This window comes from Mycolicibacter acidiphilus (genome assembly GCF_018455725.1).
GTDB classification, from domain to species: Bacteria; Actinomycetota; Actinomycetes; order Mycobacteriales; family Mycobacteriaceae; genus Mycobacterium; species Mycobacterium acidiphilum.
Window position 1 is genome coordinate 1 of sequence record NZ_JAHCLR010000042.1, and the last position, 57,603, is coordinate 57,603.

Annotated in this window: 54 protein-coding genes and 1 tRNA gene; 37 read left to right on the forward strand and 18 right to left on the reverse strand. The window is 69.4% G+C overall.

Translation table 11 applies throughout. The features are described from left to right. From KIH27_RS17295 to KIH27_RS17310, 4 genes are all read right to left on the reverse strand, one after another. The coding region (locus KIH27_RS17295) for a PGRS repeat-containing protein (RefSeq protein ID WP_372451410.1) at positions 1-587 on the reverse strand (587 nt) is incomplete at its 3' end. A gap of 131 nt (positions 588-718) precedes the next feature. After that, positions 719-1,174, reverse strand: coding sequence for a nitroreductase family deazaflavin-dependent oxidoreductase (locus KIH27_RS17300; RefSeq protein WP_214094204.1), 456 nt, complete (start codon positions 1,172-1,174; stop codon positions 719-721). A 3-nt stretch (positions 1,175-1,177) separates the two neighbouring features. Next, a complete protein-coding gene (locus tag KIH27_RS17305; RefSeq protein WP_214094205.1) occupies positions 1,178-1,615 on the reverse strand; it encodes an HIT family protein in 438 nt (145 codons plus the stop codon). Positions 1,616-1,624: 9 nt separating this feature from the next. After that, positions 1,625-2,788, reverse strand: coding sequence for a MalY/PatB family protein (locus KIH27_RS17310; RefSeq protein WP_214094206.1), 1,164 nt, complete (start codon positions 2,786-2,788; stop codon positions 1,625-1,627). A 19-nt stretch (positions 2,789-2,807) separates the two neighbouring features. Between KIH27_RS17310 and KIH27_RS17315 the strand changes: the two genes are divergently transcribed. From KIH27_RS17315 to KIH27_RS17325, 3 genes are all read left to right on the forward strand, one after another. Beyond that, positions 2,808-4,196 carry an amidase gene (locus tag KIH27_RS17315; RefSeq protein ID WP_214094207.1) on the forward strand — a complete coding sequence of 463 codons (1,389 nt, stop codon included), beginning with the start codon at positions 2,808-2,810 and terminating at the stop codon, positions 4,194-4,196. 19 nt (positions 4,197-4,215) lie between these two features. Next, positions 4,216-5,343: an adenylate/guanylate cyclase domain-containing protein gene (locus tag KIH27_RS17320; RefSeq protein ID WP_214094208.1), complete on the forward strand. Its 1,128-nt coding sequence runs from the start codon at positions 4,216-4,218 to the stop codon at positions 5,341-5,343. A gap of 111 nt (positions 5,344-5,454) precedes the next feature. Beyond that, a complete protein-coding gene (locus KIH27_RS17325; RefSeq protein ID WP_214094209.1) occupies positions 5,455-6,429 on the forward strand; it encodes an Acg family FMN-binding oxidoreductase in 975 nt (324 codons plus the stop codon). Between the two features lie 6 nt (positions 6,430-6,435). On the opposite strand, the gene KIH27_RS22675 is transcribed toward KIH27_RS17325, so the two are convergent. Next, positions 6,436-8,325 carry an ABC transporter ATP-binding protein gene (locus KIH27_RS22675; protein ID WP_307856921.1) on the reverse strand — a complete coding sequence of 630 codons (1,890 nt, stop codon included), beginning with the start codon at positions 8,323-8,325 and terminating at the stop codon, positions 6,436-6,438. Further along, complete coding sequence (locus KIH27_RS22680; protein ID WP_250150302.1) at positions 8,322-10,073, reverse strand: ABC transporter ATP-binding protein; 1,752 nt, start codon at positions 10,071-10,073, stop codon at positions 8,322-8,324. The genes KIH27_RS22675 and KIH27_RS22680 overlap by 4 nt, the downstream gene beginning before the upstream one ends. Positions 10,074-10,266: 193 nt before the next feature. Here KIH27_RS22680 and KIH27_RS17335 point away from each other — a divergent pair, with 193 nt between their 5' ends. Next, positions 10,267-10,776 carry a DUF3558 domain-containing protein gene (locus tag KIH27_RS17335; RefSeq protein ID WP_214094255.1) on the forward strand — a complete coding sequence of 170 codons (510 nt, stop codon included), beginning with the start codon at positions 10,267-10,269 and terminating at the stop codon, positions 10,774-10,776. Then, complete coding sequence (locus KIH27_RS17340; RefSeq protein WP_214094210.1) at positions 10,773-11,318, forward strand: DUF3558 domain-containing protein; 546 nt, start codon at positions 10,773-10,775, stop codon at positions 11,316-11,318. Before KIH27_RS17335 ends, KIH27_RS17340 begins: the two co-directional genes overlap by 4 nt. 56 nt (positions 11,319-11,374) lie before the next feature. Here KIH27_RS17340 and KIH27_RS17345 read toward each other — a convergent pair whose 3' ends face one another. Continuing rightward, a complete protein-coding gene (locus KIH27_RS17345) occupies positions 11,375-11,878 on the reverse strand; it encodes a SixA phosphatase family protein (RefSeq protein WP_214094211.1) in 504 nt (167 codons plus the stop codon). Between the two features lie 101 nt (positions 11,879-11,979). Here KIH27_RS17345 and KIH27_RS17350 point away from each other — a divergent pair, with 101 nt between their 5' ends. Then, positions 11,980-13,200 carry a metallophosphoesterase family protein gene (locus tag KIH27_RS17350; RefSeq protein ID WP_307856923.1) on the forward strand — a complete coding sequence of 407 codons (1,221 nt, stop codon included), beginning with the start codon at positions 11,980-11,982 and terminating at the stop codon, positions 13,198-13,200. Continuing rightward, positions 13,200-16,358 carry an AAA family ATPase gene (locus KIH27_RS17355; RefSeq protein ID WP_214094213.1) on the forward strand — a complete coding sequence of 1,053 codons (3,159 nt, stop codon included), beginning with the start codon at positions 13,200-13,202 and terminating at the stop codon, positions 16,356-16,358. Before KIH27_RS17350 ends, KIH27_RS17355 begins: the two co-directional genes overlap by 1 nt. A 56-nt stretch (positions 16,359-16,414) precedes the next feature. Here KIH27_RS17355 and KIH27_RS17360 read toward each other — a convergent pair whose 3' ends face one another. From KIH27_RS17360 to KIH27_RS17380, 5 genes are all read right to left on the reverse strand, one after another. After that, a complete protein-coding gene (locus tag KIH27_RS17360; RefSeq protein WP_214094214.1) occupies positions 16,415-16,672 on the reverse strand; it encodes a hypothetical protein in 258 nt (85 codons plus the stop codon). 284 nt (positions 16,673-16,956) lie between these two features. After that, complete coding sequence (locus tag KIH27_RS17365) at positions 16,957-18,633, reverse strand: ABC transporter family substrate-binding protein (RefSeq protein WP_250150306.1); 1,677 nt, start codon at positions 18,631-18,633, stop codon at positions 16,957-16,959. Positions 18,634-18,679: 46 nt separating this feature from the next. Next, positions 18,680-20,506, reverse strand: a complete 1,827-nt coding sequence (locus KIH27_RS17370; protein WP_214094216.1) for a dipeptide ABC transporter ATP-binding protein — start codon at positions 20,504-20,506, stop codon at positions 18,680-18,682. Beyond that, positions 20,503-21,387 (reverse strand): ABC transporter permease, encoded by an 885-nt coding sequence (locus tag KIH27_RS17375; protein ID WP_214094217.1) that lies wholly within the window; start codon positions 21,385-21,387, stop codon positions 20,503-20,505. The genes KIH27_RS17370 and KIH27_RS17375 overlap by 4 nt, the downstream gene beginning before the upstream one ends. Next, entirely contained in the window at positions 21,384-22,361 is a 978-nt protein-coding gene (locus tag KIH27_RS17380; RefSeq protein ID WP_214094218.1) for an ABC transporter permease, read from the reverse strand. The genes KIH27_RS17375 and KIH27_RS17380 overlap by 4 nt, the downstream gene beginning before the upstream one ends. A gap of 115 nt (positions 22,362-22,476) precedes the next feature. Between KIH27_RS17380 and KIH27_RS17385 the strand changes: the two genes are divergently transcribed. From KIH27_RS17385 to KIH27_RS17405, 5 genes are all read left to right on the forward strand, one after another. Further along, the gene (locus tag KIH27_RS17385) at positions 22,477-22,968 is read left to right on the forward strand and encodes a beta-class carbonic anhydrase (protein ID WP_214094219.1); all 492 of its coding nucleotides are present in this window, start codon (positions 22,477-22,479) and stop codon (positions 22,966-22,968) included. 169 nt (positions 22,969-23,137) lie between these two features. Beyond that, entirely contained in the window at positions 23,138-24,070 is a 933-nt protein-coding gene (cysD, locus tag KIH27_RS17390) for a sulfate adenylyltransferase subunit CysD (protein WP_284144770.1), read from the forward strand. Further along, entirely contained in the window at positions 24,070-25,923 is a 1,854-nt protein-coding gene (cysC, locus tag KIH27_RS17395; RefSeq protein WP_214094221.1) for an adenylyl-sulfate kinase, read from the forward strand. The genes cysD and cysC overlap by 1 nt, the downstream gene beginning before the upstream one ends. Further along, the gene (locus KIH27_RS17400; RefSeq protein WP_214094222.1) at positions 25,920-26,657 is read left to right on the forward strand and encodes a 3'(2'),5'-bisphosphate nucleotidase CysQ; all 738 of its coding nucleotides are present in this window, start codon (positions 25,920-25,922) and stop codon (positions 26,655-26,657) included. The genes cysC and KIH27_RS17400 overlap by 4 nt, the downstream gene beginning before the upstream one ends. A 14-nt stretch (positions 26,658-26,671) precedes the next feature. Beyond that, positions 26,672-27,139 carry an Rrf2 family transcriptional regulator gene (locus tag KIH27_RS17405; protein ID WP_214094223.1) on the forward strand — a complete coding sequence of 156 codons (468 nt, stop codon included), beginning with the start codon at positions 26,672-26,674 and terminating at the stop codon, positions 27,137-27,139. A gap of 29 nt (positions 27,140-27,168) precedes the next feature. Here the strand turns inward: KIH27_RS17405 and KIH27_RS17410 are convergent, their stop codons facing one another. Next, positions 27,169-27,543, reverse strand: a complete 375-nt coding sequence (locus tag KIH27_RS17410) for a VOC family protein (protein ID WP_214094224.1) — start codon at positions 27,541-27,543, stop codon at positions 27,169-27,171. Between the two features lie 53 nt (positions 27,544-27,596). On the opposite strand from KIH27_RS17410, the gene KIH27_RS17415 reads away from it, so the two are divergent. Both KIH27_RS17415 and KIH27_RS17420 read left to right on the forward strand, forming a co-directional pair. Then, positions 27,597-28,493: an LLM class flavin-dependent oxidoreductase gene (locus KIH27_RS17415; protein WP_214094225.1), complete on the forward strand. Its 897-nt coding sequence runs from the start codon at positions 27,597-27,599 to the stop codon at positions 28,491-28,493. An 81-nt stretch (positions 28,494-28,574) separates the two neighbouring features. Next, the gene (locus KIH27_RS17420; protein ID WP_214094226.1) at positions 28,575-30,014 is read left to right on the forward strand and encodes a glycoside hydrolase family 183 protein; all 1,440 of its coding nucleotides are present in this window, start codon (positions 28,575-28,577) and stop codon (positions 30,012-30,014) included. A 31-nt stretch (positions 30,015-30,045) separates the two neighbouring features. Here KIH27_RS17420 and KIH27_RS17425 read toward each other — a convergent pair whose 3' ends face one another. Both KIH27_RS17425 and KIH27_RS17430 read right to left on the reverse strand, forming a co-directional pair. Continuing rightward, a complete protein-coding gene (locus KIH27_RS17425) occupies positions 30,046-31,134 on the reverse strand; it encodes a PPE family protein (protein WP_214094227.1) in 1,089 nt (362 codons plus the stop codon). Between the two features lie 6 nt (positions 31,135-31,140). Further along, a complete protein-coding gene (locus KIH27_RS17430; protein WP_214094228.1) occupies positions 31,141-32,271 on the reverse strand; it encodes a PPE family protein in 1,131 nt (376 codons plus the stop codon). 527 nt (positions 32,272-32,798) lie between these two features. Between KIH27_RS17430 and KIH27_RS17435 the strand changes: the two genes are divergently transcribed. Next, positions 32,799-33,608, forward strand: coding sequence for a DUF1906 domain-containing protein (locus KIH27_RS17435; protein ID WP_214094229.1), 810 nt, complete (start codon positions 32,799-32,801; stop codon positions 33,606-33,608). A gap of 146 nt (positions 33,609-33,754) precedes the next feature. Here the strand turns inward: KIH27_RS17435 and KIH27_RS17440 are convergent. Continuing rightward, positions 33,755-33,830 (reverse strand) — tRNA-Arg (locus KIH27_RS17440). Positions 33,831-33,942: 112 nt separating this feature from the next. Between KIH27_RS17440 and argS the strand changes: the two genes are divergently transcribed. The 21 genes from argS to KIH27_RS17545 all read left to right on the forward strand — a co-directional run bounded on the left by argS (position 33,943) and on the right by KIH27_RS17545 (position 55,338). Beyond that, positions 33,943-35,589, forward strand: coding sequence for an arginine--tRNA ligase (gene argS / locus KIH27_RS17445; RefSeq protein WP_214094230.1), 1,647 nt, complete (start codon positions 33,943-33,945; stop codon positions 35,587-35,589). Beyond that, positions 35,586-37,025, forward strand: a complete 1,440-nt coding sequence (gene lysA / locus KIH27_RS17450; protein WP_214094231.1) for a diaminopimelate decarboxylase — start codon at positions 35,586-35,588, stop codon at positions 37,023-37,025. Before argS ends, lysA begins: the two co-directional genes overlap by 4 nt. Before the next feature lie 2 nt (positions 37,026-37,027). After that, positions 37,028-38,362, forward strand: a complete 1,335-nt coding sequence (locus KIH27_RS17455) for a homoserine dehydrogenase (RefSeq protein WP_214094232.1) — start codon at positions 37,028-37,030, stop codon at positions 38,360-38,362. Next, complete coding sequence (gene thrC, locus KIH27_RS17460; protein WP_214094233.1) at positions 38,359-39,441, forward strand: threonine synthase; 1,083 nt, start codon at positions 38,359-38,361, stop codon at positions 39,439-39,441. Before KIH27_RS17455 ends, thrC begins: the two co-directional genes overlap by 4 nt. Then, positions 39,441-40,388 carry a homoserine kinase gene (gene thrB, locus KIH27_RS17465; protein WP_214094234.1) on the forward strand — a complete coding sequence of 316 codons (948 nt, stop codon included), beginning with the start codon at positions 39,441-39,443 and terminating at the stop codon, positions 40,386-40,388. The genes thrC and thrB overlap by 1 nt, the downstream gene beginning before the upstream one ends. A 276-nt stretch (positions 40,389-40,664) precedes the next feature. After that, positions 40,665-42,653 (forward strand): transcription termination factor Rho, encoded by a 1,989-nt coding sequence (rho, locus tag KIH27_RS17470; protein WP_214094235.1) that lies wholly within the window; start codon positions 40,665-40,667, stop codon positions 42,651-42,653. Positions 42,654-42,773: 120 nt separating this feature from the next. Next, on the forward strand, positions 42,774-43,013 hold the full coding sequence (rpmE, locus tag KIH27_RS17475) for a 50S ribosomal protein L31 (protein ID WP_214094236.1): 240 nt from the start codon (positions 42,774-42,776) through the stop codon (positions 43,011-43,013). Between the two features lie 72 nt (positions 43,014-43,085). Then, positions 43,086-44,159, forward strand: coding sequence for a peptide chain release factor 1 (gene prfA / locus KIH27_RS17480; protein ID WP_214094237.1), 1,074 nt, complete (start codon positions 43,086-43,088; stop codon positions 44,157-44,159). Next, a complete protein-coding gene (prmC, locus tag KIH27_RS17485) occupies positions 44,156-45,022 on the forward strand; it encodes a peptide chain release factor N(5)-glutamine methyltransferase (RefSeq protein WP_214094238.1) in 867 nt (288 codons plus the stop codon). Before prfA ends, prmC begins: the two co-directional genes overlap by 4 nt. Next, positions 45,015-45,674, forward strand: a complete 660-nt coding sequence (locus KIH27_RS17490) for an L-threonylcarbamoyladenylate synthase (RefSeq protein WP_214094239.1) — start codon at positions 45,015-45,017, stop codon at positions 45,672-45,674. Before prmC ends, KIH27_RS17490 begins: the two co-directional genes overlap by 8 nt. Positions 45,675-45,742: 68 nt before the next feature. Then, entirely contained in the window at positions 45,743-46,864 is a 1,122-nt protein-coding gene (locus KIH27_RS17495; RefSeq protein ID WP_250150314.1) for a glycosyltransferase family 4 protein, read from the forward strand. A gap of 122 nt (positions 46,865-46,986) precedes the next feature. Beyond that, positions 46,987-47,442 (forward strand): ATP synthase subunit I, encoded by a 456-nt coding sequence (locus tag KIH27_RS17500; protein ID WP_214094241.1) that lies wholly within the window; start codon positions 46,987-46,989, stop codon positions 47,440-47,442. Between the two features lie 2 nt (positions 47,443-47,444). Continuing rightward, on the forward strand, positions 47,445-48,200 hold the full coding sequence (gene atpB / locus KIH27_RS17505) for a F0F1 ATP synthase subunit A (RefSeq protein WP_214094242.1): 756 nt from the start codon (positions 47,445-47,447) through the stop codon (positions 48,198-48,200). A gap of 64 nt (positions 48,201-48,264) precedes the next feature. Then, positions 48,265-48,510 carry a F0F1 ATP synthase subunit C gene (locus tag KIH27_RS17510; RefSeq protein WP_214094243.1) on the forward strand — a complete coding sequence of 82 codons (246 nt, stop codon included), beginning with the start codon at positions 48,265-48,267 and terminating at the stop codon, positions 48,508-48,510. Positions 48,511-48,519: 9 nt separating this feature from the next. Continuing rightward, entirely contained in the window at positions 48,520-49,035 is a 516-nt protein-coding gene (locus KIH27_RS17515; RefSeq protein ID WP_214094244.1) for a F0F1 ATP synthase subunit B, read from the forward strand. 7 nt (positions 49,036-49,042) lie between these two features. Beyond that, the gene (locus tag KIH27_RS17520) at positions 49,043-50,383 is read left to right on the forward strand and encodes a F0F1 ATP synthase subunit B/delta (protein ID WP_214094245.1); all 1,341 of its coding nucleotides are present in this window, start codon (positions 49,043-49,045) and stop codon (positions 50,381-50,383) included. Positions 50,384-50,434: 51 nt separating this feature from the next. After that, on the forward strand, positions 50,435-52,081 hold the full coding sequence (gene atpA / locus KIH27_RS17525; RefSeq protein ID WP_214094246.1) for a F0F1 ATP synthase subunit alpha: 1,647 nt from the start codon (positions 50,435-50,437) through the stop codon (positions 52,079-52,081). Positions 52,082-52,096: 15 nt separating this feature from the next. Then, positions 52,097-53,005 carry a F0F1 ATP synthase subunit gamma gene (locus KIH27_RS17530; protein ID WP_214094247.1) on the forward strand — a complete coding sequence of 303 codons (909 nt, stop codon included), beginning with the start codon at positions 52,097-52,099 and terminating at the stop codon, positions 53,003-53,005. Positions 53,006-53,030: 25 nt separating this feature from the next. Then, a complete protein-coding gene (atpD, locus tag KIH27_RS17535; RefSeq protein ID WP_214094248.1) occupies positions 53,031-54,479 on the forward strand; it encodes a F0F1 ATP synthase subunit beta in 1,449 nt (482 codons plus the stop codon). 34 nt (positions 54,480-54,513) lie between these two features. Then, a complete protein-coding gene (locus KIH27_RS17540) occupies positions 54,514-54,879 on the forward strand; it encodes a F0F1 ATP synthase subunit epsilon (protein WP_214094249.1) in 366 nt (121 codons plus the stop codon). A 15-nt stretch (positions 54,880-54,894) separates the two neighbouring features. Then, complete coding sequence (locus KIH27_RS17545) at positions 54,895-55,338, forward strand: DUF2550 domain-containing protein (RefSeq protein ID WP_214094250.1); 444 nt, start codon at positions 54,895-54,897, stop codon at positions 55,336-55,338. Between the two features lie 24 nt (positions 55,339-55,362). Here the strand turns inward: KIH27_RS17545 and KIH27_RS17550 are convergent, their stop codons facing one another. Continuing rightward, positions 55,363-55,953: a cob(I)yrinic acid a,c-diamide adenosyltransferase gene (locus tag KIH27_RS17550; protein WP_214094251.1), complete on the reverse strand. Its 591-nt coding sequence runs from the start codon at positions 55,951-55,953 to the stop codon at positions 55,363-55,365. Positions 55,954-56,063: 110 nt separating this feature from the next. Here KIH27_RS17550 and murA point away from each other — a divergent pair, with 110 nt between their 5' ends. Further along, on the forward strand, positions 56,064-57,317 hold the full coding sequence (gene murA, locus KIH27_RS17555; RefSeq protein ID WP_214094252.1) for a UDP-N-acetylglucosamine 1-carboxyvinyltransferase: 1,254 nt from the start codon (positions 56,064-56,066) through the stop codon (positions 57,315-57,317). Positions 57,318-57,408: 91 nt separating this feature from the next. Here murA and KIH27_RS17560 read toward each other — a convergent pair. Continuing rightward, a partial coding sequence (locus KIH27_RS17560) for a hypothetical protein (protein WP_214094253.1) occupies positions 57,409-57,603 on the reverse strand: 195 nt, incomplete at its 5' end.

Consider the following 57,603-nt stretch of genomic DNA (forward strand, 5'->3'; position numbering starts at 1 on the left):
CCGTTGCCACCCACCACGCCGGCAACGCCCGTGCCGCCCGCACCGCCGTCACCGCCGTTGCCGGCGATCGTGCCGCCGGTGCCACCCGCGCCGCCCGCCGCGCCGGCCCCGCCGCTGCCGCCGTCGCCACCGTTGCCGAACATGCCGGCCGCACCACCGGTGCCGCCGACGTCACCCGCCGTGGTTTGGTCGAATCCAGAGCCGCCGTCGCCGAACCAGGCCCCGCCGGCCCAGCCGTCGGGGTGCGCCAGCGTGCCGTCCGCGCCGTTGCCGATCAGGGTCTGCCCGGCCATCGTGTTGATGCTGTTGTCGATCATCGAGCCCAGTGGGCTGGTGATCCAGGCCTGCATCTGGTCGTGCAGGGAGAGGTAGATGTCCTCGCCGAACAGCGAACTGCTTGCGGCACCAGAGAGCGCGTCGCCCGACCAGGAACCGAAGATGTCCGTGAGCCACTCCAGACCGGTCTCGTCGGCGTGCGCGGCTGGGGTCGCGGTGACTGGGCCCAGTCCGAACGTCAGGAAGGCCCCGACTGCCGCACCAGCGCCCACCACGCGCCGACGGCGACCCGCCTGCGGGTTGCGACCCATTCCCACCCCTTAGCTCGCGCGCGGTCGGGGAGAACCAGGCGGTTCCGCGGCCGCACGATCAGAACCAAAGTAGTGGTTAAGCGATCGCTGAGCAATGGACAAGCGGAATGCGTCGGAAGAAAGCCCGCCGATTAAGTGGACGCCGTTGGTGTGAGGGCGATCACCGGAATCGGCCGCGAGGTGCGGCGCTGGTAGGCGTCGTACCGGTTCGCGTTGTTGTCGTTGACCACCCGCCACAGCCGCGCGTAGTCGGAGTCGTCCGGCAGCACCGCCCGCGCACTCGCTGCGAACCGGTGCGTGCCGACGTTGACCTCGACGTTCGGGTGGGCCTTCAGGTTGTGATACCAGGCCGGCGAGCGGGGCGCGCCGCCCATCGACGCCACGATCAGGTAGGAGTCGCCGTCCCGGGCGTAGGTCAGCGTGGAGGTGCGGGGCTTTCCGGTTTTGGCGCCCACGGTGTGCAGCAGCAGGCTCGGCGGCAGCCCGGGGATCCGGTGGCCGATCCGGCCGCCGGTCCGCTGGTAGATCGCACTGTGGATGCCCAGAAGTTTGATGCCGACCCGTTCGATCGGGGTGAAATCGCTCATGGCTCAGTCTGCCTGGCGGGCGTCCAACTTCGCCAGCGCGTCCCGCAGCAGCCGGCCGGTCTGCTCCCGGTCGGGGTCCCGGCGGAACACCATGCCGCGAGCGAACGACCACGTGTCCCCACTGCGGCGCGGCACCACGTGCAGGTGGATGTGGAACACGCTCTGAAACGCCGCCCGGCCGTCGTTGATCGCGATGTTGTTGCCGTCGGCGTGCAGCCCGGAGGCCCGGGCGGCCAGCGCGATCCGCTGGCCCAGCGCCGTCATCCCGGCCAGCGTCGTCGCCGGGGTGTCGGTCAGGTCGACGGTGTGCCGCTTGGGAATCACTAGGGTGTGCCCGCGGGTGAACGGCCGGATGTCCAGGAAGGCCAGATAGTCGTCGTCTTCGTGGATGCGCACCGCAGGGGCGTCGCCGGCGATCACGGCACAGAACACGCAGGACATCTCGCCACGTTAACCGGTCAGCGCTGCGGCCATCGCGTCGATCGCCCGGTCCAGGATCGCCCGGGTGGTGCCGAAGTTCAGCCGGGCGAACCCGCGGCCGGTGACCGCGCCGAACGGAATGCCCGGGCTCAGCGCCACCCGGGCGTTGGCCAGCAGGTACTCGGCCGGTTCGACCGGCAGGTTCAGCGCCCGGAAGTCCACCCAGGCCAGGTAGGTGGCCTCGGGGGGACTGACCCGCACGCCCGGCACCGCCGCGGGCAGCGCCTGAGCCAGGTGGTCGCGGTTGGCGCGCAAGTGCACCAGCAGCCCGTCCAGCCATTCGCCACCGTCGGTGTAGGCGGCGATGTTCGCGCGGATCCCCACCGTCGAGGCGCCCATCGTGTGCAGCATGTTGATCCGGTCCCACTCGGCGGCGTCGCGGTCGTTGGACAGGATCACCTGGGCGCACATCAATCCGGGCAGGTTCCAGCCCTTCGACGCCGACATCACGGTGACGACGGTGTCGGGCGCGGCGTCGCAGACCGTGGCGGCCGGGACGTGCGGGCGGTCGTAGACCAGCGGTGCGTGGATCTCGTCGGCGATCACCCGGGCGCCGTGCCGGGCGGCTATGTCGACGATCGCGGCCAGTTCGGCGGCGGTGAACGCGGTGCCCAGCGGGTTGTTCGGGTTGCACAGGATCAGGGACCCCGCCCCGCCGGCGAACGCCGCGTCCAGGGCGTCCAGGTCCATCAGGTAACGCCCCGAATCCTGCTGTGCCATCGGGATTTCCACCCGCTGCCGGCCGGTGGCCGCCAGCAGGTCGTAGAACGGCATGTAGGCCGGCACCGGCAGCGCCACCGGGCTCTCCGGGCGGGTCAGGAAGTCGATGACGGCCTCCATGCCCTTCAGCACGTCCGGCACCGTCCGCACCCGATCCGGTCGCACCGCCCAGCCGTAGCGTTGCCGGCACCACTCGGCGGTCGCGTTCGGCAGCGCGTCCTCACCCAGCGGCGGGTAGCCGAATTCCTCGTTGTCCACGCAGGCCCGGATCGCCGCCAGCACCGCCGGCGCGGTGGGGACGTCCATCTCGGCGATCCACAGCGGCAGCACGTCCGGGCCGAAAGCGCTCCATTTGATGGTCCGGCGCGCGCGCAGCCGGTCCTCGGTCAGACGATCGAACCCCGGGTCGGTCATGCGAGTAGTCTGCCTGCCCATGGATCCCCGGGATCTGGCTTTCGCCGGTGCGACCGAGCAGGCGCGGCTGCTGGCCGCCGGTTCCCTCACTGCGCCGGAGCTGCTGGAGGTCTATCTGCAGCGGATCGACCGGCTGGATCCGCGGCTGCGTTCGTACCGCGTGGTGCTGGCGCAGACCGCGCGCGACGAGGCCGCCGCCGCCCAGCGGCGACTGGCCGCCGGTGAGCGGCTGCCACTGCTCGGGGTGCCGATCGCGATCAAGGACGACACCGACATCGCCGGCCAGACAACGACTTTCGGCACCAGTGCGCACGGGCCGGCGGTGTCCGCCGACGCGGAGGTGGTCCGCCGGCTGCGGGCGGCGGGTGCGGTCCTGATCGGCAAGACCGCGGTGCCGGAGCTGATGATGTTCCCCTACACCGAGTCGCTGACGTTCGGCGCGACCGCGAACCCGTGGGATCTGGGCCGCACCCCGGGCGGCAGCAGCGGCGGCAGCGCGGCCGCCGTCGCCGCCGGGCTGGCGCCGCTGGCGCTGGGCTCCGACGGCGGCGGTTCGATCCGGATCCCGTCGCTGTGGTGCGGGCTGTTCGGGCTGAAGCCGCAGCGCGACCGGGTGCCGCTGGCCCCGCACGACGATGCCTGGCGCGGGCTGAGCGTCGCCGGCCCGATCGCCCGCTCGGTGGCCGACGCCGCCCTGTTCCTGGACGTCACCGCCGATGGCGCCCCGGCCGGCGGGTTCGTCGCGGCGGCCGCCCGCGAGCCGGGCCGGCTGCGCATCGCGGTGAGCACCGCCATGCCGTCGCCGATGCGAGCCCGGCTGGGCGGGACGCAGCGCCGCACGGTCGACGAGGCGGCGGAGCTGCTGCGCCGCCTCGGTCACCAGGTGATCGTCCACAACCCGGACTATCCGGCGGCGATGATCACCAACGGTTACCTGGCCCGCTATTTCCGCGGGATCCGCGACGACGTGCGTGCCCTGCCGCACCCGGAACGGCTGGAAGCCCGCACCCGCGCCATGGCCCGCATCGGCGCGCTGGTCTCCGAGCGGCGGATCGCGGCGGTGCGCGCTGCGGAGGCGACGATCCGCGCCCGGGTCGGCGCGATCTTCGACGACGTCGACGTCGTCCTCACCCCCGGCAATGCCGTCCCGCCGCCCCGGCTCGGCGCCCGGCAGCGCAGCGGCGCGTTGGCGACCGTGGCGCGGGCCGGCGCTGAGGTGCCCTACCAGCAGGTCTGGAACGTGACCGGTCAGCCGGTGGCCACCGTGCCGTGGGGGCCGGACCGGCACGGCCTGCCGGTGGGCGTGCAACTGGTCGGCCGCCCGCACGACGAGGCCACCCTGCTGTCGCTGGCTGCGCAGATCGAGAAGGCCCGGCCTTGGGCGGACCGGCGCCCGCCGGCGTCCTGACCGGTATACGTTTGCCAGCGTGGCGGACTCCGATCGTGACGGCCTGCTCGACGGGTTGCAGGGCACCGTGCGCGCCGAGCGCGCCGAATTGGTCGACTGGCTGCTCGACCAGGGCATCACCGTCGACGAGATCCGCACCGCGCCGGCGCCGATGCTGCTGGCGTCCCGCCGGCTGATCGGCGACGACGGCGGCTACGTGTCGGAGCGGCAGATCAGCGAAGCGGCCGGGATCGACCTGGGGCTGCTGCAGCAGCTGCTGCGGGCGGTCGGACTGTCCTGGGTCGACGACCCGGATGCGGTGGTGCACATGCGGGCCGATGGGAAGGTGGCCGAACACGCCCGCCGGTTCATCGATGCCGGCATCGACGCCGATCACGCCGTGCAGACCCTGCGGGTGCTCTCCGACGGTTTCTCGCATGCCGCCGAACTGATGCGCTCCACGATGCTGGCGGCGATCATGGAGCCCGGTCTGAGCGAACTGCAGATAGCCCAGCGGTCGCAGTTGCTGGTCGGCCGGATGGTGCCGATGCTCGGTGCGTTCATGGAGGATCTGCTGTTCACCCAGTTGCGGCATCAGTTGGAGACCGAGTCCGTCAACGCCGGTGAGCGTGCGGCCGGGGCGCCGCTGGCCGGCGCCCGGCGGGTGACGGTCGCCTTCGCCGATCTGGTCGGCTTCACCCGGCTCGGTGAACTCGTCCCGCCGGAGGAACTGGTGCAGCTGGCCAACCGGCTGGCACTGCTGGCCCGTGATCTGGCGGTGCCGCCGGTCCGGTTCATCAAGACCATCGGCGACGCGGTGATGTTCGTCTGCCCGGAGCCCGCACCGCTGCTGGACGCGACGCTCAAACTGGTCGAGGCCGCCGATTCGGACGACGACTTCCCCCGGTTGCGGGCCGGCATCGCCACCGGGGACGCGGTGAGCCGGGTGGGGGACTGGTTCGGCAGCCCGGTGAACACCGCCAGCCGGGTGACCGGGGTGGCCCGGCCTGGAACCGTGCTGGTCGCCGACTCCACCTACCGGGCGCTGACCGGTTCGACGGACTTCCGCTGGTCGTTCGCCGGGGCGAGGCATCTCAAGGGCATCAGCGGTGAGCTGGCCCTCTACCGGGCGCGGCGCAGCGTCGACGACGCACCCGACGGCGCCTGACCCGCACCCGGCAGGGGCCCAATGACAGCCTCTCGGGGACCAAGTGCCCTGTCCGGCGGATCCGATTCCGGGGGACCATTTCTGGGACGACAGTGCCAATGGAGGTGCCTCATGCTGGACACAACGATGGATACCGCAATCGTCGTCGAAGCCGTGCGACTGGCATGCCGGGCGCCGTCCCTGCACAACAGCCAGCCCTGGCGGTGGGTGGCCCGGGACGGCCGGCTCGACCTGTTCCTGGACCCCACCCGGGCCGTACACGGCGACCAGTCCGACCGGGAGGCGCTGATCAGTTGCGGCGCGGTCCTCGACCACCTGCGGGTCGCGGTCGCCGCGGCCGGCTGGTCGGTGCAGATCGACCGGTTCCCGGACCCGGCGCAGCCGGATCACCTGGCGTCGATCGGGTTCGTCGCCCGCGGTGAGGTGACCGATCTGCAGCGGTATCGCGCCAACGCGATCCTCGACCGGCGCACCGACCGGCTACCGTTCACCGCGCCGACGAACTGGGGCAGGTTCGAGCCGGTGCTGCACGACTGCGTCGGCGATCGGGTCCGGCTGCAGGTGTTCGCCGACGAGCTGCGGCCCACCCTCGTCGAGGCGGCCCAGCTCACCGAGACGCTGCGGCTCTACGACTCCGCCTACCACGCCGAGATCACCTGGTGGACAGCGCCGTTCGAGGTGTACGACGGAATCCCGCAGAGCGCGCTGATCTCCGCCGCCGAAAGCGACCGAGTCGACATCGGCCGGAATTTCCCGGTCACCCGCAACCGCGAGCGGCGGGAGGAGATCGGCGACGACCGGGCGAAGGTGCTGTTGCTGTCCACCGGCAGCGACGACCGGATCGACGCGCTGGCCTGCGGCGAGGCGCTGTCGTCGGTGCTGCTGGAGTGCACGATGGCGGGCCTGGCGACTTGCCCGGTGACGCACCTGACCGAGGTGCCGGCCGGCCGGACCATGCTGGCCGCGCTGACCGGGAGCACCGACCTGCCGCAGGTGCTGCTGCGGGTCGGCAATGCGCCGCTGCTGGACGAGGTGCCGGAGCCGACGCCGCGCCGCCCGCTGGCCGATGTGCTGCGGATGAGCTGACCCGGATCAGCTCTCCCGGGCCATCTCCCAGTACGCGCCGTGGCGGGCCAGCAGTTCGTCGTGGCTGCCCTGTTCGACGATCCGGCCGGCTTGCAGCACCAGGATCAGGTCGGCGTCGCGGATCGTGGAGAGCCGGTGCGCGATGATGAAACTCGTTCGGTCCCGGCGCAGTTCGCGCATCGCCCGCTGGATCAGCAGTTCGGTGCGGGTGTCCACCGAACTGGTCGCCTCGTCGAGGATCAGCAACCGCGGCCGGGCCAGGAACGCCCGCGCGATCGTGATCAGTTGCTTCTCCCCGGCGCTGATGCCCGCCCCGTCGTTGCCGACCCGGGTCCGGTAGCCGTCGGGCAGGGTGCGGATGAACCGGTCCGCGTAGACCGCGCGGGCCGCGTCGACGATCTCGTCCTCGGTCGCGTCCGGGCGTCCGTAGCCGATGTTCTCGGCGATCGTCCCGGTGAACAGCCAGGTGTCCTGCAAAACCATGCCGATCCGGGAGCGCAGCGCGCGGCGATCCAGTGCGGTCACCTCGGTGCCGTCGATCAGGATCCGGCCGGAATCCGGTTCGTAGAAGCGCATCAGCAGGTTGACCAGGGTGGTCTTGCCGGCGCCGGTCGGGCCGACGATCGCCACCGTGCTGCCGGGTGGCACGTTCAGCGACACGTCGTGGATCACCGGCGTTCCCGGGCGGTAGCCGAAGGTCACGTCCCGGAACTCCACCCGGCCGTGCGGCACCACACCGTCGACGGCCGGGGAGTCCGCCGGGGCGTCCGGGCTCTGCTCGGGCTCGTCGAGGAATTCGAAGACCCGCTCGGCGCTTGCCGCGCCGGACTGCAGCGCGTTGTACATCGACGCCAGGTTGGTCAGCGGCTGGTTGAACTGGCGCACATAGGCGATGAACGCCTGGATGCTGCCGAGCGTGATCTGCCCGGTCGCGACCTGCACCCCGCCGACCACCGCCACCGCGACGTAGCCGAGGTTGCTGATCAGCCCGGCCACCGGCGCGACCAGACCGGAGAAGAACTGGGCGCCGAAACTGGCCTGGTACAGCTCGTCGTTCGCATCGGTGAACCGCTGTCGCGCCCAATCCCGATGGCCGAAGGTCCGGACCAGGGTGAAACCGCTGTAGGTCTCCTCGATGTGGGCGTTGAGCCTGCCGGTCGCTGCCCACTGCGCCGCGAACAGCCGCTGCGAGCGCCGGGTGATCGCCCGCACCGCGAGCAGCGTCACCGGCACCGACAGCACGGTGATCCCGGCCAGCAGCGGTGAGATCGACAGCATCATCGCCAGCACGGCCAGCACCGTCACCACCGAGCTCAGCACCTGGCTGATCGACATCGAGATCGACGCCTGGGTGTTGTCGACATCGTTGGTGACCCGACTCAGCAGTTCGCCGCGCTGCCGGCTGTCGAAGTAGCTCAGCGGCAGCCGGTGCACCTTGTCCTCGACCTCCCGGCGCAACGCCAGCATGGTCCGCTGCACGGTCAGGTTCAGCAGCCGGGCCTGCGTCCAGATCATCAGGGCCGCAACGAGGTACAGGACCAATGCCAGCACCAGTGTGCGGCCGACCGCCCCGAAGTCGATGCCCTGGCCGGGCACCATGTCCATCCGGGACAGCATGTCGGCGTAGGTGTCCTGGCCGCGTGCCCGGGCCGCGGCGACCGCCTGCTCCCGGGTCAGCCCCGGTGGCAGGCTGCGGCCGATGATCCCGTTGAACACCAGGTCGGTGGCATGGCCGAGGATTCGCGGCCCGGCGACCCCGATCCCGATGCCGCCCAGTGAGAGTGCGATGACGCTCGCCACCAGCCTGCGCTGCGGACCCAGTCGCCGCACCAGACGCAGCGCGGTCGGCAGGAGATTGCGTGACCGCACCGTCGGGCCCGCCGGTGGTGCCGTCACGGCAGCCCGCCGACGCCGGCGGTCACCGACTGCGAGTCGACGAACTCGGCGTAGCCCGGGCAGTCCGCCAGCAGCTCGGCATGGGTGCCGGCGCCGATCACCCGTCCGCCGTCGACGACGATCACCTGATCTGCGTCGATCACCGTCGAGATCCGCTGCGCCACAATGATGACCGTCGCATCCGCGGCGCTCTCGGCCAGCGCGGCCCGGACCCTTGCATCGGTCCGCACGTCCAGCGCCGAGAACGCGTCGTCGAACAGGTAGATCGCGGGCCGGCGGACCACCGCCCGGGCGATCGCCAGCCGCTGCCGCTGCCCGCCGGACAGGTTGACACCGCCCTGCGCCACCCGCATCGCCAGGCCGTCGGGGTGCGCGGCGACGAAATCGTCGGCGGCGGCCACCCGCAGCGCCGCCCAGAGTTGCTCGTCGGACACCGTCTCCCCGGGCGGGGCGCCGTAGCGCAGGTTGTCGGCGACGGTTCCGGAGAACAGGTGCGGCCGCTGCGGAACCAGGCCGATCCCCGCCCACAGCTGCTCCGGATCGTAGTCGCGCACGTCGACGTCGTCGACACGCACCGAACCGGCGGTGACGTCGCGCAGCCGGGCGATCAGCGACACCAGTGTCGACTTGCCCGACCCGGTGCTGCCGACCACCGCGGTGGTGGTCCCCGGCCGCGCGGTGAACGACACGTCGTGCAGCACGGCGCGGTCGGCGCCCGGGTAGCGGAACCCGACCCCGGTCAACTGCACCGTGCCGGTCGTCGGGGGCGTCGTCACCGGGTCGGCCGGTGCGCTGATCGTCGGTTCGGTGGCGAGCACCTCGGTGATCCGCTCGGCGCAGACCGACGCGCGGGGCAGCGCGGCCAGCATCATCGTCGCCATCAGCACGGCCATCAGGATCAGCATGAAATAGGACAGGAAGGCGATCAGTGAGCCGATCTGCATCGCACCGGCGTTGATCCGCAGTCCGCCGAACCAGATCAGCGCGACGCTGGAGCAGTTGATGGTCAGCGTGGTGGCGGGCAGCATCAGTGCCTGCAGGTTTCCGACGGTCAGCGAGGTGTTCGACAGTGCCCGGTTGACGCCGCCGAAGCGGGCTCGCTCGACCGGTTCGCGGGCGAAGGCGCGGATCACCCGGATGCCGGTGAGCTGATCGCGCAGCACCCGGTTGATGTTGTCGATCAGCATCTGCATGCGCCGGAAGTAAGGCAGCATCCGCCGAATGATCGCGTAGTTGGCGAGCGCCAGCACCGGCACGCTGACCAACAGCAGCCAGGACAGGCCGGCGTCCTGGTGCACGGCCATCAGCACCCCGCCGATGCTCATGATCGGCGCGGCGGCCAGCACCGTCGCACTCAACTGCACCAGCGTCTGGATCTGGCGGACGTCGTTGGTGGTGCGGGTCAGCAGTGAGGCCGCCCCGAACCGGGTGGTCTCGGATTCGGAGAAACCGGTGACGGCAGAGAACACCGCGAACCGCAGATCTCGGCCGAAGCCGGTCCCGGTGCGGGCGCCGCAGTACACGGCGAGGACGGCGCACAGCACCTGCAGCCCGGTCACGGCGAGCATCTCGGCGCCCAGTCGCATGATGACGGCGGTGTCGCCGCGGACCACGCCGTCGTCGATGATCGCGGCGTTCACCGTCGGCAGATACAGCGAGGCGCAGGTGCTGATCATCTGCAGGGCCATCACCGCCGCGACCAGCCATCGGTACGGCCGGACGTAGCAGCGCAGCAGCGCCAGGAGCATTGGGTAACTGTCGCACACCCGGTTCGGCGCAACCGCTGGTTGCCGCGGTGCGCCTGCGACACGAAGTTCGCTGGTCCGGTCGTGTGCCGTGGTTGACCGCCGATGCTGCCGCTACAGTGCATCGTGTGACCAGCAGAAGGCGGCGATAGTGGTGCGTCTGAACTTTGCGGTGCCGGCGCTGGCCGCCGCGACCATGCTCTCGATGGTCGCCGGCTGCGGCGGTTCGGACTCGACCGGGGGCGAGTCCACCGGCGGATCGGCGGGAACCCCGTCGGCGTCGGGCGTCCACGGCCCGATGTTCCCGCAGTGCGGCGGGGTCAGCGACGAGACCATCACCAACCTGACCAGGGTCGCCGGGCTGGCGAACACCGCGCAGAACTCGGTCGGCTGCCAGTGGCTGGCCCGCGGCGGCATCATGGGGCCGCACTTCTCCTTCTCCTGGTATCGGGGCAGCCCGATCGGGCGGGAACGCAAGACCGAGGAGGTGTCGCGGACGTCGGTGGAGGACATCAACATCGACGGCCACAGCGGCTTCATCGCGGTCGGCACCGCCCCGACGATGGGCGACAACCTGTGCGAGGTGGGGATCCAGTTCGGCGACGACTTCATCGAATGGTCGGTGAGCTTCGTCCAGAAGCCGTTCCCGGACCCCTGCGACGTGGCCAAAGAGCTGACCCACCAGTCGATTGCGAACTCCAAATGAACCGCCGTATCACCGCCGGGGCGGGTGCCCTGCTGGCCGTGCTGACGCTGCTGACCGGTTGCTCGCGCGAGATCGGCGGCACCGCGGTCAAAGCCGGTGCCGGGGACACGCAGCGCAACGACAACTCCGAACGGCAGTACCCCAACCTGCTCAAGGAGTGCGAGGTGCTGACGACCGACATCCTGGCCAAGACCGTCGGCGCGGACCCGCTGGACATCCAGAGCACGTTCGTCGGCGCGATCTGCCGCTGGCAGGCCGCCAACCCGGCCGGGCTGATCGACATCACCCGGTTCTGGTTCGAGCAGGGCAGCCTGGACAACGAGCGCAAGGTCGCCGAGTTCCTGAAGTATCAGATCGAGAACAAGTCCATCGTGGGCGTGCCGTCGATCGTGATGAAGCCGGCCGACCCCAACGGTTCGTGCGGGGTGGCCTCCGACGCCGCCGGTGTCGTGGGCTGGTGGGTGAACCCGCAGGCGCCGGGGATCGACGCCTGCGCGCAGGCGCTCAAGCTGATGGAACTGACGCTGGCCACCAACTCGTAGGCGATTTCGGCGCGATAAAGCCCGCTCAGCGGGCTTTATCGCGCCGAAATCGCGCGTCAGCGGGGGACGTGGAAGTCGGTCAGGGTCGCCCCGCCGAGTTCCAGCGCGCGCCACGACCCTTCGATGCGCAGCACCGCGATGCCCGACGTCGGGTATTTGGCTGAGATCTGCTGCGCGACGGTGGCGTGACTGCCCGGGCCGGCCAGGCCGAGGGCGACCCGGGACATCGCCGGTTCGTGGCCGACCACCAGCAGCGTGTGCACGTCGTCTGTGACGCCGTTGATCTCGGCGATCACCGCGCCGGGGACTGCGTCGTAGAGGCCGTCGCGGTAGTCGACCGGGGCGGTGATGCCGGTTCGCTGCAGGGTCTGGCGGGTGCGGGTGGCCGTTGAGCACAGCACCAGGTCGATCCCCGGGGCGTTGGCGCGCAGCCAGTCCCCGGCCAGCTTCGCCTCCCGGATCCCACGGTTCGCCAGCGGCCGCTCGTGGTCGGGTGACCCGGCGGGGTAATCCGATTTCGCGTGGCGCAGCAGGAGCAGGGTGCGGGCGGAGGTGGTCACCGCACCACGGTAGGTCAGCGATGTTGTCGGTGGGCGGTCATAGGATCGCGGTGCCCGGTTCGGTACGGGCGCGCCACCCGAGGGGAGTTGCCTTGCTCGTCGTGCATGCCGCAGACATTCACCTGGACAGCCCGTTGCACAACGCCGGCCGCATCGGCGAGGAGTACGCGCAGGAGCTTCGGCGCAGCACCCGGCGAGCGCTGACCAATCTGGTGACGCTGACCCTGCAGCGCAAAGCCGACCTGCTGGTCATTGCCGGCGATCTGTACGACGGCAGCTGGCACGATTTCAGCACCGGGCAGTTCTTCATCGAGCAGATGATCCCGTTGCGGGACGCTGGCATTCCGGTGGTCATCGCATCGGGGAATCATGATGCGGCCAGCCAGATCACCCGGTCGCTGACGCTGCCCGCCGGGATACACATGCTCGCCACCGATAAGCCGGAGAGCATCGTCTTCGACGATCTCGGAGCGGTGGTGCACGGGCAGGGGTATGCCGTCCGGGACGTGCAGGACAACCTTGCCGCCGTCTATCCGCCCGCGGTTCCCGAGCTGATCAACGTCGGGGTGCTGCACACCGCGGCCACCGGCTCACCGGACCACGACAACTATGCGCCGTGCTCGGTCGCGAATCTGGAGCAGCTGCGTTACGACTACCTGGCACTCGGACACATCCACCAGCGCGGCCCGGTGGTGGAGGGAGAGTTCCCGGCGTATTTCAGCGGAAATCTGCAGGGCAGAAATCCACGGGAGACGGGCGCAAAAGGGGCGCTGCTGGTGGATCTCAACCCCGGCTCACCCGCGAAGATCAGCTTCGAAGCAGTCGATGTGGCCCGCTGGGACCGAATCGAGATCAACGCCGACCGGATCGCAGACCGCGTGGCGTTGGCCGAGGCCGCTCGGGATCGGATGCGCGCGGCGGTCCGGGAAGCGGAGAGCAGGACCCTGATCGTGCGGGTCGCGATCACCGGGACGACGAAACTGGCTGGTCAGCTGGTAGACGACGACTGGCTGCAGGCCGAAATGACCGGCATCGCCACCGACGTCGGCGCGGTGCTCGACAAGGCGACGGCGCGCGTGCAGCCACCGCCGCCACCCGACCCCGACGCGCAGCGTCTCCGGGAGGCGGTCGCCGGGGCCGCCGCGGCACTGGCAGCCGATGAGGCAGGCACCAGGGCGGTGGTGACAGTGTTGGATCGGGAGATCCGTGACATTGCCCGGGACGGCGGGCTTTTCGACCTTTCCGATCCGGCCGTGCTGCGCGACTTGCTGGACCGGGCGCGAGACGGACTCGACGCCCGACTGGCGGAGCGGCAGAGCTGATGCGAATCGAGCGCCTGGTCCTGACCGCCTATGGTCGGGCACGCGATGTCGGGGTCGATATCGGCGACGGCGTCACTGTCGTTCTAGGGGTCAACGAAGCCGGAAAGTCGACGTCCCTCGACGCGCTCAGCGACTTTCTGTGGGGCATCTCGAGGGGCAGCGCCGGTGCATCGGAATTGGCTCCGAATCAGTTGCGGATCGATGCGGTCGTCAACGTCGCCGGTGACTCTTGCGCGGTCGTGCGCAAGTCCACCGGCCTGTTCGCCGAGGATCTTGCGACTGAGTTCCCGGCGCAGTGGAATCCGACGAATCAACTGACGGCGCAGTGGTGGCGAACTCGACTGGGCATCAACCATGCGGACCTGCGGCGGGGCGGTTCGGAGGTGTTCGCCGGCAGCGGTGACATCGCCGACATCATCTTCGCTGCTCGGGAAGGCCGTAGTGCCCGAGAGGTCCTCAAGGAGATCACCGATCAGGCTGACAAACTGTTCAAGCCGGACGGCCGGTCGAAAAGAGTCCAGGTGCGGCTCGCGGTGGAGGAGTACAAGCGAGCTGTCGCCGACCGCGACGGCCGGTTGACTCGGGCGAGCGCCGTCGTCGCACAGCGCGAAGCGGTCCAGGAATTGGAGGGCCGGCGCAGCCAGTTGCGCCGTGACGCGGCGGTGACGTCGCAGAAGCTCAAGCGGGAAGATGAGAACGGGCGGGTCGTCGGTCACGTTCTCCGGCTGCACCGAGCAACCGGAGAACTCGACGCCATCGACCAGCAAGGTGATCGGCTCTCGCCGGCCGAGCTTGCCGACTACCAGAAGGCGCTTACCGCGTTTCGCAGTGCCGAGGAACGAATCAGCAAGCTGGACAGTGGAATTGCAACCAAGACCGGGGTCATCGATGGACTGTCCATCGATGACCGGTTGCTGGACGATCGGGAAACGTTCAGTCGACTCCAACCGGACGCCAACGCCCGTATCGACGACTTGCGCCGTGCCGGTGAGGAATTCGGGGCGGCGGTCGAGGAGGCCACCACAGGACTGTGGCAGCTGTTGGGCAGCATCGGTGTCGAGCGCACCGACGACCTCGACGACGCATTGGCGGGCGCACGGATCCGTGACGATCATGCCGCGACTCTGAACGAGCTCGCCGATCAGATCGAGACGCTCGAAGGACATCGGCAAGATGCCAGACAGAAGCGTGATGACGCCCTGGGTGAACTGCTGGGGAAGGGCGTCACGGTTGAAATCGCAACCGCAGCGGCGCCTGACGGAGAAGCGATCGACAGGATCCGTAAAGCCCTGATCCAGGCGCGCAACGACGAAGGGAAAGCGACAGCGTTGCTCGCCGAGGCCGCCGCCGCGGTACAGGTACTGCAGGCGAGCGACTCGGATCCGTATGCCCCGGCTGCGCTGACACCTGCTGACGTCACCGATGCTCGCGGTGCTCGGGATGCGCAGTGGGGGGCCATCCGGCGGTCCTGGGTGACGGGTGAGCTTCCGGTGCCGGCGGAGCGGGTCGACATCGCCGCTGAATTCGACGCGGCAGTGGCCGCGGCCGACCGGGTTGCCGACGACGAGGCGGGCGAGCGGTCGCGTGTCGCGGCACTGGATGCCCGGGCCGAACTGCACGTCGAAGGGCTCGACGCTGCGCGGCGCAAGCAGCAGGATGCGACGACGCACCTTGAAACAGAAGCAGAGGATTGCCGCCGGGCGGCGGAGGGCTGGGCTGCGGTATGGGCGGATCTCGGGATCGCCAACCCCCCCGATGTCGACAGCAGTTCGGTGGTCGTCGGACTGCTCTCCACCGCGCACGTCGCACAGGCCCGAGAACGATCTGCCACCGAACAACTCGCCGGCTTCTGTGAGCGCTGGGACACCGCTGCGGAACTGGTCGGGCTGCCGCCGACGACCACCGCCGCGGCATGGCACAAGCGGTCCGACGTCCTCGCAGAGATCGCAACCGTGGATGCACAGCGCATCAAGGACCGGAAACGGGAAGCGCAGGCGCGGGGCCGATGGGGTGACTTCGCCACGGAGGCAACCGCACTTCTCCTCCGGCACGCACTGATCGAAGAGGACCGGGCCGTGACACCGGCCGTCATCGAGCAGGGTTTCGCAAACCTCGGTCGGCAACTCGAGGCGGCGGCGGAGGCCGCGGCCAGACGTACGACCCACCTCGAGCAGATCGAGGAGATGCACACGGAGCGCGACGAAGTGCGGCAGGTCCAGCAGCAAGCGGCCGATTCATTACAACGGTTAGTCGAGTCGCACCGGGTGGACGGCGAGCAGGATCTGGTTGTGCTCGCCGACCGGGCCGTGCGTGCCGCGGATCCGCTGCATGATCAGGAAGAGGCCGTCAAGGCCATCAGGAACGGGCTGGACCCGGCTAGTGACCTGCAGGACGTCATAGACCGCCTGGCCGGACACGACGAGGTGACCGTCGGTGAGGCCGTGGAGGATGCGCAGGTTAGCGATCGGGAGGCGCGTCAAGCCGCTGAGCTGATTTCGACCGAGTACGGCCTGGCGCGCGAACGCCTGACCGAACTCGAGCGAGCCGCCGGTGCGGCCGACGCCGAGGCCGCAGTGGCGGCCCGGCAGGCGGAGGTGGCGCGGCTGGTGGAGGCCTGGATGGTCGCGGCCCTGCAGCGGAAACTACTGGAGGACGTCCTCGACGGTCTCGGATCCGGCGATGCCCGCCCGCTCCTGGACCACGCCGGGCGGCTTCTCGAACAACTCACCGGAGGCCGCTGGGTCGCCCTGCGCGCCGATGAGGACGGTGCCACACGCACGCTGCGGGTCATCCGCGCCGACAACGTGCCGTTCGAACCCAAGCAGCTCTCCGAAGGCACCGCCGATCAGGTTTTCTTCGCGCTGCGGTTGGCCGCCGTCGCCGAACTGCACCGAGAGCGGGTGCAGGCCGGTGAGGCCGCACTGCCGCTGGTGCTCGACGACGTGCTGATGGCCTTCGACGAGGCGCGGGTACGCAGCGCGCTGCAGATTCTGGTGACGCTGGCGCCCGGCCTGCAGGTGATCGTCTTCACCCACCATCAGCATGTCGCCGACGCGGCCGAGGGGTTCGATTCGATCACGGTGTCGCGCTTACCGGAGGCCGCGATGATCGCCGATCCGCTCGACGGTGAATTGATCCGCGCTCAGGCTTCGACATAGCCGTTCTACATCACGAGACCGGCCGGTTCTCCGCCGGCGATTCCGACGGTCTGTGCTCAGGCATCGCGGAAGCGCTGCTGTACCGCCTGTCGTGACACCCCCAACACCATGCCGATGGTTCCCCAACTCTCGCCGTTGGCGCGTGCTTCTGCTACCGCCCGACGCAGCGATTCAGTCGCGGCATCGGCTGCCACGGCTGCTTCACGGACATGTCGCAGGTACCGTCCGTCGCGTACCTTCACTGACGGGTCGGCAGGGTTCATCTGGTTGATCCACCGCTCTGCGGTGGTGGTCTCATCGATCTTGGTTGTCATAGCCGGCACCTCAGAGATAGTCGTAGTTCTTCGGTTGCAGTACGTTCACGTGGATGATCCGCTGCGGGTCGTCGGCGGCCGTGCTCGACAAGCCTGACGGGACTGCGACTGACGTGCAGGGCATCTGCGTCAGTGATTCCCTACTCGGAGTAATGCTTGCGGGCCGACTCGACGAACTCAATATCGTCAACGTTACTTTGACGACGGTCGAAGTGTCAGCAATGTCTTGACGGTTCGCGGTGGAGTGCCGCGAAGAGGACCCGCATGATGCCGGTGCAGTTCGCTTACTCCCGCATGAAACCGACTGCGGTGTAATCGATGTCCGCCAGCCCGGGTGCCCCGAAGTTGGCCAGCGAACTGCGCACCGCCACGTTGCCCGATGTCTGGATCAGCGGCAGGCTGAAACCCTCCGCCCACAGCATCGCGTCGACCTCGTTGGCCCGCTCCCGCGCCACCGCCGGGTCCAGTGCCTCCAGCGTCTCCTCGATCTTCGCGTCGATGGCCGCGCTGCCGATCTTGCCGAAGTTCGCCTCGCCGTGGGTGGCGCAGATCTGGTTCAGCCCGGCCAGCGGGAAAGCGTCACCGACCCAACTGAACTGGGCGATGTCGAAGTCGCCGACGTTGACGTAGTTGGTGAAGAAACCCCCACCGGCCTTCGCCTCGATCTGCAGCTTGACCCCGATCTCCGCCAGATCGTGCTGGGCGACCTGGGCGAACTGCCGGGTGCTCTGCGCGTCGTACACCAGATGCCGGATCACCAGGGGGCGGCCGTCCTTCTCCCGGAACCGCCCGTTCAACTTCCAGCCGAGTGCATCCAGGTCACGCCGGGCGCGCTCGGGGTCATAGGCGACGACGCCGCTGTTGTCCCGGTACCCGTCCTGGCCTTCGACGTAGACGTGGTTGTTCAGCGCGACCGGGTCGTTGGTCAACCCACGCTGGGTTACGCGTGCGATCGTGTCGCGGTCGATGCCGCGGGAGATCGCCAGCCGTAATCCCTTGTCGGCCAGGATCGCCCCGGGCGCGCCGTTGAACGTGAAGTGCGCCCAGGTCGGGGTCGGCGCCCGCCGAATCGAGATCCCCTTGGTGCGCCGCGCGATCGTCAGCTGATCCAGGCTGGACACCCCGGCGGCGTCGATGGTGTGGTTCTGCAGCGCCGGCATCCGTGCCGCCTCATCGAGGACCAGGTAGGTGATGGCGTCCAATCGGGGCGGGCGACCCCACCAATCGGGGTTGCGGGTCAACGTGATCCGCTGGGTGGTCGGGTCCAGCGTCGACAGCCGGAACGGGCCGGCGGACGGTCCCGGGCCGCTCAGCTGCCCCTTGTTGAAGACTTCGGGGGTGGCGGTCATCGACTGGGGCAGCAGCATGTTGTTGCCGGCGAACATGCCCCGCCACTCCGCGTACGGCTTGGCGAACGTCACCACCGCCTGCCGGTCGTCGACGCCGCGGGTCACCGACGCGACCCGTTCGGCGCCGTTGGTGCTGGCGATCGCGAAGAGCGGGTCGACGCCGCTGATCGCGTGGATTTGGCTGGCGATGTCCTGCCAGCTGAACGGGGTGCCGTCCGACCACACCGCTTTCGGGTTGATCGTGTAGGTGACCACCTGGGGGTTGGCGCGGGTCAGTTCGATGCTGGTGAAGTAGTCGTGGTCGACCGTCGCCGAACCGTCGGCGCCGATCGCGAACGCCCGCGGCATAGTCGGTTTGAGCACCGAACCGGTGTCGGCGAGGTTGCCGTCGATGTGCAGCACGTTGAAGTTCGGCGGGAACTGGCCGAGCGACAGTCGCAGGTTGCCGCCCTGCTCCAGGCCGGCCGGGTCCTGCGGGTTGACGTCGTTGGCTGCACCGACCGACGAGGTCCCGGCCGGGGCGCTCACGTCGTAGTCGGCGGCCGAACACCCGGTCAGCGCCAGCCCGACCGCCGTCACCGCCGCCACCACCCGCGTTGAGTGTGCGCGCAGGGTGAGGATCGGCGCTGCATTCCGCCCTAGACGCACACTCAACGCTTTACCCATTGCCGACCTCCGCCCGGGGAACCGCCGCCAGCAACCGCTGGGTGTATTCGTGCTGCGGCGCGGCGAACACCTGCTCGGCATCGCCCTGTTCGACGACGCTGCCGGCGAACATCACCACCACCCGGTGCGCCAGGTGTTTGACCACCGAAAGGTCGTGGGAGACGAACAGATACGACAGGCCGAGCTCGTCCTGTAGATCCAGCAGCAGGTTGATGATCCCGGCCTGAATCGACACGTCCAGCGCCGACACCGGCTCGTCGAGCGCGAGGATCTTCGGCTGCAGCGCCAGTGCCCGCGCAATGCCGATCCGCTGCTTCTGCCCGCCGGAGAACTCCGCGGGGTAGCGGGTGGCGTCACCCCGGCGCAGCCCCACGGTCTCCAGCAGGCCGGCCACCCGGGAGTTGATGGCGGGACGGTCGAAGCCGTTGGCGCGCAACGGCTCGGCCAGCACATCGAACACCGGCAGTCGCGGGTCCAGGGATGCCACCGGATCCTGGAACACCACCTGCAGGTCACCGCGCAGGGCGCGACGGCCCGCCCGCGTCAGCGTTGCGACGTCGCTGCCGAGCACCTCGATCGACCCGGACTGCGGTGCCGTCAGATCCAGAATCTGGTGCAGCGTCGTCGATTTGCCCGAACCCGATTCGCCGACGATGCCCAGCGTGCGGCCCTGCTGCAAATCGAAGCTGATCTCGGAGACAGCACGCACCTCACCGACCCGCCGTCGCAGCGCGCCCTTGGTCAGCGGGTAGGTCTTGACCAGGTCACGTACCCGCAGCACCACCGGCGCCTCGCCGTCCGCGACCACCGGCACCGCGGTGCTGACCCCGTAGATGTCGGCGGCGCTGCGCCCGTCCACCTGATCGGTGTGGATGCACGCCGCCCGGTGTGCGGGGCCGACCTGAAGCAATTCCGGTTCGGCGACCCGGCATTCGTCGGTGGCCAACGGGCAGCGCGGCGCGAACGGACAACCCGGATCCACCCGCGACGGGGGTGCACCGGGAATCGGCACCAAGCGGGTGCCCTGCGGAGCATCCAGTCGTGGCACCGAACCCAAAAGACCTACCGTGTAAGGCATCTGCCGATCGCGATACAGCACGTCGACCGGTGCCTCCTCCACCACCCGCCCGGCGTACATCACCAGTGCCCGGTCGGCGAATTCGGCGACCACCCCCAGGTCGTGGGTGATGATCAGCACCCCGGCGCCGGTGACGTCGCGGGCGGTGGCCAGTACCTGCAGGATCTGCGCCTGCACGGTGACGTCGAGCGCGGTGGTGGGCTCGTCGCAGATCAGCAGGTCCGGGTCGCAGGCGATGGCGGTGGCGATCACCACGCGCTGACGTTCCCCGCCGGACAGCTCGTGCGGGAACGCCCGCGCCCGTCGGCCCGGGTTGACGATGCCGACCAACTCCAGCAGTTCCACGGCTCGACGGCGGGCGGCCGCTCGCCCGAGTTGCGGCCGGTGCACCTCGATCGCCTCGGCGATCTGGTCGCCGACGGTGTAGACCGGCGTCAGCGCCGACATCGGGTCCTGGAACACCATCCCGATCGACGCGCCGCGGAATTTCGACATCGCCGCGTCACCCAGCCCGATCAGCTCGGTGCCGTGCAGCCGCACCGACCCGGTCACGTCGGCGTACGACGGCAGCAGTCCGACCACGCCCATCGCCGCAGCGGATTTCCCCGACCCCGATTCGCCGACCATCGCGACCACTTCGCCCTTGTCGACGTGATAGCTGATGCCGCGCACCGCGTTCACCGGCTCGGCGCCGCCGGTGAAGGTGACGGCCAGGTCGGTGACCGAAAGCAGTGGGCTCACCGGCAGCCTCGCAGGGTCGCGGCGTCCGGGTCCAGGGCGTCGCGCAGCCCGTCACCGGCGACGTTGGCGCAGACCAGGATTGCGATCAGCACCCCGGCCGGGAACAGGAACACCCACGGGAACGTGATCGCGGACGCGGTGCCGTCGGCGATCAGCGTGCCCAGCGAGACGTCCGGAGGCTGAATGCCGAACCCCAGGTAGCTCAGCCCGGTCTCGGCCAGGATCGCGGCGGCGACGTTCAGCGCGGTGTCGATGATCAGGATGGACGCCACGTTCGGCAGGATGTGGTTGACGATGATCCGCCGGCTGGACACCCCCATATACCGTGCGGCGCGGACGAATTCGCGCTCCCGCAGGCTCATCGTCAAACCCCGCACCATGCGGGCGCTGATCATCCAGCTGAACGCGGCGAGCAGCAGGATCAGCAGCGCGATGTTGGCGGTGTTCTTCAGTCGCGGGGTGACGATCGCGATCAGGATGAACGCCGGCACCACCAGCAGCAGGTCCACCAACCACATCAGCGCCCGGTCGCGCCAGCCGCCGAAGTACCCGGAGACCGCCCCGACCGTCGCGGCGATCACGGTGGAGATCAGGGCGACGAAGATCCCGATCAGCATCGACTTCTGCATGCCACGCAGGATCTGGGCCAGCAGGTCCTGACCGAGCGCGTTGGTGCCCAGCCAGTGCCGGGCGCCAGGCGGCGCCAGCAGCGCGGAGTAGTCGAGGTCGGCGTAGGAGTAGGGCAGCAGCGGCGGCAGCGCGTAGCAGCCGACGAACATCACCGCCAGCACCAGCAGTGCCGCCACCGCGGTACGGCTGCGCAGGAACCGCCGTAGCACCAGGGTGCGCCGGGAGGTGAATTCGACTGCGACGTCCGTCATGACACCCGCACCCGCGGATCGAGCAGCGCGTAGATGACATCGGAGAGCAGCCCGGCCAACAGCACCACCGCGCCGGAGAACACCGTGATCGCCGCGACGATGTTGGTGTCCTGGGTAGCCACCCCCTGCACCACCCATTCGCCCATCCCGTGCCAGCCGAAGATCTTCTCGACGAACACCGCGCCGGTGACCAGTCCGGCCACCCCGTAGGCGAACAGCGTCGCCATCGGGATCAGCGCGGTGCGCAGCCCGTGCTTGAACAGGGCACGACGGCGGGTCAGCCCCTTGGCCCGGGCGGTGCGGATGAAGTCCTGGCCGAGCACGTCGAGCATCGCGTTGCGCTGATACCGGCTGAAGGCGGCCGCGGTGCCCAGCGCCAGTGTCAGCGACGGCAGCACCAGGTGCTGCAGCCGGTCAGCCAATTGCCGCCACGCACCGCCGGGCAGCCCCGGGGACGTCTCGCCGGTGTATTCGAACAGTTGCAGCCCGACCGCCCAGTTCACCCGCAGCGCCGCCAGGATCACCAGGTTGGCCAGCACGAACGTCGGCACCGACAGCACCAGCAGCGAGAGCATCGTGATGACGCGGTCGCTGAACCGGTATTGCCGGATCGCCCCCCACGCCCCGAGCACCACCCCGATCACCGTGCCGGCCAGCGAGCCGACGATCAGCAGCCGCAGGCTGACGCCGATCCGGCGCCACAGCTCCGTGGAGACCGGCTGGCCGGCGACGGTGGGTCCGAAGTCGCCGCGTACCGCGTGCGAGGCCCAGTGCGCGTAGCGCAGCGGAATCGGCTTGTCCAAACCGAGGTCGGCGGCCTTGGCGTCGATCACGGCCTGCGGCGGCCGGGGATTGCGCTGCAGCAGGCTGTCCAGTGGGGAGAACGCCACCGAGGTGAGGCAGAAGGTGAGAAAGGACGCCAGCGCCAGCAGCACCGCGTAGTTGAGCACCCTGCCCGCCAGGAACCGTGTCATGACCCGGCCCCACCCGCGTATGGCATGGGCAACAGGGTAGAGCCTGTCCGCGAATGGACGGGGCGCAGCCATGGATCACTAGGCTCGACGCACAGACGACGATGAGGAGGCCGACATGACCGTGACCGACGAATACCTGGCCAACAACGCCGCGTATGCGCGCGGGTTCAGTGGGCCGCTCCCGATGCCGCCGGCCCGGCACGTCGCGGTGGTGGCCTGCATGGACGCCCGGCTGGACGTCTACCGGGCGCTGGGTATCCGGGAGGGTGAGGCGCATTCGATCCGCAACGCCGGCGGTGTCATCACCGACGACACGATCCGGTCGCTGGCGATCAGCCAGCGCCTGCTGGGCACCCGGGAGATCATCCTGATTCACCACACCGACTGCGGCATGTTGACGTTCACCGACGACGACTTCAAGCGCGCGATCCTCGAGGAGACCGGTATCCGCCCGCCGTGGGCCGCCGAGGCGTTCCCGGACCCGGTGCAGGACGTCCGGCAGTCGCTGCGCCGCGTCGAGGCCAGTCCGTTCCTCACCCAGACGGAGTCGCCGCGCGGCTTCGTCTTCGATGTCGCCACCGGCCGGCTTGAGGAAGTCACCGGCTAGCCGGTCCGTCGCCGCGGGCGGCCACGCCGGGGGAGACGCCCGTGTTGACACTGTCTGAACCGCCTGGTTACATGCATTCCAACGGTAATTCCGGTAAAACTAACCAACTTTATTGAGTTATGTCGCGAGGGAGTCCATGAGCGGTAAGTCGAGTGCGTCCCCCACCGCCATGGCGGCGCTGGCGACGCTGTCGAGCCCGGCCGCCGGGCAGTACGAGCTGAGCCAGTTGCGCACCCTGGAGGCCGAGGCCATCCACATCATCCGGGAGGTGGCCGCGGAGTTCGAGCGGCCGGTGCTGCTGTTCTCCGGCGGCAAGGACTCGATCGTGATGCTGCACCTGGCCGTCAAGGCGTTCGCGCCGGGCCGGCTGCCGTTCCCGGTCATGCACGTCGACACCGGGCACAACTTCGACGAGGTCATCGAAGCCCGCGACACGCTGGTCGCGCAGACCGGGGCGCGGCTGGTGGTGGCATCGGTGCAGGACGACATCGACGCCGGCCGGGTCGTCGACAACGGCCCGTCGCGCAACCCGCTGCAGACCGTCACGCTGCTGCGCGGGATCGCCGAGAACAAGTTCGACGCGGCGTTCGGCGGCGCCCGCCGTGACGAGGAGAAGGCTCGCGCCAAGGAGCGGGTGTTCAGCTTCCGTGACGAGTTCGGCCAGTGGGATCCCAAGGCGCAGCGGCCCGAACTGTGGAACCTCTACAACGGGCGGCACCGGGCCGGTGAGCACATCCGGGCGTTCCCGCTGTCGAACTGGACCGAGTTCGACATCTGGTCCTACATCGGCGCGGAGAACATCACGCTGCCGTCGATCTATTTCGCCCACCAGCGCAACGTCTTTCAGCGCGACGGGATGCTGCTGGCGGTGCACCGCTACCTGCAGCCGCGGCCGGACGAGAAGGTGTTCGAGGCCTCGGTGCGGTTCCGCACCGTCGGCGACGTCACCTGCACCGGCTGTGTGGAGTCCAAGGCCCAGACGGTCGACGAGGTGATCGCCGAGACCGCGGTCTCCCGGCTCACCGAGCGCGGCGCCACCCGCGCCGATGACCGGATCTCCGAGGCAGGCATGGAAGACCGCAAGAGGCAGGGATACTTCTGATGAGTACGGCAACGACGCTGCTGCGGATCGCCACGGCCGGCTCGGTCGACGACGGCAAGTCCACCCTGATCGGGCGACTGCTTTTCGACTCGAAGGCCGTCATGGAAGACCAGTTGGCCTCGGTGGAGCGCACCTCGCGGGAGCGCGGCAACGACTACACCGACCTGGCACTGGTCACCGACGGGCTGCGCGCCGAACGCGAGCAGGGCATCACCATCGATGTCGCCTACCGCTACTTCGCCACGCCCAAGCGGAAATTCATCATCGCCGACACCCCGGGGCACATCCAGTACACCCGCAACATGGTGACCGGCGCCTCGACCGCGCAGCTGGCGATCGTGCTGGTCGACGCACGGCACGGGCTGCAGGAGCAGTCTCGCCGGCACACCTTCCTGGCGTCGCTGCTCGGCATCCGGCACATCGTGCTGGCGGTGAACAAGATGGACCTGATCGATTGGGACCAGCAGCGTTTCGAGGCGATCCGGGATGACTTCCACGCGTTCGCCACCCGGTTGGACGTGCACGACGTCACCACCATCCCGATGTCGGCGCTGCTCGGCGACAACGTGGTGACCAAGTCCGAGAACACCCCGTACTACGACGGCCCGGCGCTGCTGTCGCACCTGGAGGACGTCTACATCGCCGGCGACCGGAACCTGGTCGACGTGCGGTTCCCGGTGCAGTACGTGATCCGCCCGCAGACCGAGGAGCACCGCGACCACCGCAGCTACGCGGGCACGGTGGCCAGCGGCGTCATGCGCCCCGGCGACGACGTGGTGGTGCTGCCATCCGGCAAGCCCAGCAAGATCGCCGCCATCGACGGCCCGACCGGCCCGGTGGCCGAGGCGTTTCCGCCGATGGCGGTCTCGGTGAGCCTCACCGACGAGATCGATGTCTCCCGCGGCGACATGATCGCCCGCACCAACAACCAGCCGCGGGTGTCCCAGGACTTCGACGCGACCGTCTGCTGGATGGGCGACGACTCGCGGCTGGAGCCGGGCCGCGACTACGTCATCAAGCACACCACCCGGACCACCCGGGTGAAGGTGATGGCGCTGGACTACCGGCTCGACGTCAACACCCTGCACCGGGACAAAGACGCGACGGTGCTCAAACTCAATGAGCTGGGCCGGGTTTCGCTGCGCTCCCAGGTGCCGCTGATGCTCGACGAGTACACCCGCAACGGTGCCACCGGATCGTTCATCCTGATCGACCCGGACACCAACGGGACCGTTGCCGCCGGGATGGTGCTGCGCGATGTGTCGCCGCGGGCGGCCAGCCCGAACACGGTGCGGCACGAGTCGCTGGTCACCGCCGCGGACCGGCTGTCGCGCGGGTGCACGGTCTGGTTCACCGGCCTGTCGGCGTCGGGCAAGTCGACGGTGGCGACGGTCGTCGAGCGGATGCTGCTCGAAAGGGGCACGCCCGCCTACATTCTCGACGGCGACAACCTGCGGCACGGTCTCAACGCCGACCTCGGCTTCTCGATGGCCGACCGTGCCGAGAACCTGCGCCGGCTCGCCCACGTGGCGACGTTGATGGCCGACTCCGGCCAGGTCGTGCTGGTGCCGGCGATCAGCCCGCTGGCCGAACACCGCCAGTTGGCCCGGCAGATCCACACCGATGCCGGCTTCGACTTCTTCGAGGTGTTCTGCGACACCCCGCTGACCGACTGCGAGCAGCGAGACCCCAAGGGGCTGTACGCCAAAGCGCGCGCCGGGATCATCACCCACTTCACCGGCATCGACAGCCCGTATCAGCGGCCGAAGAACCCGGATCTGCGGCTGGTGGCCGGTAACACCCCGGAGGCGCTGGCCCGTCAGGTCCTCGAGCTGATCGACTCCCGGCCGTGACCGACCACCGGGTGGCCGCCCAGCTGGCGACGGAGGCCGGCCGGCTGCTGCTGGCCGTGCGCGACGAACTCGCCGGCGCGTCGGAGGCCGAGCGGAAGGCGGCGGGGGACAGGAGATCTCACGAATTCCTGATGCAGGCGCTGGGCGCAGAGCGGCCCGGTGACGCGGTGCTGTCCGAGGAGGGCGCCGACAACCCGATCCGGTTGGACGCCGAGCGGGTGTGGATCGTCGACCCGCTCGACGGCACCCGGGAGTTCTCCGAACTCGGCCGCGACGACTGGGCGGTGCACGTGGCGCTGTGGCAGGCCGGTGACCTGGTGGCGGGCGCGGTGGCACTGCCGGCTCGCGGGATCACGCTGGCCACCCCGAGCGTGGCCACGCCACCGGCGCATACCGGCGCGCCGCGGATCGCGGTGTCGCGCAGTAGGCCACCGGCTGTCGCGCAGGCGGTTTGCGATGCCCTCGGCGGGACCCTGGTGCCGATGGGGTCAGCCGGGGTCAAGGTGGCCTCGGTGATCCAGGGCATCGCCGACGTCTACGTGCACGCCGGCGGTCAGTACGAGTGGGACAGCGCCGCACCGGTCGCGGTCGCCCGTGCCGCCGGATTGCACACCTCGCGCATCGACGGTTCGCCGCTGAGCTACAACCGTCCCGACCCGCTGCTGCCGGACCTTCTGGTGTGCCGGCCCGACTACGCCGACGCGGTGCTGGCCGCCGTCGCCGGCGTGGGCTGAGCGGGCGCCGCACGATGCGGATGTCGGCGAAGGCGGAGTACGCCGTGCGGGCGATGGTGCAACTGGCGACGGCCGAACCGGGCAGCCTGGTGAAGACCGACGATCTCGCTGCGGCCCAGGGCATCCCGCCGCAGTTCCTGGTCGACATCCTGGCCGAACTGCGCACCGGCCGGCTGGTGCGCAGCCAGCGGGGCCGCGACGGCGGTTATGAGCTGGCTCGTCCGGCCGCCGAGATCAGCGTCGCCGACGTGTTGCGCAGCATCGACGGTCCGCTGGCCAGTGTCCGCGACATCGGCGTGGGCGATCTGCCCTATGCCGGCCCGACCGCGGCGCTCACCGACCTGTGGCGGGCGCTGCGCGCCAGCATGCGCTCCGTGCTCGAGGAGACCAGCCTGGCCGCTGTGGCCACCGGCGCGCTGCCCGCGCACGTCGCCGGTCTCGCTGCCGACTACCGCACCCAGGAGCGACAGCGCGGGCACTGAGCCCGGCTGGTCCAACTTCGGCACTACAGCTACGCCCGGGTCAGGATCTCCATGTTGTGCCCGGCCGGGTCGCGGAAGTAGACACCGCGACCGCCCTCGCGGTGGTTGACCTCGCCGGGATGTTGATGGCGCGGGTCGGCCCAGTGCTCCAGTCCGCGTGCGGTGATCTTGGCGTAGATCGCGTCGAAGTCGTTCTCCGACACCAGAAACGCATAGTGTCGCGGCTGAATCGGCTCACCGGAGGGAACGTCGTCGTAGTCCAGACTGACGCCGTTGGACAGTGCGACGACCTGGAAGTGGCTGACCGGCGCCGGGTCGGGCAGCCCGAACAACTCCGCGAGGAATGCCGCGGACGCCCGTTTGTCGCGCGCGGCGACGATCGTGTGGTTGAACGCGATGCTCATGTCATCCAGTGTGCCGCGTGTGCCGCGTCACGTCCCGTGACATGATCGCGGTCATGCAGGTGGGGATGACCATGCCGGTGATGGAACCCGATCTGGATGCGGCCGTGCTGCGCGATTGGGCGCGCGTCATCGACCAGGGGCCGTTCTCGTCGCTGAGCTGGGGCGAGCGGATCGCGTTCACCAACCCCGACAGCCTGACCCTGCTGGGCGCGCTGGCGGCCTGGACGGCGCGGGTCCGGCTGGTGACGACGGTGGTCATCCCGCAGTTGCACGACCCGGTCATGCTGGCCAAGGCGCTGGCCACCGGGGACGTGCTCAGCGGCGGCCGGCTCACCGTCGGCGTCGGGGTGGGCGGCCGGCACGAGGACTACCGGGCGGCCGGTGCGGACCCCGCGACCCAGACGATGCGGGGCATGGCCGAGCGGGTGGCGATCATGCAGCGGGTGTGGGCGGGGGAGAAGGTCACCGACGCGGTGCTGCCGGTCGGGCCGGTGCCGGTGCAACCCGGCGGGCCGCCGCTGCTGGTCGGCACGATTGGCCCGAAGACCGTGCGCAGGGCAGCCACCTGGGCGCAGGGCCTGGCCGGGATCACGATGGATGTCGACGTCGCCAAGCAGAACGAATTGTTCGACGTCGCCCGCCAGGCGTGGCAGCAGGCCGGCCGGACGAAACCGTATCTGGCGACGTCGTTCTGGTTCGCGCTGGGCGAGCGCGATCGGGCCAGGGAGCAGGTGCGCCGGCATCTGCTGCGCTACCTGAACTGGATCCCGGCCGAATACGTCGAGGCGATGACGCCGACGACCGGCTGGGCCGGCGACGAACGCGATCTGGTGGCACTGCTGCGCCGGTTCGAAGCGGTCGGCGCCGATGAAGTTCATCTGATTCCGACCAGTTCCGATCTCGACCAGCTGCGGCGGGCCGCCGACGTGGCCGCCGAATTCAGCGGGTAGCGGGTCGCGACGCGGTCACAGCTGCGTCTCTATCTCCGAATCAATAGTCACATCCGCCTCGGCAATCACTATCGTCACAGCATGTCGATGACACGTCGGATCGTCTCGGCGGCGATGGTGCCGGCAGTCGTCCTGGGGATGGTGCTGGCGACGGAGGCTGTGCCGGCGCTCGCCGCGACCTGCAGTGCGCCCGAGGCCAATGTCGCCCCGCCGCCCGGTTCGCCGGCCACTGGGGCCGGCCAGATGCCGATCGGGCGCCGGCCCCGCGGCGCCAACGACCTTGCGCCGCTGCCCAAGCTGGGGCCGCTGATCTCCGCGATGATCCAGGCCGCCGGGCCGCAGCAGCCGGTGCAGCAGCAGGCGGCGGTGGTCCCGGGGAACCCCGGCGGCCAGACCGCCCCGAACCCCGCGCAGCCGGTCCGTCCCCAGCCGAATGCCGGTGCGGCCCAGGGCCCGTCGGCGCAGGACGTGGGTGGTGCGATCGCCGGCGCCCAGACATCACTGGCGGAGTGGGTGACCGGGCCCAACGGGCCCAACCAGACGCTGCAGCGGTTCGGCATCGCCGGAACCGACCTCGGAATCCCCTGGGACAACGGTGATCCCGGCAACCGGCAGGTGCTGATGGCGTTCGGCGACACCTTCGGCTACTGCCAGATCCAGGGCCACCAGTGGCGGCACAACGTCCTGCTGCGCAGCCAGGACCAGAACCTGGCCGACGGCATCACCGTCGGGCCCGGCGTGGTCGGCAACCGGTACTCGGGTTCCCCGCTGCGCCAGCCGAACTTCTCCAAGCAGATCCTGCCCGACTGGCGGTTCGCGCCGGTCCAGGACAGCGTGATTCCGACTGCGGGCGTCGGGATCGGCGGCAACCAGTACCTGAACTTCATGTCGGTCAAGCAGTGGGGTCGCGACGGCGAGTGGTCCACGAACTACTCGGCGCTGGCGGTCTCCAACGACAACGGTGAGACCTGGAGCCTCTACCCGCAGACCGTCCGGTCCTCGTCGCCGCAGAATGTTCCGCAGGCCCACTACGTGCCGGGCAACGAGAACTTCCAGCAGGGCGCGTTCCTGCGCGGCGGCGACGGGTACCTCTACTCGTTCGGCACCCCGGCCGGCCGCGGCGGGTCGGCGTACCTGTCGCGGGTGCCGGAGCGGTCCATCCCCGACGTCACCACCTACCAGTACTGGAACGGCCCCGCCGGCAACTGGGTGCCGAACAACCCGGGCGCGGCGACCCCGGTGATCCCCGGCCCGGTGGGGGAGATGTCGGTGCAGTACAACACCTACCTCAAGCAGTACCTGGCGCTGTACGGCAACGGCGGCAACGACGTGGTGGCGCGCACCGCCCCATCCCCGCAGGGGCCGTGGAGCGGCGAGCAGACGCTGATCCCCACCGGCCAGATCCCCGGCGGCATCTATGCGCCCTACCTGCACCCCTGGTCGACGGGGAAGGACGTGTACTTCACGCTGTCGCTGTGGAACGCCTACGACGTGATGCTGATGCACACAGTGCTGGGCTGACGGCTTATATGCGGCGGGTTCCAGCTTGGGCTCAGCCGCCGACCGCCGGCCGCGGCATCCGCCACCGGCGATCCCGCATCCGCATCACCGGGTAGCCCGGCCGGCGCCGGCTCAGGCCCTGCATTGGAGCCAGCCCGGCCGGCGGGACCCCGGCGCGGCCGACCGGCGCGGGCCGGGACGCCTCGGGCAGCGGGGTGTGCGCCGACGCCAACTGAACGGGCTGCGCGACGGTGGCGTTGACCGGGGCGCTCGGCCAGCTCGCCGGGACCGACAGACCACCCACCGGCGTGGCCTGACCGACCAGCACCATCGGTCGGGCGGCCGCCGCACCCAGTTCGAGTTCGGAGGCGGCGACCGCTGCCGGAACCTTCGCCGCCGCCTTCGCCGCGGGGATCAGCGCCAGCACGTAGCTTCCCATCCGGGTGACCGTCAGCCCGAAACTGTTGGCCATCGAAGCCGGGCCGGTCAAGGTGTTCACGTTGTCCACGCCGCCGAAGGTCGATTCCACCAGCGCGGCGAACGAGTCGGACTGATCGGCCGCGGCAGACGCGGCCCGAGCCACCGCAGCGGCCTGCTCGGACTGTCCGGCCGCGTTGGCGGTCCGCGGCGGCTGGTGGAACGGCGCCAGCACCGCGGCGGGTACGGCGGCCGCGGCGTAGCCGTACATGGCCGCCGCGTCCTGTGCCCACATCTCGCCGTAGGCGATCTCGTTCGCAGCGATCGCAGGCGCGTTCTGCCCGAAGAAGTTGGTGGCCACCAGGACCGCCAGCTGGGCGCGGTTGGCGGCGACGACGGTCGGTGGCACGGTGGCGGCGAACGCGGCCTCGTAGGCGGCTGCCGCTGTGCGTGCCTGGCCGGCGGTCTGCTCGGCCAGCGTCGCGGTGCTGGTCGCCCACGCCACGTACGGTGCGGCCGCGGCGGCCATCGCCAGCGCGGAGCCACCCGACCAGGTCTGGCCCAGCAACTCGGAGAGCACCGAGGAGTATCCGGTGGCGAACGAGTCGAGCTCGAAGCTGACCGCGTCCCACGCCGAGGCCGCAGCCAGCATCGGCCCCGAGCCGGGGCCGGCGTACATCCTGGCTGAGTTGACCTCGGGCGGAAGAATCCCGAAATCCCACATGATTGGTTATCCGCCGGCAGAGTGTCGCGGCATGGTGAACCGGCGCGGCCCGACCTTCAGGATGCTGCTGACCGTGGAGCGTCCCGCGACTCCGGCCGCGGCACCCATGGCGGCCGCGGGTGCGGCGCCCATCATCCCCGACGCCGGCAGCTCCCCCCACGACCCGACCTCGGCCAACTCCGCCTCGGCGAGAAACAGCGGCTCCTCGGTGGCTGCGGCGATCGGGGTGGCGTCCGCCCAGGCCTTCGGTACCGACAGCTGCCCCACCGGCGAGGCCTTCCCGAAGTCTGCGAGCACCGCCTGACGCACCAGGGCCGGACCCGGCTGCACCGCGGCAGCGGTGCTGGCAGCGGCTGCCGCCGCCGGGGCGGCCGCCGCGGCAGCCTTGGGAGCCGCGCCGCCTACCGCCTTGGCCAGGGCGGTGAAGAAGCTGCCGGCACTGGTCACGGTTCGGCTGACGCCGCTGCCGAAGTTGACCGGGCCGGACATCGTGTTGAGCTTGCCCACCCCGTCGACCACTTGATCGGCCATCGACGAACTCGTCTGCGACGCAGCCGAAGACGCCAGGGCCTGCGCGGGGGCGAGCGCCTGGGTGGGGGCTGCAGCGGCGTTGGTGGTCTGCGGCGGCTCGTGGAACGTGTTCAGCTGGACGGCGACCGACGCCGCGGTCGCATAGCCGTGCATGGCGGCGGAGTCCTGGGCCCACATCTGCGAGTAGGCGGTCTCGGCGTCGGCGATCGCGGCGATGTTCTGCCCGACGATGTTGGACGCCACCAGGGCGGCCAGCAGCGCGCGATTGGCGGCGACGACGGCCGGCGGCACGATTGCGGCCCGGGCCGTCTCATAGGCGGCCGCCGCCGAGCGGGCCTGGTTGGCGGACTGCTCGGTGAGCGCCGCGGTCTCGGTCACCCAGGCGATGTACGGCGCGGCGGCGGCAGCCATCGCCGCCGCCGACGCCCCGGTCCACCCGTCGTCCTGCAGTCCGGTGAGCACGGTGGTATAGCCGAGTGCGAACGAGTTCAGTTGCCCGCTGACCGAATCCCAGGCTGCGGCGGCCGCCAGCAGCGGTGCCGAACCGGGGCCGGTGTACACCTGGGTGGAGATGATCTCCGGGGGCAGTATCCCGAAATCGAGCATCAGCAGTGCCTTTCCTCGCTCGCATCACACGCGATGCGCAGCCGTCGATGATCGGCAGGCGAGGGTGAAGGCAACCGTGGTTGCGGCCTACCGAGTGGAGCTCTGGCGGTACGACATCGGGCGACATCGCCCGGTGCCGTGGGCTGACCCGAGCGCGCAGGTGAGGTGCGTTGGCATGGGGGTCAGGTGCTCACTTCTCGGTAGGGGAACGCTGGTGTTCCGGTGGCAGTGACGTTAGACGTTGCGGGGCCGACCGGAAGTCGGCGTCGATGCGCCGGCACCGCGCCGCACTGCGACGCCGGGAGCCGGTCGCGGGTGCCCCGTGGCGATCGGATGTGCCGTCCCAAGAGCCGTTACCTGCTCGAATGCTGTGAAAACGAGGGGTGTCGACGGCTGACGCGCAGCCGTGGCGGAAGTGCCGGTCCGGTGAACGGGAGGTAAAAATCGTCCTGCACGAAATGGCCCGAGGCCGGCGGTGCGCGGCGAGGCTGGATCGTTAACAATCGCAACATTGGTAACATCGGGCCATGCAGGACGCCCCGGAGTTCAGCCGTCCCGGCGGACCCCGCTCGATTTCCCGGCGCGACGTACTGCGTTACGCGGCTGGTGCATCGGCGCTGGCCGGGCTCGGTGGGATCGCTGCCACCGCCGGTGCGCCCACGGCCTCCGCCGCTGCCCCCACCCTGATCGACTTCGCCATGCGCCAGATTCCGGCCCAGGCGATCCGGGCGGCCGGGCACGCCGGGGTGATCAACTATGTGTCGACGTCGCGGCCCGGGTCATCCTTCGGCGCCAAACCGATCACCCGGCCCTACGCCGAGTCGTTGAACGCCGCCGGACTGGTGATCGTCAGCAACTATCAGTACGGCAAACCGGGCGGGACGGCGCCGTCGGACTTCACCCGCGGCTTCGCCGGCGGTGTGGCCGATGCTCGCACGGCCTGGCAGTTGCACACCGCGGCCGGCGGCGGCCACAGCGCGCCGATCTTCTTCAGCGTCGACGACGACATCAACCGCAACACCTGGAACGCCGTTGCGCTGCAATGGTTCCGGGGCATCAACTCGGTGCTGGGTGTGCAGCGCACCGGCATCTACGGCGGCGTCAACACCTGCCAGTGGGCCGCCGACGATGGGGTGATCGGCGCGTCCAGCACGCCCGGCAAGCGCTGGGCCTGGCAGACCCGGTCCTGGTCGCGCGGGCAGGTGTATCCGGGCGCGGTGCTGTATCAGCGGATCGTGAGCACCGCATCCAACCCCGGGCCGCGGGTCGGCGGACTCGAGGTGGACGTCAGCGACGCGCTGGCCGGCGACTGCGGACAGTGGAATCTGCACCCGTAACGGGTGCGGTGATCAGGAGTTCGTCGCGAAAAACAGTGCGAGGGTGAGCGCTACGACGCACGCGATCGATGTCCAGATTCCCAGGGTCGCTTGCGACATTAGATCCGCTCCTGTCTGCGATGACGTCGGTGCTCGGGTCGACTTACTGGTGCCCCCGGCAGGATTCGAACCTGCGGCCTTCTGCTCCGGAGGCAGACGCTCTATCCCCTGAGCTACGGGGGCGCGTGCATGATGCTGCGCCAAGTGGGCTTGCACAGACTAGCGCATCTCGGCGGCCACCCGAGAACCGGATCGATTCGGGCTCTGACCACGGCAGACTCTAGGATGGACCCCCGTGACCCCCGCCGATCTGGCCGAACTCCTCAAAACCACCGCCGCCGCGGTGCTGGCCGAGCACGCCCTGGACTCCGCCGCGCTGCCCGCGGCGGTCACCGTGGAGCGGCCGCGTAACCCCGAGCACGGCGACTACGCCACCAACCTGGCGCTGCAGCTGGGCAAGAAGGTCGGTGTCAACCCGCGTGAGCTGGCGGGCTGGCTGGCCGAGGCGCTCGCCGCGGCTGACGGCGTCGCCTCGGCCGAAACCGCCGGCCCCGGCTTCGTGAACATCCGCCTGGACGCCTCGGCACAGGGCGTGGTGGTCGCCAACGTGATCGGCGCCGGCGCTGCGTACGGCAAGTCCACCGACCTCGACGGGCTCAACGTCAACCTGGAGTTCGTCTCGGCCAACCCCACCGGCCCGATCCACATCGGTGGTACCCGCTGGGCCGCGGTCGGCGACGCGCTGGGCCGGCTGCTGTCCACCCAGGGCGCCGCGGTCACCCGCGAGTACTACTTCAACGACCACGGTGCGCAGATCGACCGGTTCGCCGCGTCGCTGATCGCCGCCGCCAAGGGCGAACCGGCCCCCGAGGACGGCTACGCCGGCGGCTACATCAGCGACATCGCGGCTCAAATCCAGGCCAAGGTGCCCGACGCCCTGAGCCGGCCCGACGCGCAGGAGACGTTCCGCGAGATCGGCGTCGACCTGATGTTCAGCCACATCAAGCGCACCCTGCACGAGTTCGGCACCGACTTCGACGTCTACACCCACGAAGACTCGATGCACACCTCCGGCCGCGTCGAGCAGGCCATCGACCGGCTGCGCGCCAACGGCAACATCTACGAGAAGGACGGCGCCACCTGGCTGCGCACCAGCGCCTACGGCGACGACAAGGACCGCGTCGTCATCAAGAGCGACGGCAAGCCGGCCTACATCGCCGGTGACCTCGCCTACTACCTGGACAAGCGCGAGCGCGGGTTCGACCTGTGCATCTACATGCTCGGCGCCGACCACCACGGTTACATCGCCCGGCTCAAGGCGGCCGCCGCGGCGTTCGGCGATGACCCGGCCACGGTGGAGGTGCTGATCGGCCAGATGGTCAACCTGGTCCGCGACGGTCAGCCGATGAAGATGAGCAAGCGCGCCGGCACCGTCATCACCCTCGATGACCTGGTCGAGGCCATCGGCGTCGACGCCGCCCGCTACAGCCTGATCCGCTCCTCGGTGGACACCCCGATCGACATCGACCTGGCGCTGTGGTCGTCGGCGAGCAACGAAAACCCGGTCTACTACGTGCAATACGCCCACGCGCGGCTCTCCGCGCTGGCGCGCAACGCGGCCGAACTCGGGCTGACGGCGGACACCGCAAACCTCGGGCTGCTCGACCACGACAAGGAGGGCGCGCTGATCCGCACCCTCGGCGAGTTCCCGCAGATCCTGAAAACCGCTGCGAGCCTGCGGGAACCGCACCGGGTCTGCCGCTACCTGGAGGATCTGGCCGGGTCCTACCACCGCTTCTACGACAGCTGCCGGGTGTTGCCGCAGGGCGACGAGCAGCCCGGTGAGCTGAACGCGGCCCGGCTGGCGCTGTGCGAGGCGACCCGCCAGGTGATCGCCAACGGCCTGACGATCCTCGGCGTGAGCGCTCCGGAGCGGATGTGAACGTCCACCCCGCCGGCCCGCGGCACGCCGACGAGATCCACCACGACGAGGCACCGGCCAAACCGCAGACCGGCGAGCAACTGCTGGAGCTGGCACCGCATGTCTGGCCGCGCAACGCCGTTCGCGGCGACGACGGCGTGGTCCGGGTCGCCGGCGTCACGGTCACCGACCTGGCCGAGCAGTACGGCACCCCGCTGTTCGTGGTCGATGAGGACGACTTCCGCGGCCGCTGCAAAGAGATCGCGGCCGCCTTCGGCGGCGGCGCGCGCGTGCACTATGCCGCGAAGGCTTTCCTGTGCGGTGAGGTGGCGCGCTGGATCGACGAGGAGGGCCTGTCGCTGGACGTGGCCACCGGGGGAGAGCTGGCGGTCGCGCTGCGGGCCGGGTTCCCGGCGAACCGGATCACCGTGCACGGCAACAACAAATCGATCGCGGAGCTGACGACGGCCGTGGCGGCCGGTGTGCACCATGTGGTGATCGACTCGATGATCGAGATCGAGCGACTGGAGAAGATCGCCGCCGCCGCCGGGGTCGTGCAGGACGTGCTGGTGCGGGTGACGGTCGGTGTGGAGGCGCACACCCACGAGTTCATCTCCACCGCCCACGAGGACCAGAAGTTCGGCCTGTCGCTGGCCAGCGGGGCGGCGCTGGACGCGGTCCGGCGGGTGCTCGCCACCGGTCACCTGCGGCTGGTCGGTCTGCACAGTCACATCGGCTCGCAGATCTTCGACGTCGACGGGTTCGAGGTGGCCGCGCACCGGATCATCGGCCTGCTCGGCGCGGTCGCCGAGGAATTCGGCGCCGAGACGGCCGCACAGATGTCGACGGTCGACCTCGGCGGCGGCCTGGGCATCGCCTACCTGCCGCAGGACGACCCGCCGCCGATGGCGGAACTGGCCGGCAAGCTCGCCGAGATCGTCTCCGCGGAGTCGGCGGCCGTCGGGCTGCCCACCCCGACCCTGGTTGTGGAACCCGGCCGGGCCATCGCCGGTCCCGGCACGATCACGCTGTACGAGGTCGGCACCGTCAAGGACGTCGCGATCAGCGCCACCGCCAGCCGTCGCTACGTCAGCGTCGACGGCGGCATGAGCGACAACATCCGCCCCGCGCTCTACGATGCGGCCTACGACGTCCGGCTGGTCTCGCGGACGCTGAACGACCCGGATGGCTCCGACGCCACCGAGCCGGTGCTGGCCCGGGTCGTCGGCAAACACTGCGAGAGCGGCGACATCATCGTCCGCGACACCTGGGTGCCGGCCGGCGTGCGTGAGGGCGATCTGGTCGCGGTGGCCGCCACCGGTGCCTACTGCTATTCGATGTCGAGCCGATACAACCTGCTGCCCCGCCCGGCGGTGGTGGCGGTACGCGGCGGACAGGCGCGACTTATGCTGCGCCGGGAAACCGTCGACGACCTGATCAGCCTGGAGGTGAAATAGCGGTGTCCGATGCAGAAGCTTTCGGGAATCCCGTGGGCGTTGCCGTCCTCGGCTTGGGCAACGTCGGCAGCGAGGTCGTCCGGATCATCGAGAACAGCGCCGACGACCTGGCCGCCCGGATCGGCGCGCCGCTGGTGCTGCGCGGTGTCGGGGTGCGCGACGTCGGCGCCGATCGGGGGGTGCCGGCCGAGTTGCTGACCGACGACATCGATGCGCTGGTGTCGCGAGACGACGTCGACATCGTCGTGGAGGTGATGGGCCCGGTCGAGCCGGCCCGCAAGGCGATCCTGGCGGCGATCGAGCACGGCAAGTCGGTCATCACCGCCAACAAGGCGCTGCTGTCACGCTCCACCGGGGAATTGGCCGAGGCCGCGGAACGGGCCCGGGTGGACATGTACTTCGAGGCCGCGGTCGCCGGTGCCATCCCGGTCATTCGGCCGCTGACCCAGTCGTTGGCCGGTGACACCGTGGTGCGGGTGGCCGGCATCGTCAACGGCACCACCAACTACATCCTGTCCGAGATGGACTCCACCGGAGCCGATTACGCCGCAGCCCTGGCCGACGCCAGTGCGCTGGGGTACGCGGAGGCCGACCCCACCGCCGATGTGGAGGGTTACGACGCCGCCGCCAAGGCCGCGATCCTGGCATCGATCGCCTTCCACACCCGGGTCACCGCCGACGACGTCTACCGCGAGGGCATCACCGACATCACCCCGGCGGACTTCACCGCCGCGCGTGCCCTGGGCTGCACCATCAAACTGTTGGCGATCTGCGAACGGATCACCACCGTCGATGGGCAGCAACGAGTTTCGGCTCGGGTCTACCCGGCCCTGGTGCCGCTGACGCATCCGCTGGCCACCGTCAACGGTGCGTTCAACGCCGTCGTGGTCGAGGCGGAGGCGGCCGGCCGGCTGATGTTCTACGGCCAGGGCGCGGGCGGTTCGCCGACCGCCTCGGCGGTCGCCGGCGATCTGGTGATGGCGGCCCGCAACCGGGTACAGGGCGGGCGCGGCCCGCGGGAGTCCAAGTACGCCCAGTTGGCGATCGCACCGATCGGGGACGTGCAGACCCGGTACTACGTCAGCATGGACGTCGCCGACAAGCCGGGCGTGCTGTCCTCGGTGGCAGCCGAATTCGCCGCCCGCGAGGTGAGCATCGCCGAGGTGCGCCAGGAGGGCGTCACCGCCGACGACGGCACCCCGACCGGTGCCCGCATCGTGGTGGTCACCCACCGGGCGGCCGAGTCGGCACTGTCGGAAACCGTTGCGGCGCTGGCCGGCCTGGACGCGGTGCAACGGGTGGCCAGCGTGCTACGACTGGAAGGAACAGACCAGTGAGCTCCAACCGGACAGCGATCCACACTCCGTGGCCGGGCCTCATCGAGGCCTACCGGGACCGGCTTCCCGACGCCGCGAACTGGACACCGGTCACGCTGCTCGAAGGCGGCACCCCGCTGATCCACGCCAAGCGGATCTCCGAGCAGACCGGCTGCACAGTGCATCTCAAGGTCGAGGGGCTCAACCCCACCGGTTCGTTCAAGGACCGGGGCATGACGATGGCGGTCACCGACGCGGTGGCCCGCGGTCAGCAGGCGGTGCTCTGCGCCTCCACCGGCAACACCTCGGCGTCGGCCGCGGCCTACGCCGCCCGGGCCGGTATCACCTGCGCGGTGCTGATCCCGCAGGGCAAGATCGCGATGGGCAAGCTCGCCCAGGCGGTGATGCACGGCGCCAAGATCATCCAGATCGACGGCAACTTCGACGACTGCCTGGAGTTGGCCCGCAAGATGGCCACCGACTTCCCGACGATCTCCCTGGTGAACTCGGTGAACCCGGTGCGCATCGAGGGGCAGAAGACCGCGGCGTTCGAGATCGTCGACGCGCTCGGCGACGCACCCGACATCCACTCGCTGCCGGTCGGCAACGCCGGCAACATCACCGCGTACTGGCGCGGCTACCGCGAGTACCACGCCGACGGGGTCGCGCAGAAGCTGCCGAAGATGCTCGGCACCCAGGCGGCCGGCGCGGCGCCCCTGGTGCTCGGTGAGCCGGTGCCCAACCCGGAGACCATCGCGACCGCGATCCGTATCGGCTCCCCGGCGTCGTGGTCGCAGGCCGTCGAAGCGCAGCAGGATTCCGGCGGGCGCTTCCTGGCCGCCACCGACGACGAGATCCTGGCGGCATATCACCTCGTCGCGCAGTCCGAGGGTGTCTTCGTCGAGCCGGCATCGGCGGCCAGCATCGCCGGGCTGCTGAAGTCGGTCGAGGACGGCTGGGTGCCGCGCGGATCGACGGTGGTCTGCACCGTCACCGGAAACGGCCTGAAGGATCCCGACACCGCGCTCAAGGGCATGCCCGAGGTTGCCGCCCTGCCCGTCGACGCGGCCACCGTGGTCGCCGAACTGGGGCTGGCCTAGTGGCCGGATCGTTGCCGATCGGCCTTGCCACCAGCGTCTCGGTGGCGGCGTCGAGTGCCAACCTCGGTCCGGGGTTCGACAGCCTCGGGCTGGCGCTGGGACTGTACGACGAGGTCAGCGTCGAGACCACCGCTTCGGGCCTGGTGGTGGAGGTCGAGGGGGAGGGTGCCGGTCAGGTGCCGTTGACCTCGGATCATCTTGTCGTGCAAGGGATTCGCCGCGGGTTGCAGGCGGCCGGCCTGGATGCCCCCGGCCTGGTGGTCCGCTGCCGTAACGCGATCCCGCACCAGCGCGGCCTGGGCTCGTCGGCTGCGGCCGTGGTCGCCGGGCTGGCGGCCGTCAACGGCCTTGTCGCGCAGACCGAGTCGCAGACGCTGACCCAGGACCAGTTGATCCAGCTCGCATCGGAGTTCGAGGGACACCCCGACAACGCCGCCGCCGCGGTGCTCGGCGGTGCGGTGGTCTCGTGGACCCAGGACAGTGCGGGTGCAGCACCCGACTACGCGGCGGTGCCGCTGCGGCTGCATCCCGGCATCCACCTGTTCCCGGCGATCCCGCAGCGTCGCTCGTCGACGGCGGAGACCCGGATGCTGCTGCCCGAGCAGATCAGTCACCGCGACGCCCGGTTCAACCTGAGTCGTGCCGCACTGCTGGTGGTCGCCCTGTCAGAGCGGCCGGATCTGCTGCTGACGGCCACCGAGGACGTGCTGCACCAGCCGCAGCGCGCCGCGGCCCAGCCGGAGTCGGCGGCGTATCTGGCACTGCTGCGCCGACACGGTATCGCCGCCGTGCTCTCCGGCGCCGGACCTGCGGTTATCGCGTTCAGCACCGAGCCACGGCTGCCCACCGAGGTGCTCGGCGAGGGCGCCGCGCGCGGCTTCGCCGTGGCCGAGATGGCGGTCGGCGACGCCGTCCGGTGGAACTCCGGGGTGGTGGTGCCGAGCTGAGGCACGCCGCGCGGTGTTTGTTGCGTCCGACACCGATGCGGGTTATCCTCAAGCCGTCCTGCTGTCGCAGCATCTGCATCTGCACGAACCCTGCGATATCACCCGGACGCCACCAAATTCTTCCCGTAGTTGACGGTTTGCGATCCTCGATCGTTTCCATGCCGCCGATACGGGCTACACCGTTACACAGTCGACGGTGACACGCACTCGGCGAATCCGCTGAATGCAACCAACCCCTCGCGTGAACAGAAACCGACGAGGGAAGAAAGGAAATCCGTGACCGAAACGGACCTCTTCACGGCTGACGGCAGCACCGAACAGGATGAGCTGCCGACCCCCCAGACCACCATCGAGGCGCCGAGCCACAGCGCGCCCGAATCCGCCGACGTGAGCGCGCCGGCCACCGGCGGCGATGACGCGCCGACCGCCCCGGCGATCAGCGCGGAGGCCACCCCCGACACCGGCGCCGTTTCCACCGGTTCGCTGTCGGCGATGGTGCTCCCCGAGCTGCGGGCCCTGGCCAACCGGGTCGGTGTGAAGGGCTCCTCGGGGATGCGCAAGAGCGAGCTGATCGCCGCCATCCAGGAGACCAGCGCTCCGACCGCCGACACCGCGCCCACTGCGGATGCGCCGGCCGTCGGCGCGGAGACCGCCGAGTCCGACGCGCCGGAGGCCCCGGTCGCAGCCGCACCGCGGCGGGAGCGGCGCGGCGCCAGCCGTCAGTCGGGAGCCCCCACGGCTAACGGTGCCGAGTCGAACCAGCCGTCCGAGCCCGCAGCGCAGTCCGAGTCGGAGAAGCCGGCCGAGGCGGACAAGGCGGACAAGTCCGACAAGCCGGCCGAGGCGGCCGCGCAAACCGAGTCGGGCCGACGCGACCGGACCGGTGAGAAGTCGGAGCAGTCCGGCGGCCGACGGAACGACCGGAACGACCGGAACGACAAGAACGACGAGTCGTCCGGCGACCAGCAGTCCAACCGCGGTCAGCAGAACCAGAACCAGAACCAGAACCAAGACGACGATGAGGGCCGCGGCGGCCGGCGTGGCCGCCGGTTCCGGGACCGGCGCCGGCGTGGTGAGCGCGGCGCCGAGGGCGGCGGGGACGCCGAACTGCGCGAGGACGACGTCGTGCAGCCGGTGGCGGGCATCCTCGACGTGCTCGACAACTACGCGTTCGTTCGCACCTCGGGTTACCTGGCCGGGCACAACGACGTGTACGTCTCGATGAACATGGTCCGCAAGAACGGCCTGCGCCGCGGCGACGCGGTGACCGGTGCGGTGCGGGTGCCCCGCGAGGGTGAGCAGCCCAACCAGCGGCAGAAGTTCAACCCGCTGGTGCGCCTGGACACCGTCAACGGCGGCCCGGTCGAGGCGGCGAAGAACCGTCCCGAGTTCTCCAAGCTGACCCCGCTGTACCCGAACCAGCGGCTGCGGCTGGAGACGTCGCCCGAGAAGCTGACCACCCGCGTCATCGACTTGATCATGCCGATCGGTAAGGGTCAGCGCGCGCTGATCGTGTCCCCGCCGAAGGCCGGTAAGACCACGATCATGCAGGACATCGCGAACGCGATCACCCGCAACAACCCCGAATGCCACCTGATGGTGGTGCTGGTCGACGAGCGGCCCGAAGAGGTCACCGACATGCAGCGCTCGGTCAAGGGTGAGGTCATCGCCTCGACCTTCGACCGCCCGCCGTCAGACCACACCCAGGCCGCGGAGCTGGCCATCGAGCGGGCCAAGCGCCTGGTCGAGCAGGGCAAGGACGTCGTGGTGCTGCTCGACTCGATCACCCGGCTGGGCCGCGCCTACAACAACGCCTCGCCGGCGTCGGGGCGCATCCTGTCCGGTGGTGTCGACTCCACCGCGCTGTACCCGCCGAAGCGGTTCCTGGGCGCGGCCCGCAACATCGAGCACGGCGGGTCGCTGACCATCATCGCCACCGCGATGGTGGAGACCGGGTCCACCGGTGACACCGTCATCTTCGAGGAGTTCAAGGGCACCGGCAACGCCGAGCTCAAGCTGGACCGCAAGATCGCCGAGCGCCGGGTGTTCCCGGCGGTCGACGTCAACCCGTCCGGCACCCGCAAGGACGAGCTGCTGCTCTCACCGGACGAGTTCGCGATCGTGCACAAGCTGCGCCGGTTGCTGTCCGGGCTGGACTCGCACCAGGCCATCGACCTGTTGATGAGCCAGTTGCGCAAGACCAAGAGCAACTACGAGTTCCTGGTGCAGGTGTCCAAGACCACCCCGGGCATGGACAACGACTGATCGCGTCGGCCGGCGTTTTGGGCGCCGGCACTGCGACTGGCATAATCGAACCCCTCAGGTTCCGGTTCACGTCCACCCCACGGGCGGACGACCCGGCGACCGACGATCGAAGAGGAAATCATGAAATCTGGCATTCACCCGACCTACCACGAGACCACCGTGGTCTGCGGTTGCGGGAACACCTTCACCACCCGCAGCACCAAGGAGAGCGGCCACATCGTGGTCGAGGTCTGCTCGCAGTGCCACCCGTTCTACACCGGCAAGCAGAAGATCCTGGACAGCGGCGGCCGGGTCGCCCGCTTCGAGAAGCGGTACGGCAAGCGCAAGGTTGGCGCTGCTGCCGAGGCCGCGGACAACTAGCCCCTTCACCGACGCCCGGCGCGTGTTCGCACGTCGCCCGGGCGTCGGCTTGCGTTCGGGGATGGAGGTGAGATGACCCGCAGCATGCAGGCGGTTGATGCCCTGCTGGCCGAACACGCCGAGCTCGAGACCCGGCTCGCCGACCCCGAACTGCACAACGACGCCGCCGAGGCCCGCCGCGTCGGTCGGCGGTTCGCGCAGCTGGCGCCGATCGTCGCCACCCACCGCAAGCTCCAGGTGGCCCGCGGCGACCTGGAGGCCGCCCGGGAACTGGCGGCCGACGACGCGTCGTTCGCCGATGAGGTCGTCGAGCTGGAGGCCCGCGTCGCCGAACTGGACACCGCGCTCACCGACGCGCTGGCGCCCCGCGACCCGCACGACGCCGACGACGTCGTGCTGGAGGTCAAGTCCGGCGAGGGTGGCGAGGAGTCGGCGCTGTTCGCCGCGGACCTGGCACGGATGTACATCCGCTACGCCGAACGGCACGGCTGGAAGGTCACCGTGCTCGACGAGACCACGTCGGATCTCGGCGGCTACAAGGATGCGACGCTGACGATCGCCAGCAAGGGCGACAGCGCCGACGGTGTCTGGTCCCGGCTGAAGTTCGAAGGCGGCGTGCACCGGGTGCAGCGGGTGCCGGTCACCGAATCGCAGGGCCGGGTGCACACCTCGGCGGCCGGGGTGCTGGTCTACCCGGAGCCCGAGGAGGTCGCCGAGGTGGCCATCGACGAGTCGGACCTGCGCATCGACGTCTACCGGTCGTCCGGCAAGGGCGGCCAGGGGGTGAACACCACCGACTCCGCGGTGCGGATCACCCACCTGCCGACCGGGATCGTCGTCACCTGTCAGAACGAGCGCTCTCAGTTGCAGAACAAGGCTCGGGCGCTGCAGGTGCTGGCGGCCCGGCTGCAGGCGCTGGCCGAGGAGCAGGCGCAGGCCGACGCATCGGCGGATCGGGCGAGCCAGATCCGCACGGTGGACCGCAGCGAGCGCATCCGCACCTACAACTTCCCGGAGAATCGGATCACCGACCACCGGATCGGGTTCAAGGCGCACAACCTCGACCAGGTGCTCGACGGCGACCTCGACGCCCTGTTCGACGCGCTGGCGGCCGCCGACAAAGAAGCCCGCCTGCAGGGGACATGACCGCACTCCGTCGCGCGATCGACTCCGCCGCGGCGGTTTTCGCCGCGGCGGGGATCGACGCCGCGCGCCGCGACGCCGAGGAGTTGGCCGCGCACGCCGCCGGCACCGACCGCAGCCGGCTTGCGCTGCTGGATAACCTGCCCGACGACGGGTTCCTGGCGCGCTACGGCGAACTCGTCACCGCGCGTTCCGAGCGGGTGCCGTTGCAGCATCTGCTCGGAACGGCGGCGTTCGGGCCGGCGATCCTGCGGGTCGGCCCCGGGGTGTTCATCCCGCGGCCGGAGACCGAGGCGATGCTGGAATGGGCCACCGGCCAACACCTTCGGGACGACGCGGTGATCGTCGACGCCTGCACCGGCTCGGGTGCGCTCGCGCTGACACTGGCCATGCACCGGCCCCGCGCGCGGGTGATAGGCATCGACGACTCGCCGGAGGCGTTGTGCTACGCCCGAATCAACTGTGCGGGAACCGCAGTGGAGCTGCTGCAGGCCGACGTCACCGCGGCCGGCCTACTCGCCGAACTGGATGGACAGGTGGATCTGCTGGTCACCAACCCCCCGTACATCCCGGCCGGGGTCGAACTGGATCCCGAAGTGGCCGAACATGATCCGGCGCACGCGCTGTTCGGCGGCGACGACGGCATGGTGGTGATCCACCCGCTTGCGGCGCTCGCCGCACGGCTGCTGCGGCCCGGCGGCCTGTTCGCCGTCGAGCACGACGACACCACGTCGGCGGCCACCGTCGAATCAATCACGGCCACCGGCTGTTTCGGTGCCGTCACGGCGAGGTCCGACCTGACCGGGCGGCCGCGGTTCGTCACCGCGGTCCGCAACGATCAACCGAGGAGTTCCGCCGATGAGTAGCGTGTTCGACTGCGCCGACCCCGATCAGCGCGCCGCCGGTATCGCCGCCGCCGTCGAGGCCGTCCGGGCACACCGGCCGATCGTGCTGCCCACCGACACCGTCTACGGCATCGGCTGCGACGCGTTCGACGCCGCCGGGGTCACCGCCCTGCTGGCCGCCAAGGGCCGCGGCCGTGACATGCCGGTGGGGGTCCTGGTCGGGTCGTGGAACTCCATCGACGGGCTGGCGCTGATCGTGCCCGACGCTGCCCGCGAACTCATCCGGGCGTTCTGGCCGGGTGCGCTGAGCCTGATCGTGACCCAGGCGCCGTCGCTGCATTGGGACCTCGGCGACGCCCACGGCACGGTGATGCTGCGCATGCCGCTGCACCCGGTGGCGCTGGAGGTGCTCAAGGCGGTGGGACCGATGGCGGTGTCCAGCGCCAACGTCTCCGGCAGCCCGCCGGCGATCGACGCCGCTGAGGCGAACCGTCAGCTGGGGGAGTCGGTCGACGTCTACCTCGACGGCGGCCCGGCACAGCAGCAGGCCGCGTCCACGATCGTCGATCTGACCGGGCCGGCGGTGCGCATCCGGCGATCCGGCCCGGTCACCGCCGAGCAGATCGGCGCGGTGCTGGGCCTGGATCCGGCCGACCTCATGGACGCACCGTGACCGGCGGGCGGTCGGTGGTGCTGGCCGAACAGCTGCTCGCCCTGTCCGACCGCGGTGCGGGCGTCCCGATGCGGGAGCTCGCCCTGGTCGGCCTGACCGCCGCGATCATCACCTATTTCGCCACCGGCCCCGTCTGCCGGCTGGCCACCCGGATCGGCGCCGTCGCCTATCCGCGCGAGCGCGACGTGCACACCAGGCCGACACCGCGGATGGGCGGTCTGGCGATGTACCTCGGGATCATCGCCGGCATCTTCCTGGCGTCGCAGCTGCCGGCGCTCACCCGGGGCTTCGTCTACACCACCGGGATGCCCGCGGTGGTGCTGGCCGGCGGCGTCATCATGGGCATCGGTCTGCTCGACGACAAGTGGGGTCTGGACGCGCTGACCAAATTCGCCGGCCAGATCACCGCCGCCAGCGTGCTGGTCACCATGGGTGTGGCCTGGAGCGTCCTCTACATCCCGATCGGCGGCGTCGGCACCGTCGTGCTCGACCAGGCGTCCTCGATCCTGCTGACGCTGGCGCTGACCGTGTCGATCGTCAACGCGATGAACTTCGTCGACGGCCTCGACGGGCTCGCGGCCGGGCTGGGGCTGATCACCGCCCTGGCGATCTGCATGTTCTCCGTCGGACTGCTGCAGAACCACGGCGGCGACGTGCTGTTCTACCCGCCGGCGCTGATCTCGGCGGTGCTGGCCGGGGCGTGCCTGGGTTTCCTGCCGCACAACTTCCACCCCGCCAAGATCTTCATGGGTGACTCCGGTTCGATGCTGATCGGTCTGATGCTGGCCGCCGCGTCCACCACCGCCGCCGGCCCGATCTCGCTGAGCGCCTACGGTGCCCGGGACGTCTTCGCGCTGCTGTCACCGTTCCTGCTGGTCGCGGCGGTGATGTGCGTTCCGGCGCTGGACATGCTGCTGGCGATCATCCGCCGGACCCGGGCCGGGGTCAGCCCGTTCCACCCGGACAAGATGCACCTGCACCACCGGCTGCTGCAGATCGGTCACTCGCACCGCCGGGTGGTGCTGTTGATCTACCTGTGGGTGGCGATCGTCGCGTTCGGCACCGCCAGCACGATCTTCTTCGATCCGCGCTACACCGGGGCCGTGATGCTGGGTGCGATGGTGATCGCGATGGTCGTTACGCTCATCCCGCTGCTGCGCGGGCGGGAGGCCCTCTACGACGACCGGTAGTAGCACCGGTTAGGATGGGATTCCAGGCGGTTTCAACGTGCGTTCGGGCATCCGATACGCTCTGCGAGTCGCGCGGAAAATCACGTTGACAAAACACGAGTGACCAGGACAGGGGTGGGGCGGTGACGACACCAGCGCAGGACGCGCCCCTGGTGTTGCCAGCTGTGGTGTTCCGACCGGTCCGGCTCGGGCTGATCTGCGTGGCACTGGCTGCCGTCGCTCTCGTTGGCGCCCAGTATCTGCACCGTCCGCTGCTCGGGGTGTTCTTCGGCGTGGGCCTGGCGCTCGGTCTGGCCAACGCCCTGCTGGTGCGTCGCTCGGTGCAGAACATCACCGCCGGCGACCATCCGCTGAAATCCAAGATGGCGATGAACTCGGCGGCCCGCCTGGGTGTCATCAGTGTCATCGCGCTGGCGATCGCCTACGTCTTCAAGCCGAACGGGCTGGGCGTGGTATTCGGTCTGGCATTGTTCGAACTGATCCTGGTGGCCAGCACTGCGCTGCCGGTGATGAAGAAATTGCGGAGCGCCGCCGCGGCAGGCGCAGCCGGTGACGGCGTAGAAGGGACGGCACACTAGCGATGATCGAGACCACTCTGGCCGAGGCCGCGATCGACGTCGGCGACCACCACACCGCCGTCTGGCCGCTGGTGGGCGTCGTCAATGTCGACACCATCCTGGCCACGTCGATCGCCGCGGTCATCGTGATCGCACTGGCGCTGCTCCTGCGCGTGAAGGTCACCTCCACCGGCGTGCCGGGCGGGCTTCAGCTGTTCTTCGAGGCGGTCACCGTCGGAATGCGCAATCAGATCGAGAGCGCGATCGGGATGCGCATCGCGCCGTTCGTGCTGCCGCTGGCGGTGACGATCTTCGTGTTCATCCTGGTCTCCAACTGGCTGTCGGTACTGCCGCTGCAGTACGTCGACGAGCACGGTACGGCGGCTGAGGTGCTGCCGTCGGCCGCGGCGGACATCAACTACGTGCTGGCGCTGGCGCTGTTCGTCTTCTGCTGCTACCACCTGGCCGGCTTCTGGCGGCGCGGGTTCCTCGGCCACCCGTGGCGGGTACTGAAGGGTCACGTCGCGTTCATGGCGCCGTTCAACCTGGTCGAGGAGATCGCCAAGCCGGTCTCACTGTCCCTGCGACTCTTCGGCAACATCTTCGCCGGCGGCATCCTGGTCGCGCTGATCGCGCTGTTCCCGGCCTACGTCATGTGGGCGCCGAACGCGATCTGGAAGTCGTTCGACCTGTTCGTCGGCCTGATCCAGGCCTTCATCTTCGCGCTGCTCACCATCTTGTACTTCGCCCAGGCGATGGAGATGGAAGAGCATCACTGAGTAAGCCCAACCTCTACAACAAAGACCTGGTAGACCACTACCAGCTAGCAAGAAGGAGTAAGGAATGGACCCCCAAATCGCAATGGGTGCCCTCATCGGCGGTGGCCTGATCCTCGGCGGCGGCGCCGTCGGCGCGGCCATCGGTGACGGTATCGCCGGTAACGCCCTGATCGCGGGTGTGGCCCGGCAGCCCGAGGCGCAGAGCCGGCTGTTCACCCCGTTCTTCATCACCGTCGGTCTGGTGGAGGCCATGTACTTCATCAACCTGGCGTTCATGGCGCTGTTCGTCTTCGCCACCCCGATCAAGTAACTCGCGTCGATGGGTGACATGAGCGCAACCGTTCTCGCTGTGCGCCAGTTGGCGGAAGGGGGCGAGGAGGCGGGCGGTAGCAACTTCCTGCTGCCGAACGGCACCTTCTTCGTCATCTTGGCGATCTTCGTGATCGTGCTGATCGTGATCGGCACCTTCGTGGTTCCGCCGATCATGAAGGTGCTGCGGGAGCGCGACAACATGGTCACCAAGACCGCCGCCGACAACAAGCAGTCGGCCGAGCAGTTCGCAGCTGCGGAGGCCGACTACGAGAAGGAGATGTCGGCGGCGCGGCTCGAGGCGTCGACGGTTCGCGACGACGCCCGGGCCGAGGGTCGTAAGGCCATCGAGGAGGCCCGCTCGCGGGCCGATGCCGAGGTGGCCACGGTCGTGCAGGGTGCCACTGAGCAACTCAAGCAAGAAGGTGACGCGGTGAACGAGCAGCTGCGCGCCCGGGTGGAGACACTGTCGGCCGCCTTGGCCAGCCGAATTCTCGGCGTCGAGGTCGGATCAACGGGACGGTAACGAGAAAATGTCAACGTTCATCGGGCAGCTGGTTGGCTTCGCCGTCATTGTCTGGCTGCTGTGGCGGTTCGTCGTACCGCCGATCCGCAAGCTGATGGCTGACCAGCAGGAGGCCGTGCGCAAGCAGCTGGCCGAAGCTGCTGCGGCGGCCGACCGGCTGGCGCAGGCCAGCCAGGCGCACACCACCGCGGTCGCCAACGCCGAGGTGGAGGCGAAGCGGGTCACCGAGGAGGCACGAGCCGACGCGGTCCGCATCGCCGAGCAGTTGCGGACGCAGGCCGGTACCGACGCCGAGCGGATCAAGGCCACCGGCAGCCAGCAGGTCGGCCTGCTGCGTAGCCAGCTGGTTCGGCAGCTGCGGGCGGATCTGGGCACCGAGTCGGTGGAGCGGGCCGCGAGCCTGGTCCGCGACCACGTGTCCGACCCGGCTCGGCAGTCCGCGACCGTCGATCGGTTCCTGGCTGAGCTGGACGCCATGGCGGCCAAGCCGATCGACGCCAAGGACACTGAGATCCCGCTGCTGGCCACGATGCGTTCGGCCAGCCGGCTCGCGCTGGAGAACCTGGTCCGCGAACTCGACACGGCGACCGCCGCCCTCGACGAGAAGGGCCTGTCGGCACTGGCCGCAGACCTGGTCGCGGTCGCCAAACTGCTGATCGGCGAGAAGGTCGTCACTCGGCACCTGACCGTGCCCGCCGAGGACGCCGCCGCCAAGGTGCGGCTGGTGGACCGGTTGTTGAGCGGCAAGGTCGGCGCGCCGGCCCTGGCGCTGCTGAAGACCGCCGTCTCGGCACGCTGGTCGACCGACACGGACCTGGTCGACGCGGTCGAGCACCTGGGCCGTCAGGCCCTGCTGGTGCGGGCAGAGCGGGCCGGCCAGATCGACGAGGTGGAGGACCAGCTGTTCCGGTTCTCCCGGGTGCTGGACGCCCAGCCGCGGCTGGACATCCTGCTCGGCGACAACGTGACGCCGGCCGCCGGCCGGGTGGCGCTGCTGCGCAAGGTGCTCGGCTCCGGGGCGAACCCGGTCACCGTCGAACTGCTGACGCAGACCGTCGAACTGCTGCGCGGCCAGCCCGCCCACCAGGCGGTGGCCGATCTGGCTCACCTCGCGGTGGCCCGTCGCGGCGAGGTGGTGGCCCGCGTCGGTGCGGCCGCGGACCTCAGCGCCGCACAGCGCACCCGGCTGAACGAGGTGCTCAGCCGGATCTACAGCCACCCGGTGCGGGTGCAGCTGCACATCGACCCGGAACTGCTGGGCGGGCTGACCATCGCGGTCCGCGACGAGGTGATCGACGGTTCGCTGTCGGCTCGCCTGACCGCCGCACAAGCCCAGTTGCCCGACTGACCCCCAGTTTTTGATCACCATCCATAACCACAGGTAGGAAGACGAAGAGCCATGGCAGAGTTGACCATCTCCGCTGACGACATCCAGGGGGCGATCGAGGAGTACGTGGGCTCCTTCTCCGCCGAAAGCGCCCGCGAGGAGGTCGGCACCGTCGTCGACGCGGGTGACGGTATCGCCCACGTCGAGGGTTTGCCCTCGGTGATGACCCAGGAGCTGCTGGAGTTCCCCGGCGGCGTGCTCGGTGTCGCGCTGAACCTCGATGAGCACAGCGTCGGCGCCGTCATCCTCGGTGACTTCGAGCACATCGAGCAGGGTCAGCAGGTCAAGCGGACCGGCGAGGTGCTCTCGGTGCCGGTCGGTGACGCCTTCCTGGGCCGCGTGGTCAACCCGCTCGGTCAGCCGATCGACGGCCGGGGCGAGATCGCCGCCGAGACCCGCCGGCCGCTGGAGATGCAGGCTCCGTCGGTGGTGCAGCGGCAGAGCGTGAGCGAGCCGCTGCAGACCGGCATCAAGGCCGTCGACGCCATGACCCCGATCGGCCGCGGCCAGCGTCAGCTGGTCATCGGCGACCGCAAGACCGGCAAGACCGCCATGTGCGTCGACACCATCCTCAACCAGCGCAAGAACTGGGAGAGCGGCGACGTCCAGCAGCAGGTGCGCTGCGTCTACGTCGCGATCGGCCAGAAGGGCACCACCATCGCCAGCGTGCGCCGTGCGCTGGAAGAGGGCGGCGCGATGGACTACACCACGATCGTGGCCGCGCCCGCGTCCGACTCCGCCGGCTTCAAGTGGCTGGCCCCCTACACCGGCTCGGCCATCGCCCAGCACTGGATGTACGGCGGCAAGCACGTGCTGATCGTCTTCGACGACCTGACCAAGCAGGCCGAAGCCTACCGCGCGATCTCGCTGCTGCTGCGCCGCCCGCCGGGCCGCGAGGCCTACCCCGGTGACGTGTTCTACCTGCACTCCCGGCTGCTGGAGCGCTGCGCGAAGCTCTCCGACGAGCTCGGTGGTGGTTCGCTGACCGGTCTGCCGATCATCGAGACCAAGGCCAACGACATCTCGGCCTACATCCCGACCAACGTCATCTCGATCACCGACGGTCAGTGCTTCCTGGAGACCGACCTGTTCAACCAGGGTGTCCGGCCGGCCATCAACGTCGGTGTGTCGGTGTCGCGTGTCGGTGGCGCCGCGCAGATCAAGGCGATGAAAGAGGTTGCCGGGTCGCTGCGTCTGGACCTGTCGCAGTACCGCGAGCTGGAGGCGTTCGCCGCCTTCGCCTCCGACCTGGACGCCACCTCCAAGGCACAGCTGGAGCGCGGCGCGCGCCTGGTCGAACTGCTCAAGCAGCCGCAGTACGCGCCGATGCCGGTCGAGGACCAGGTCGTCGCAGTCTTCCTGGGCACCGGCGGGTACCTGGACTCGGTCCCGGTCGAGGACATCGGCCGGTTCGAGTCGGAGTTCCTGGACCACCTGAAGGCCTCGCAGGCCGACATCCTGTCCGGCATCCGCGAGTCGAAGAAGCTCTCCGAGGAGGCCGAGCAGAAGCTGATCGACGTCATCGGCCAGTTCAAGAAGGGTTTCGCGGCGTCCGACGGCAGCTCAGTGGTGCCCGAGGAGCATGTCGCGGCGCTCGACGAGGACAAGCTCGGCAAGGAAGCGGTGCAGGTCCGCAAGCCCGCACCGGCCAAGAAGTAAGCGCCGGGACGTCAGATGGCTGCCACACTTCGTGAGCTGCGAGGGCGTATCCGCTCCGCCGGGTCGATCAAGAAGATCACCAAGGCCCAGGAGCTGATCGCCACCTCGCGCATCGGCCGGGCGCAGGCCCGGCTGGAATCGGCCCGGCCGTACGCCGACGGGATCACCCGGATGCTGACCACGCTGGCCGCCGAGGCCGCGCTGGACCACCCGCTGTTGGTGGAGCGTCCGGCGCCCAAGCGGGCTGGCGTGCTGGTGGTGTCCTCCGACCGCGGGCTGTGCGGCGGGTACAACGCCAACATCTTCCGGCGGTCCGAGGAACTGTTCTCGCTGCTGCGGTCCGAGGGCAAGACGCCGGTGCTCTACGTCGTCGGGCGCAAGGCGCTGAGCTACTACACCTTCCGGAACTGGGAGGTGACGAAATCGTGGACCGGGTTCTCTGAGCGGCCGACCTACGAGGACGCCGCCGGCATCGCCTCCACGCTGGTGGAGACGTTCCTGGCCGGAGCCGAAGGCGACATCGACGGCCTGGCCGGCGTCGACGAACTGCACGTCGTCTCGACGGAGTTCAAGTCGATGCTGTCCCAGTCCGCCGAAGCCCGTCGGATCGCACCGATGGTGGTGGAGTACGTGGGCGAGGAGGAGACCGGCCCGCGCACGCTGTACTCGTTCGAGCCGGACGCCACCACGCTGTTCGAATCGCTGCTGCCGCGGTATCTGACGACCCGCGTGTACGCCGCCCTGTTGGACTCCGCCGCCTCGGAACTGGCCTCGCGCCAGCGGGCGATGAAGTCGGCGACCGACAACGCCGACGATCTGATCAAGGCGCTGACGCTCGAGGCCAACCGCGAGCGGCAGGCGCAGATCACCCAGGAAATCAGCGAAATCGTCGGCGGCGCGAACGCGCTGGCCGACGCCAGGTAGGACCGGTAAGGAAAGCGAAAAGATTATGACTGTTACTGCTGACCAGGGCAGCAAGGCCGGTACCGACCTCACCGGTCGCGTGGTGCGGATCACCGGACCGGTCGTCGACGTTGAGTTCCCGCGCGGCGCGGTGCCCGAGTTGTTCAACGCGCTGCACGCCGAGGTGACCTTCGCCGAGCTGGCCAAGACCCTGACGCTCGAGGTCGCCCAGCACCTGGGTGACAACCTGGTGCGCTGCATCTCGATGCAGCCCACTGACGGCCTGGTGCGCGGCGTGCCGGTGAGCGACACCGGCAAGGCGATCTCGGTGCCGGTCGGTCACGAGGTCAAGGGCCACGTGTTCAACGCGCTCGGTCACTGCCTGGACAAGCCCGGTTACGGCGAGGACCTCGAGCACTGGGGCATCCACCGCAAGCCGCCGGCCTTCGACGCGCTGGAGCCGCGGACTGAGATGCTGGAGACCGGCCTGAAGGTCGTCGACCTGCTGACCCCGTACGTGCGTGGCGGCAAGATCGCCCTGTTCGGCGGTGCCGGCGTGGGTAAGACGGTGCTGATCCAGGAGATGATCAACCGTATCGCCCGCAACTTCGGTGGTACGTCGGTCTTCGCCGGTGTCGGTGAGCGCACCCGTGAGGGCAACGACCTGTGGGTCGAGCTTGAGGACGCGAACGTGCTCAAGGACACGGCCTTGGTGTTCGGCCAGATGGACGAGCCGCCGGGCACCCGTATGCGGGTGGCGCTGTCGGCCCTGACCATGGCCGAGTGGTTCCGCGACGAGGCGAACCAGGACGTGCTGCTGTTCATCGACAACATCTTCCGGTTCACCCAGGCCGGTTCCGAGGTTTCGACCCTGCTGGGCCGCATGCCCTCGGCGGTGGGTTACCAGCCGACGCTGGCCGACGAGATGGGTGAGCTGCAGGAGCGGATCACCTCGACCCGCGGCCGGTCGATCACCTCGATGCAGGCCGTGTACGTGCCCGCCGACGACTACACCGACCCGGCGCCGGCGACCACGTTCGCCCACCTCGACGCGACCACCGAGCTTTCCCGTGCGGTGTTCTCCAAGGGCATCTTCCCGGCGGTGGACCCGCTGGCGTCGAGCTCGACGATCCTGGACCCGGGCGTGGTCGGCGACGAGCACTACCGCGTCGCGCAGGAGGTCATCCGGATCCTGCAGCGCTACAAGGACCTGCAGGACATCATCGCCATCCTCGGTATCGACGAGCTGTCCGAGGAGGACAAGCAGCTGGTCGGCCGGGCGCGGCGGATCGAGCGGTTCCTGAGCCAGAACATGATGGCGGCCGAGCAGTTCACCGGCCAGCCGGGTTCGACGGTGCCGCTGAAGGAGACCATCGACGCCTTCGACCGGCTGACCAAGGGCGAGTTCGACCACCTGCCCGAGCAGGCGTTCTTCCTCATCGGCGGCCTCGACGACTTGGCCAAGAAGGCCGAGAGCCTGGGCGCCAAGCTGTGATCGGTGTTCTTCTGCCGGCGAAAGGCGGTGAGTAATGGCCGACTTCGACGTCGACATCGTCGCAGTCGATCGCAAGGTCTGGTCGGGTAAGGCGACGTTCGTCTTCACCCGCACCACCGTTGGTGAGATCGGCATCATGCCCCGGCACATCCCCCTGGTGGCCGAACTGGTGGCGGACGCACTGGTGCGGGTCGACCGGGTCGAGGACGGCGAGCTCCGGCTCGCCGTGCACGGCGGGTTCCTGTCTGTGACCGAGGAGGGTGTCAGCATCCTGGCCGAGTCCGTGGACTTCGCCGCGGAGATCGACGAGGCGACTGCGCGGCACGACGCGCAGTCCGGCGACCCGAAGCTTGCCGCGCAGGGCCGCGCCAGGCTGCGCGCCCTGGGTGTGATCGACTAGCAGGACATTGAGTCGATGAGCGCCACCACGATCTCGATGGTCGTGCTCATCACCGTGCTTCTTGGTGCCGTCCTGGTGCTGAGCTTCCGGCTGTGGAAGCTGCGCCAGGGCGGCACCGCTGCAATCATGCGAGACCTGCCGGCGGACGGCGGCCACGGCTGGCGGCACGGCGTAATCCGCTATCGCGGTGGGGAAGCCGCGTTTTATCGACTGTCGAGCGTGCGACTCTGGCCGGATCGGCGGCTGAGCCGGCGCGGCGTCGAGGTGGTCGCCCGGCGCGCCCCCCGCGGGGATGAGTTCGACATCATGACCGACGAGGTCGTCGTGCTGGAACTGCGCGACGCGACCCAGGAGCGCCGGACCGGCTCGGAGATCGCGATGGACCGCGGCGCCCGGTCGGCATTCCTGTCCTGGCTGGAGGCACGGCCATCACCACGGGCGCGCAACCGTAACGTCTGACGCGACGAATCTCGTTGGCGCAGATCACTTCCCGGGACGATCGGTCCGTTCCCCGCCCGGCTGCCACAGCACGTCACCACCGGGATTCGCCAGTCGGCACAGCACGAACATCAGGTCGGACAGGCGATTGAGGTACTTGGCCGGCAGGACGCTGACACCGTCCGGATGAGCCTCGACGGCCGCCCAGGCTGACCGCTCGGCACGACGCACCGCCGTGCGTGCGACATGCAGCAGCGCCGACAGCGGGGAGCCGCCGGGCAGGATGAACGAATTCAGCGGCGAGAGTCGCGCGTTGTACTCGTCACACCACTGCTCAAGCCGGTCGACGTAGTCCTGGGTAACCCGCAGCGGTGGGTACTTGGGGTTCTCGACCACCGGGGTCGCCAGGTCGGCGCCGGCGTCGAACATCTCGTTCTGGATGCGCAGCAGCGTGGCGCGGACGTCGTCGTCGGGACCGCCCAGTGCGATGGCCGCCCCGATCGCGGCGTTCGCCTCCTCGATGTCGGCATAACCGACCAGCCGAGGGTCGGTCTTGGGGACCCGGGAGAAGTCGCTCAGGCCGGTCGTCCCGTCGTCACCGGTGCGGGTGTAGACGCGTGTGATGTGCACTCCCATGGCGTAAACCGTACCGGTGCCCCAGTTGGCGGATCCGCGGCCGCCCGCTGATCCGGTAAGGCGGCGGGTTTTGACCGGACGGGCCCGGCACGCTTACTACACTGGCGCGCGTGAGTGAGCATTTCGTTGTCACCGGCGGCAATCGGTTGTCCGGTGAGGTCGCCGTCGGGGGTGCCAAGAACAGCGTGCTCAAGTTGATGGCGGCCGCCCTGCTGGCAGAGGGCACCAGCACCATCACCAACTGCCCGGACATCCTGGACGTGCCGCTGATGGCGGAGGTGCTGCGCGGCCTGGGGGCGACGGTCGAACTCGACGGCACCACCGTGCGGATCAACTCGCCGGACGAGCCCAAGTACGACGCCGATTTCGCGGCCGTGCGGCAATTCCGCGCGTCGGTGTGTGTGCTGGGGCCACTGGTGGGCCGGTGCCTGCGGGCCAAGGTGGCTCTGCCGGGCGGCGACGCGATCGGGTCGCGTCCGTTGGACATGCACCAGGCCGGCCTGCGGCAGCTCGGGGCAACCTGCAACATCGAACACGGATGTGTTGTCGCCCAAGCGGATTCACTGCACGGTGCGGAGATCCAACTGGAATTCCCATCGGTCGGCGCGACCGAGAACATCCTGATGGCCGCGGTGCTCGCCGAGGGGGTCACCACGATCCACAATGCCGCCCGGGAGCCGGACGTCGTCGATCTGTGCACGATGCTCAACCAGATGGGGGCGCAGATCGAGGGTGCCGGCTCCCCGACGCTGACGATCACCGGCGTGCCCCGACTGCATCCGACCGAGCACGAGGTGATCGGTGACCGTATCGTCGCCGCCACCTGGGCGATCGCGGCGGTGATGACCCGCGGTGACATCTCGGTGACCGGCGTCGATCCGGCGCACCTGCAACTGGTCCTGCACAAACTGCATGACGCCGGCGCGACTGTCACCCAGTCCGACCACGGATTCCGGGTGGCTCAATACGAGCGCCCCAAGGCGGTCAACGTGGCGACGCTGCCGTTCCCGGGCTTCCCGACCGACCTGCAGCCGATGGCGATCGGTCTGGCCGCGATCGCCGATGGCACCTCGATGATCACCGAGAACGTGTTCGAGGCCAGGTTCCGGTTCGTGGAGGAGATGATCCGCCTGGGCGCCGATGCGCGGACCGACGGACACCACGCGGTGGTGCGCGGTCTGCCGCAGCTGTCGAGTGCCCCGGTGTGGGCCTCGGACATCCGGGCTGGCGCAGGTCTGGTGCTTGCGGGCCTGGTCGCAGACGGTGAGACCGAGGTTTACGACGTCTACCACATCGACCGCGGGTACCCGCTCTTCGTGGAAAACCTGGCCGGTCTCGGGGCCGAAATCGAGCGTGTAAGATAGGGTTCCTGAGTCGGTGACAAGCGCAAGCGAAGGCCACTGACTCGCCCCGACCAGGCGATTTGACGCGGGACACGCGATCGACATAGACTGGTCAGGTTGCCCCAAAACGGCCAAAAAAGCCGCAGGGCGTGTTGTTTGAGAACTCAATAGTGTGTTTGGTGGTTTTTGTTTGTTGTTGTTTTTTGCCACATTCTTGACGCCCCGTGTTGGGGGTGTGGTGTTTTTGGATGTCAGTTTTTGACTGATGTTTTTGGTTCAGATTGCTCTGAAACAGTTTTTGTTTGGA

Bases quoted from the DNA above. Each gene is read 5' to 3' on its own strand.
- KIH27_RS17300 (WP_214094204.1), bottom strand. From the start codon at position 1,174: ATGAGCGATTTCACCCCGATCGAACGGGTCGGCATCAAACTTCTGGGC.
- KIH27_RS17305 (WP_214094205.1), bottom strand. From the start codon at position 1,615: ATGTCCTGCGTGTTCTGTGCCGTGATCGCCGGCGACGCCCCTGCGGTG.
- KIH27_RS17310 (WP_214094206.1), bottom strand. From the start codon at position 2,788: ATGACCGACCCGGGGTTCGATCGTCTGACCGAGGACCGGCTGCGCGCG.
- KIH27_RS17315 (WP_214094207.1), top strand. From the start codon at position 2,808: ATGGATCCCCGGGATCTGGCTTTCGCCGGTGCGACCGAGCAGGCGCGG.
- KIH27_RS17325 (WP_214094209.1), top strand. From the start codon at position 5,455: ATGCTGGACACAACGATGGATACCGCAATCGTCGTCGAAGCCGTGCGA.
- KIH27_RS22680 (WP_250150302.1), bottom strand. From the start codon at position 10,073: ATGCTCCTGGCGCTGCTGCGCTGCTACGTCCGGCCGTACCGATGGCTG.
- KIH27_RS17335 (WP_214094255.1), top strand. From the start codon at position 10,267: ATGCTCTCGATGGTCGCCGGCTGCGGCGGTTCGGACTCGACCGGGGGC.
- KIH27_RS17340 (WP_214094210.1), top strand. From the start codon at position 10,773: ATGAACCGCCGTATCACCGCCGGGGCGGGTGCCCTGCTGGCCGTGCTG.
- KIH27_RS17355 (WP_214094213.1), top strand. From the start codon at position 13,200: ATGCGAATCGAGCGCCTGGTCCTGACCGCCTATGGTCGGGCACGCGAT.
- KIH27_RS17360 (WP_214094214.1), bottom strand. From the start codon at position 16,672: ATGACAACCAAGATCGATGAGACCACCACCGCAGAGCGGTGGATCAAC.
- KIH27_RS17375 (WP_214094217.1), bottom strand. From the start codon at position 21,387: ATGACGGACGTCGCAGTCGAATTCACCTCCCGGCGCACCCTGGTGCTA.
- KIH27_RS17380 (WP_214094218.1), bottom strand. From the start codon at position 22,361: ATGACACGGTTCCTGGCGGGCAGGGTGCTCAACTACGCGGTGCTGCTG.
- KIH27_RS17385 (WP_214094219.1), top strand. From the start codon at position 22,477: ATGACCGTGACCGACGAATACCTGGCCAACAACGCCGCGTATGCGCGC.
- cysD (WP_284144770.1), top strand. From the start codon at position 23,138: ATGGCGGCGCTGGCGACGCTGTCGAGCCCGGCCGCCGGGCAGTACGAG.
- cysC (WP_214094221.1), top strand. From the start codon at position 24,070: ATGAGTACGGCAACGACGCTGCTGCGGATCGCCACGGCCGGCTCGGTC.
- KIH27_RS17405 (WP_214094223.1), top strand. From the start codon at position 26,672: ATGCGGATGTCGGCGAAGGCGGAGTACGCCGTGCGGGCGATGGTGCAA.
- KIH27_RS17410 (WP_214094224.1), bottom strand. From the start codon at position 27,543: ATGAGCATCGCGTTCAACCACACGATCGTCGCCGCGCGCGACAAACGG.
- KIH27_RS17415 (WP_214094225.1), top strand. From the start codon at position 27,597: ATGCAGGTGGGGATGACCATGCCGGTGATGGAACCCGATCTGGATGCG.
- KIH27_RS17420 (WP_214094226.1), top strand. From the start codon at position 28,575: ATGTCGATGACACGTCGGATCGTCTCGGCGGCGATGGTGCCGGCAGTC.
- KIH27_RS17425 (WP_214094227.1), bottom strand. From the start codon at position 31,134: ATGTGGGATTTCGGGATTCTTCCGCCCGAGGTCAACTCAGCCAGGATG.
- KIH27_RS17430 (WP_214094228.1), bottom strand. From the start codon at position 32,271: ATGCTCGATTTCGGGATACTGCCCCCGGAGATCATCTCCACCCAGGTG.
- KIH27_RS17435 (WP_214094229.1), top strand. From the start codon at position 32,799: ATGCAGGACGCCCCGGAGTTCAGCCGTCCCGGCGGACCCCGCTCGATT.
- rpmE (WP_214094236.1), top strand. From the start codon at position 42,774: ATGAAATCTGGCATTCACCCGACCTACCACGAGACCACCGTGGTCTGC.
- prfA (WP_214094237.1), top strand. From the start codon at position 43,086: ATGACCCGCAGCATGCAGGCGGTTGATGCCCTGCTGGCCGAACACGCC.
- prmC (WP_214094238.1), top strand. From the start codon at position 44,156: ATGACCGCACTCCGTCGCGCGATCGACTCCGCCGCGGCGGTTTTCGCC.
- KIH27_RS17490 (WP_214094239.1), top strand. From the start codon at position 45,015: ATGAGTAGCGTGTTCGACTGCGCCGACCCCGATCAGCGCGCCGCCGGT.
- KIH27_RS17495 (WP_250150314.1), top strand. From the start codon at position 45,743: ATGCGGGAGCTCGCCCTGGTCGGCCTGACCGCCGCGATCATCACCTAT.
- atpB (WP_214094242.1), top strand. From the start codon at position 47,445: ATGATCGAGACCACTCTGGCCGAGGCCGCGATCGACGTCGGCGACCAC.
- KIH27_RS17510 (WP_214094243.1), top strand. From the start codon at position 48,265: ATGGACCCCCAAATCGCAATGGGTGCCCTCATCGGCGGTGGCCTGATC.
- KIH27_RS17515 (WP_214094244.1), top strand. From the start codon at position 48,520: ATGGGTGACATGAGCGCAACCGTTCTCGCTGTGCGCCAGTTGGCGGAA.
- KIH27_RS17520 (WP_214094245.1), top strand. From the start codon at position 49,043: ATGTCAACGTTCATCGGGCAGCTGGTTGGCTTCGCCGTCATTGTCTGG.
- atpA (WP_214094246.1), top strand. From the start codon at position 50,435: ATGGCAGAGTTGACCATCTCCGCTGACGACATCCAGGGGGCGATCGAG.
- KIH27_RS17530 (WP_214094247.1), top strand. From the start codon at position 52,097: ATGGCTGCCACACTTCGTGAGCTGCGAGGGCGTATCCGCTCCGCCGGG.
- atpD (WP_214094248.1), top strand. From the start codon at position 53,031: ATGACTGTTACTGCTGACCAGGGCAGCAAGGCCGGTACCGACCTCACC.
- KIH27_RS17540 (WP_214094249.1), top strand. From the start codon at position 54,514: ATGGCCGACTTCGACGTCGACATCGTCGCAGTCGATCGCAAGGTCTGG.
- KIH27_RS17545 (WP_214094250.1), top strand. From the start codon at position 54,895: ATGAGCGCCACCACGATCTCGATGGTCGTGCTCATCACCGTGCTTCTT.
- KIH27_RS17550 (WP_214094251.1), bottom strand. From the start codon at position 55,953: ATGGGAGTGCACATCACACGCGTCTACACCCGCACCGGTGACGACGGG.